This window comes from Acidimicrobiia bacterium, assembly GCA_036271555.1.
Lineage (GTDB): Bacteria > Actinomycetota > Acidimicrobiia > IMCC26256 > PALSA-610 > DATBAK01.
In genome coordinates, this window is sequence record DATBAK010000048.1 from 1 (window position 1) to 57,259 (window position 57,259).

At 70.4% G+C, this 57,259-nt stretch carries 58 protein-coding genes and 1 tRNA gene; 28 read left to right on the forward strand and 31 right to left on the reverse strand.

Going from position 1 to position 57,259, the window contains the following annotated elements; genetic code table 11:
• Positions 1–279: 279 nt before the first annotated feature.
• The 4 genes from VH914_12095 to modA are packed head-to-tail and all read right to left on the reverse strand — an operon-like array spanning position 280 to position 3,209.
• Positions 280–489, reverse strand: coding sequence for a TOBE domain-containing protein (locus VH914_12095; GenBank protein HEX4491939.1), 210 nt, complete (start codon positions 487–489; stop codon positions 280–282).
• A 19-nt stretch (positions 490–508) separates the two neighbouring features.
• Positions 509–1,576, reverse strand: a complete 1,068-nt coding sequence (locus tag VH914_12100) for an ABC transporter ATP-binding protein (protein HEX4491940.1) — start codon at positions 1,574–1,576, stop codon at positions 509–511.
• A complete protein-coding gene (locus tag VH914_12105) occupies positions 1,573–2,406 on the reverse strand; it encodes an ABC transporter permease (protein ID HEX4491941.1) in 834 nt (277 codons plus the stop codon). The genes VH914_12100 and VH914_12105 overlap by 4 nt, the downstream gene beginning before the upstream one ends.
• On the reverse strand, positions 2,403–3,209 hold the full coding sequence (modA, locus tag VH914_12110) for a molybdate ABC transporter substrate-binding protein (GenBank protein HEX4491942.1): 807 nt from the start codon (positions 3,207–3,209) through the stop codon (positions 2,403–2,405). The genes VH914_12105 and modA overlap by 4 nt, the downstream gene beginning before the upstream one ends.
• Before the next feature lie 252 nt (positions 3,210–3,461).
• Here modA and VH914_12115 point away from each other — a divergent pair, with 252 nt between their 5' ends.
• On the forward strand, positions 3,462–3,677 hold the full coding sequence (locus VH914_12115) for a hypothetical protein (GenBank protein HEX4491943.1): 216 nt from the start codon (positions 3,462–3,464) through the stop codon (positions 3,675–3,677).
• A 109-nt stretch (positions 3,678–3,786) separates the two neighbouring features.
• Here VH914_12115 and VH914_12120 read toward each other — a convergent pair whose 3' ends face one another.
• The 7 genes from VH914_12120 to VH914_12150 form a co-directional block, all read right to left on the reverse strand.
• Entirely contained in the window at positions 3,787–4,386 is a 600-nt protein-coding gene (locus tag VH914_12120) for an NAD(P)H-dependent oxidoreductase (GenBank protein HEX4491944.1), read from the reverse strand.
• 18 nt (positions 4,387–4,404) lie between these two features.
• The gene (locus VH914_12125) at positions 4,405–6,051 is read right to left on the reverse strand and encodes a hypothetical protein (protein HEX4491945.1); all 1,647 of its coding nucleotides are present in this window, start codon (positions 6,049–6,051) and stop codon (positions 4,405–4,407) included.
• On the reverse strand, positions 6,048–6,917 hold the full coding sequence (locus VH914_12130) for an ABC transporter ATP-binding protein (protein ID HEX4491946.1): 870 nt from the start codon (positions 6,915–6,917) through the stop codon (positions 6,048–6,050). The genes VH914_12125 and VH914_12130 overlap by 4 nt, the downstream gene beginning before the upstream one ends.
• 40 nt (positions 6,918–6,957) lie before the next feature.
• Complete coding sequence (locus tag VH914_12135) at positions 6,958–7,434, reverse strand: hypothetical protein (protein ID HEX4491947.1); 477 nt, start codon at positions 7,432–7,434, stop codon at positions 6,958–6,960.
• A gap of 10 nt (positions 7,435–7,444) precedes the next feature.
• On the reverse strand, positions 7,445–7,882 hold the full coding sequence (locus tag VH914_12140; GenBank protein ID HEX4491948.1) for a hypothetical protein: 438 nt from the start codon (positions 7,880–7,882) through the stop codon (positions 7,445–7,447).
• Positions 7,879–8,415 carry a hypothetical protein gene (locus VH914_12145; protein ID HEX4491949.1) on the reverse strand — a complete coding sequence of 179 codons (537 nt, stop codon included), beginning with the start codon at positions 8,413–8,415 and terminating at the stop codon, positions 7,879–7,881. The genes VH914_12140 and VH914_12145 overlap by 4 nt, the downstream gene beginning before the upstream one ends.
• Before the next feature lie 130 nt (positions 8,416–8,545).
• Positions 8,546–8,620, reverse strand: a tRNA-Cys gene (locus tag VH914_12150).
• Between the two features lie 88 nt (positions 8,621–8,708).
• Between VH914_12150 and VH914_12155 the strand changes: the two genes are divergently transcribed.
• The 4 genes from VH914_12155 (at position 8,709) to VH914_12170 (ending at position 12,883) form a co-directional block, all read left to right on the forward strand.
• Positions 8,709–9,689, forward strand: a complete 981-nt coding sequence (locus VH914_12155) for an ABC transporter ATP-binding protein (GenBank protein ID HEX4491950.1) — start codon at positions 8,709–8,711, stop codon at positions 9,687–9,689.
• 82 nt (positions 9,690–9,771) lie between these two features.
• Positions 9,772–10,599 (forward strand): ABC transporter permease, encoded by an 828-nt coding sequence (locus tag VH914_12160; protein HEX4491951.1) that lies wholly within the window; start codon positions 9,772–9,774, stop codon positions 10,597–10,599.
• 35 nt (positions 10,600–10,634) lie between these two features.
• Positions 10,635–11,666 carry a hypothetical protein gene (locus tag VH914_12165; GenBank protein HEX4491952.1) on the forward strand — a complete coding sequence of 344 codons (1,032 nt, stop codon included), beginning with the start codon at positions 10,635–10,637 and terminating at the stop codon, positions 11,664–11,666.
• Between the two features lie 71 nt (positions 11,667–11,737).
• A complete protein-coding gene (locus tag VH914_12170) occupies positions 11,738–12,883 on the forward strand; it encodes a hypothetical protein (GenBank protein ID HEX4491953.1) in 1,146 nt (381 codons plus the stop codon).
• Positions 12,884–12,886: 3 nt separating this feature from the next.
• On the opposite strand, the gene VH914_12175 is transcribed toward VH914_12170, so the two are convergent.
• The gene (locus VH914_12175) at positions 12,887–14,644 is read right to left on the reverse strand and encodes a bifunctional diguanylate cyclase/phosphodiesterase (protein HEX4491954.1); all 1,758 of its coding nucleotides are present in this window, start codon (positions 14,642–14,644) and stop codon (positions 12,887–12,889) included.
• A gap of 286 nt (positions 14,645–14,930) precedes the next feature.
• Here VH914_12175 and VH914_12180 point away from each other — a divergent pair, with 286 nt between their 5' ends.
• The 5 genes from VH914_12180 to VH914_12200 all read left to right on the forward strand — a co-directional run bounded on the left by VH914_12180 (position 14,931) and on the right by VH914_12200 (position 20,137).
• Positions 14,931–16,340, forward strand: coding sequence for an OB-fold domain-containing protein (locus VH914_12180; protein HEX4491955.1), 1,410 nt, complete (start codon positions 14,931–14,933; stop codon positions 16,338–16,340).
• A gap of 82 nt (positions 16,341–16,422) precedes the next feature.
• Positions 16,423–17,598 carry a thiolase domain-containing protein gene (locus VH914_12185; GenBank protein ID HEX4491956.1) on the forward strand — a complete coding sequence of 392 codons (1,176 nt, stop codon included), beginning with the start codon at positions 16,423–16,425 and terminating at the stop codon, positions 17,596–17,598.
• A gap of 4 nt (positions 17,599–17,602) precedes the next feature.
• Positions 17,603–18,397 (forward strand): enoyl-CoA hydratase-related protein, encoded by a 795-nt coding sequence (locus VH914_12190; protein HEX4491957.1) that lies wholly within the window; start codon positions 17,603–17,605, stop codon positions 18,395–18,397.
• A 140-nt stretch (positions 18,398–18,537) separates the two neighbouring features.
• Positions 18,538–19,458 (forward strand): SDR family oxidoreductase, encoded by a 921-nt coding sequence (locus VH914_12195; protein HEX4491958.1) that lies wholly within the window; start codon positions 18,538–18,540, stop codon positions 19,456–19,458.
• 19 nt (positions 19,459–19,477) lie between these two features.
• Positions 19,478–20,137: a maleylpyruvate isomerase N-terminal domain-containing protein gene (locus VH914_12200; protein HEX4491959.1), complete on the forward strand. Its 660-nt coding sequence runs from the start codon at positions 19,478–19,480 to the stop codon at positions 20,135–20,137.
• On the opposite strand, the gene VH914_12205 is transcribed toward VH914_12200, so the two are convergent.
• Positions 20,112–21,302, reverse strand: coding sequence for an MFS transporter (locus tag VH914_12205; protein ID HEX4491960.1), 1,191 nt, complete (start codon positions 21,300–21,302; stop codon positions 20,112–20,114). The two genes, VH914_12200 and VH914_12205, sit on opposite strands and share 26 nt — an antisense overlap.
• 171 nt (positions 21,303–21,473) lie before the next feature.
• On the opposite strand from VH914_12205, the gene VH914_12210 reads away from it, so the two are divergent.
• From VH914_12210 to VH914_12220, 3 genes are all read left to right on the forward strand, one after another.
• Positions 21,474–22,757 (forward strand): cytochrome P450, encoded by a 1,284-nt coding sequence (locus tag VH914_12210; GenBank protein HEX4491961.1) that lies wholly within the window; start codon positions 21,474–21,476, stop codon positions 22,755–22,757.
• A gap of 117 nt (positions 22,758–22,874) precedes the next feature.
• On the forward strand, positions 22,875–23,315 hold the full coding sequence (locus VH914_12215; GenBank protein HEX4491962.1) for a hypothetical protein: 441 nt from the start codon (positions 22,875–22,877) through the stop codon (positions 23,313–23,315).
• Between the two features lie 109 nt (positions 23,316–23,424).
• On the forward strand, positions 23,425–23,970 hold the full coding sequence (locus tag VH914_12220) for an NUDIX domain-containing protein (protein HEX4491963.1): 546 nt from the start codon (positions 23,425–23,427) through the stop codon (positions 23,968–23,970).
• Here VH914_12220 and VH914_12225 read toward each other — a convergent pair.
• Entirely contained in the window at positions 23,967–25,094 is a 1,128-nt protein-coding gene (locus VH914_12225) for a hypothetical protein (protein HEX4491964.1), read from the reverse strand. The two genes, VH914_12220 and VH914_12225, sit on opposite strands and share 4 nt — an antisense overlap.
• A 110-nt stretch (positions 25,095–25,204) precedes the next feature.
• Between VH914_12225 and VH914_12230 the strand changes: the two genes are divergently transcribed.
• The 3 genes from VH914_12230 (at position 25,205) to VH914_12240 (ending at position 28,428) form a co-directional block, all read left to right on the forward strand.
• Entirely contained in the window at positions 25,205–26,380 is a 1,176-nt protein-coding gene (locus VH914_12230; GenBank protein HEX4491965.1) for an acyl-CoA dehydrogenase family protein, read from the forward strand.
• 2 nt (positions 26,381–26,382) lie between these two features.
• Positions 26,383–27,381, forward strand: a complete 999-nt coding sequence (locus tag VH914_12235; GenBank protein ID HEX4491966.1) for an acyl-CoA dehydrogenase family protein — start codon at positions 26,383–26,385, stop codon at positions 27,379–27,381.
• Positions 27,382–27,582: 201 nt separating this feature from the next.
• Positions 27,583–28,428: an alpha/beta hydrolase gene (locus VH914_12240; protein ID HEX4491967.1), complete on the forward strand. Its 846-nt coding sequence runs from the start codon at positions 27,583–27,585 to the stop codon at positions 28,426–28,428.
• A gap of 276 nt (positions 28,429–28,704) precedes the next feature.
• On the opposite strand, the gene VH914_12245 is transcribed toward VH914_12240, so the two are convergent.
• From VH914_12245 to VH914_12270, 6 genes are all read right to left on the reverse strand, one after another.
• The gene (locus VH914_12245; protein ID HEX4491968.1) at positions 28,705–29,520 is read right to left on the reverse strand and encodes a hypothetical protein; all 816 of its coding nucleotides are present in this window, start codon (positions 29,518–29,520) and stop codon (positions 28,705–28,707) included.
• Complete coding sequence (locus tag VH914_12250) at positions 29,517–30,443, reverse strand: ABC transporter ATP-binding protein (GenBank protein HEX4491969.1); 927 nt, start codon at positions 30,441–30,443, stop codon at positions 29,517–29,519. Before VH914_12250 ends, VH914_12245 begins: the two co-directional genes overlap by 4 nt.
• Positions 30,444–30,585: 142 nt before the next feature.
• A complete protein-coding gene (locus VH914_12255; protein ID HEX4491970.1) occupies positions 30,586–31,251 on the reverse strand; it encodes a response regulator transcription factor in 666 nt (221 codons plus the stop codon).
• A complete protein-coding gene (locus VH914_12260; GenBank protein ID HEX4491971.1) occupies positions 31,248–32,429 on the reverse strand; it encodes a sensor histidine kinase in 1,182 nt (393 codons plus the stop codon). The genes VH914_12255 and VH914_12260 overlap by 4 nt, the downstream gene beginning before the upstream one ends.
• A gap of 78 nt (positions 32,430–32,507) precedes the next feature.
• Positions 32,508–34,265 (reverse strand): ABC-F family ATP-binding cassette domain-containing protein, encoded by a 1,758-nt coding sequence (locus VH914_12265; protein ID HEX4491972.1) that lies wholly within the window; start codon positions 34,263–34,265, stop codon positions 32,508–32,510.
• Positions 34,266–34,398: 133 nt separating this feature from the next.
• Positions 34,399–35,955 (reverse strand): AMP-binding protein, encoded by a 1,557-nt coding sequence (locus VH914_12270; protein HEX4491973.1) that lies wholly within the window; start codon positions 35,953–35,955, stop codon positions 34,399–34,401.
• Positions 35,956–36,021: 66 nt separating this feature from the next.
• On the opposite strand from VH914_12270, the gene VH914_12275 reads away from it, so the two are divergent.
• From VH914_12275 to VH914_12300, 6 genes are all read left to right on the forward strand, one after another.
• A complete protein-coding gene (locus VH914_12275) occupies positions 36,022–37,848 on the forward strand; it encodes a hydantoinase B/oxoprolinase family protein (GenBank protein HEX4491974.1) in 1,827 nt (608 codons plus the stop codon).
• Positions 37,845–39,911 carry a hydantoinase/oxoprolinase family protein gene (locus VH914_12280; GenBank protein HEX4491975.1) on the forward strand — a complete coding sequence of 689 codons (2,067 nt, stop codon included), beginning with the start codon at positions 37,845–37,847 and terminating at the stop codon, positions 39,909–39,911. Before VH914_12275 ends, VH914_12280 begins: the two co-directional genes overlap by 4 nt.
• 38 nt (positions 39,912–39,949) lie before the next feature.
• A complete protein-coding gene (locus VH914_12285; protein HEX4491976.1) occupies positions 39,950–40,447 on the forward strand; it encodes a cyclic nucleotide-binding domain-containing protein in 498 nt (165 codons plus the stop codon).
• Positions 40,448–40,561: 114 nt separating this feature from the next.
• A complete protein-coding gene (locus VH914_12290) occupies positions 40,562–41,131 on the forward strand; it encodes a gluconate 2-dehydrogenase subunit 3 family protein (protein ID HEX4491977.1) in 570 nt (189 codons plus the stop codon).
• Positions 41,132–41,201: 70 nt separating this feature from the next.
• Complete coding sequence (locus VH914_12295) at positions 41,202–42,923, forward strand: GMC family oxidoreductase (GenBank protein ID HEX4491978.1); 1,722 nt, start codon at positions 41,202–41,204, stop codon at positions 42,921–42,923.
• Positions 42,924–42,928: 5 nt separating this feature from the next.
• A complete protein-coding gene (locus tag VH914_12300; GenBank protein HEX4491979.1) occupies positions 42,929–43,666 on the forward strand; it encodes an HAD family hydrolase in 738 nt (245 codons plus the stop codon).
• Between the two features lie 114 nt (positions 43,667–43,780).
• Here VH914_12300 and VH914_12305 read toward each other — a convergent pair whose 3' ends face one another.
• From VH914_12305 to VH914_12320, 4 genes are all read right to left on the reverse strand, one after another.
• On the reverse strand, positions 43,781–43,981 hold the full coding sequence (locus tag VH914_12305) for a cold-shock protein (protein ID HEX4491980.1): 201 nt from the start codon (positions 43,979–43,981) through the stop codon (positions 43,781–43,783).
• Positions 43,982–44,125: 144 nt separating this feature from the next.
• The gene (locus VH914_12310; GenBank protein HEX4491981.1) at positions 44,126–44,503 is read right to left on the reverse strand and encodes a VOC family protein; all 378 of its coding nucleotides are present in this window, start codon (positions 44,501–44,503) and stop codon (positions 44,126–44,128) included.
• Between the two features lie 40 nt (positions 44,504–44,543).
• Positions 44,544–45,704: an acyl-CoA dehydrogenase family protein gene (locus tag VH914_12315; protein HEX4491982.1), complete on the reverse strand. Its 1,161-nt coding sequence runs from the start codon at positions 45,702–45,704 to the stop codon at positions 44,544–44,546.
• A gap of 7 nt (positions 45,705–45,711) precedes the next feature.
• A complete protein-coding gene (locus VH914_12320) occupies positions 45,712–47,454 on the reverse strand; it encodes an AMP-binding protein (protein ID HEX4491983.1) in 1,743 nt (580 codons plus the stop codon).
• A 104-nt stretch (positions 47,455–47,558) separates the two neighbouring features.
• On the opposite strand from VH914_12320, the gene VH914_12325 reads away from it, so the two are divergent.
• Together VH914_12325 and VH914_12330 are read left to right on the forward strand one after the other, a co-directional pair.
• On the forward strand, positions 47,559–48,410 hold the full coding sequence (locus VH914_12325; protein ID HEX4491984.1) for a DUF6282 family protein: 852 nt from the start codon (positions 47,559–47,561) through the stop codon (positions 48,408–48,410).
• Between the two features lie 10 nt (positions 48,411–48,420).
• A complete protein-coding gene (locus tag VH914_12330) occupies positions 48,421–49,260 on the forward strand; it encodes a thioesterase family protein (protein ID HEX4491985.1) in 840 nt (279 codons plus the stop codon).
• Positions 49,261–49,276: 16 nt separating this feature from the next.
• On the opposite strand, the gene VH914_12335 is transcribed toward VH914_12330, so the two are convergent.
• Positions 49,277–49,714 (reverse strand): VOC family protein, encoded by a 438-nt coding sequence (locus VH914_12335; protein HEX4491986.1) that lies wholly within the window; start codon positions 49,712–49,714, stop codon positions 49,277–49,279.
• A gap of 63 nt (positions 49,715–49,777) precedes the next feature.
• Here VH914_12335 and VH914_12340 point away from each other — a divergent pair, with 63 nt between their 5' ends.
• Both VH914_12340 and VH914_12345 read left to right on the forward strand, forming a co-directional pair.
• Positions 49,778–50,425 carry a hypothetical protein gene (locus VH914_12340; protein ID HEX4491987.1) on the forward strand — a complete coding sequence of 216 codons (648 nt, stop codon included), beginning with the start codon at positions 49,778–49,780 and terminating at the stop codon, positions 50,423–50,425.
• Positions 50,422–51,018: a nitroreductase family protein gene (locus tag VH914_12345; GenBank protein ID HEX4491988.1), complete on the forward strand. Its 597-nt coding sequence runs from the start codon at positions 50,422–50,424 to the stop codon at positions 51,016–51,018. Before VH914_12340 ends, VH914_12345 begins: the two co-directional genes overlap by 4 nt.
• A gap of 145 nt (positions 51,019–51,163) precedes the next feature.
• Here the strand turns inward: VH914_12345 and VH914_12350 are convergent, their stop codons facing one another.
• Together VH914_12350 and VH914_12355 are read right to left on the reverse strand one after the other, a co-directional pair.
• Positions 51,164–52,246: a Gfo/Idh/MocA family oxidoreductase gene (locus VH914_12350; GenBank protein ID HEX4491989.1), complete on the reverse strand. Its 1,083-nt coding sequence runs from the start codon at positions 52,244–52,246 to the stop codon at positions 51,164–51,166.
• Positions 52,247–53,173, reverse strand: coding sequence for an NAD(P)-dependent oxidoreductase (locus VH914_12355; GenBank protein HEX4491990.1), 927 nt, complete (start codon positions 53,171–53,173; stop codon positions 52,247–52,249).
• Positions 53,174–53,195: 22 nt separating this feature from the next.
• Between VH914_12355 and VH914_12360 the strand changes: the two genes are divergently transcribed.
• Positions 53,196–54,077 carry an SMP-30/gluconolactonase/LRE family protein gene (locus tag VH914_12360; GenBank protein ID HEX4491991.1) on the forward strand — a complete coding sequence of 294 codons (882 nt, stop codon included), beginning with the start codon at positions 53,196–53,198 and terminating at the stop codon, positions 54,075–54,077.
• Here VH914_12360 and VH914_12365 read toward each other — a convergent pair.
• The 4 genes from VH914_12365 to VH914_12380 all read right to left on the reverse strand — a co-directional run bounded on the left by VH914_12365 (position 54,058) and on the right by VH914_12380 (position 56,831).
• On the reverse strand, positions 54,058–54,300 hold the full coding sequence (locus VH914_12365) for a hypothetical protein (GenBank protein ID HEX4491992.1): 243 nt from the start codon (positions 54,298–54,300) through the stop codon (positions 54,058–54,060). The two genes, VH914_12360 and VH914_12365, sit on opposite strands and share 20 nt — an antisense overlap.
• 500 nt (positions 54,301–54,800) lie before the next feature.
• Positions 54,801–55,325: a TIM barrel protein gene (locus tag VH914_12370; GenBank protein ID HEX4491993.1), complete on the reverse strand. Its 525-nt coding sequence runs from the start codon at positions 55,323–55,325 to the stop codon at positions 54,801–54,803.
• A gap of 202 nt (positions 55,326–55,527) precedes the next feature.
• A complete protein-coding gene (locus VH914_12375) occupies positions 55,528–56,424 on the reverse strand; it encodes an SDR family NAD(P)-dependent oxidoreductase (protein ID HEX4491994.1) in 897 nt (298 codons plus the stop codon).
• A 2-nt stretch (positions 56,425–56,426) separates the two neighbouring features.
• A complete protein-coding gene (locus tag VH914_12380; protein HEX4491995.1) occupies positions 56,427–56,831 on the reverse strand; it encodes a MaoC/PaaZ C-terminal domain-containing protein in 405 nt (134 codons plus the stop codon).
• A 147-nt stretch (positions 56,832–56,978) separates the two neighbouring features.
• Here VH914_12380 and VH914_12385 point away from each other — a divergent pair.
• Positions 56,979–57,259: helix-turn-helix domain-containing protein (locus VH914_12385; GenBank protein HEX4491996.1), on the forward strand; the 281-nt coding region annotated here is incomplete at its 3' end.

Sequence of the window (57,259 nt, forward strand, 5' to 3'; positions counted from 1 at the left end):
CGCCCCCCCCGACCGGGTGGAACCGCGCGAGGCGCGCATCCGGACGACAGGGCACGGCCAGCGATCGTAAGCCGTCGAGCGGATCGTCGAAGTGGGTTATCAAGCCCGCCGCGAGCACCGCGTCGACCACGCGGCGGCCGGTAGTCGGACCCAGCGCCCCGACGGCGCGCGCGAAGGCCGCGTCGTCGTCCGGAAAGCGCTGGTCCCAGGTCGCGCGGTGCGAAGAACTCGCGGGTGCGCGTCCGCGCGTGCATCGCCACACCGTCAGGCCGCGCCGCGTCAGTCGACGCCGAGCACGACGTCGGACGCCTTCACCACGACGGTGACCGCGGATCCCTCGGCGATGCCGAGCTCTTGCACGGCTTCCTTCGTGATCGACGACGTCATCGTCGCGCCACCCTCGAGTCGGACCTTGACCGTCGTCGTGACCGCGCCGTCGTGGACTTCGATGACGGTCCCGGGAAGCTGGTTCCTCGCGCTCAGTCTCATGGCGACCGTGATACGAGCTTCAGTCGGCTGCAACCACGACTTCGGTCGCCTTGAACGAGATCCATACCGGCGAGCCGGGAGCGAGGCCGAGCTCGGCGCGCGCCGCGCGCGTCACGTCGACGGCGAGGGGCACGGGTTCGACGACCCGCACCCGCACGTGGTCGCCCTGGTCGTCGACGTCGGCGACGGTGGTCGACCAGACGTTGCGGGCGCTGCCCTCCGGACGCGTCGTGTGCAGCGTGATCGCGCGCGGTCCGATGGTCGCGATCGCGAGACCATCGGGAACGCCGGTTGCGACCACGGCGACGTGCCGGCCACCGCCGAGGTCGAGCTCGCCGCCGCGCAGGGTGCCCCGCAGCAGGTTCACGCCGAGCAAGTCGGCGACATACGTCGACCGCGGCGACGCGAGGAGCTCGGCGGGTGCGCCGATCTGCGTGATGCGGCCCTGCTCGAGCACGACGATGCGGTCGGCGAGACCGAGTGCCTCGATCGGATCGTGCGTGACGAGGACGCGCGGCGTAGCGAGTGCGGCGAGGTGGCGGCGCACCTCGCGACGCACCTCGATGCGCGTGCTCGCGTCGAGCGCGGCGAAGGGCTCGTCGAGCAGGAGCAATCGCGGCTCGACCGCAAGCGCGCGTGCGAGCGCGACCCGCTGCGCCTCGCCGCCCGAGAGCTGTGGCGGTCGACTCAACGCGAGGTGCGCGACGCCGAGCCGCTCGATCCAGCCCCGCGCGGTGCGGCGCGCGTCGGTGCGCGACGCGCCACGACTCCGCGGACCGAACGCGACGTTCTCGACGACGTCGAGGTGATCGAAGAGCAACCGGTCCTGGAAGACGACCCCGATCATCCGCCGGCGCGCCGGCACGAAATGGCCGGTCTCCGGGTCGTCGAGCACGTCACCGTCGAGTGTCAGGCGGCCGCCGTCGAGCGCGCGCAGGCCGGAGATCGCGCGCAACACCGTCGTCTTGCCCGCGCCATTCGGGCCGATCAGCGCGACGAGCTCGCCCGGCGCCACCGCGAACTCGGCCTCGACCGAGAACGCGCCCGTGCGCACGCGCACATCGCACGCGAGCCCGGTCGCGCTCACGTCGTGGTCGCCGAGACGCGCGTGCGCGTCATGAACACGCGACTGCCGACGACCGCGAGCACGAGCACCGAAACCGCAACCAGCACGAGGCTCAACACGATGCCGGACTGGTCACTGTTCTCGAACGCGAGATAGATCGCGAGCGGCAAGGTCTGCGTCTTTCCCTGGAAGTTGCCCGCGAAGGTGATCGTCGCACCGAACTCGCCCAGTGCACGCGCCCACGTGAGCGCGAGACCGGCCGCGATCGACGGCCCGATCGCAGGCAGCGTCACCCGGCGCATCACCGTGAACCGGCTCGCGCCGAGCGTCGCGGCCGCGTCCTCGAAGCGCGTGTCGATCGATCGCAGCGCGCCCTCCACCGTGATCACGAAGAACGGCATCGCGACGAACGTCTCGGCGAGGATTGCGGCCCAAATCGTGAACGGCAGCTCCCATCCGAACGCGTGCTGGAGCCACTCCCCGACGAGCCCCCGACGTCCGAACGCGTAGAACAGCGCGACGCCACCGACGACGGGCGGCAGCACGAGCGGCAGCACCGCGAGCGCGCGCACGATGCTGCGGCCGCGGAACTCTGTCCGCGCGAGCACCCACGCCAGCGGCAAGCCGAAGACCGCGGAGAGCGCGGTCGCCGACAAGGAGCAGACCAACGAGAGCCGCAGCGCCTCCCGCGACACCTCGTTGCCGAGCACGTTGCCGACGTCGCTCCACGGGGCGCGCCAGAGCAGCCCCAGCAGCGGCAGGACGAAGAAGACGACGAGCCCGACGAGGGCGACGACGACGGCGACCGCGGGCGTCCGGCCGCCCGCGGCGCGCCGTCGCCGGCGGCTCACAGCGGCAGGAACCCGTACTTCGACGCGAGCTCCGACTCGTTCGCGACCACGAACTTCACCCATGCATCGGCCAGGGCGGCATGGCTGGAGTCTTTCAGCGTCACGATCGGCAGCGTGGTCAAGACGTTCACTGCGTCCGGGATCGGCACCCCCGCGACCTTCTCCGAGCCCTTCACGTCGGTGACGTAGACGATCGCGGCGTCGGCCTCGCCGAGCTCGACCTTCGACAGCGTCGCCTTCACGTTGAGCTCACGCGACTTCGGCGTGAGCGTGACCTTGGCATTGGTCAGGATCTGGTCGGCGAACTTGCCGCACGGGACCGTGGAGTCGCACAGCACGACGACGACACCGGGCTTGGTGAGGTCTTGCAGGGTCGTGATGTGTTTCGGGTTGCCCGGCTCGACCGCGATCTCGAGCCGGTTCTTTGCGAAGTCGGTCGGCGCACTCGCGTTGTCGTGCGCGCCGACGACCTTCTCCATGTTCGACTGGTCCGCTGACGCAAAGACGTCGGCGGGCGCGCCCTGCGTGATCTGCGTCACGAGATCGGACGACGCGCCGAAGCTGAGGTTGACCTTCGTGCCGGGGTGCGCGGCCTCGAACTGCGAGCCGAGGTCGGTGAAGCTGTTCGTGAGCGACGACGCAGCCAAGACGGTGAGGGTTCCGCTCAACGCGGGCGTCGACGACGGCGATCCGTTCGACGTGGGCGACGACGAGCCACCGTTCGACTTCGACGAGCCGCACCCAGCGGCGAGGACGGCGAACGCGATCGCGATGACCACGATCGGCTTGCGGCGAATGTTCACGGTGCGGTCCTTTTCTTGGGCGAAGTGGCCGAGACACTAACCAGGCAGAGCCTGACTAGTCAGGTATCGACTATTTGGCACGGCGGTGCGTCGCCCGTACCCTTCGCAGCGTGAGCGTCCCCGTCGATCTCGCGGCATTGCGCGCACAGATCGAGCGATTCGGGCCGAATGCCTTTCTCGTGACGACGGCCGCGGACGCGCCGCCGCACCTCTCGTCGGTGCTCGTCGAGCACGGTCGGCGACGACCTCACCATGGGCTGCGGCAAGACGACGCGGGCCAACGTCGGCGCGCACCCCGAGGTCTCGCTGCTGTGGCCGCCCGGCCCGGACCCGGGTTACTGCCTCATCGTCGACGCGGTCGCGCAGGGCGAGCCGGGCTCGACGCTGACCGTGCGGCCGACCGCGGCGGTACTCCACCGCGTTGCGGGCGCGCCCGCCGGTCTCCCCGGTGCCTCCCCTGAGCCCTGACCCTTCTGGTCGCGCTCGCTGCGCTCGCCCCTCCTGACGCCTCAGTCCCCGAGTCGAACGGGCCGCAAAGCGACCCGCCCGTTCCCGCGGGAACGCCGGGCAGGAACGCCTACGTCGCGCTCGCCCGCTCGCGCGCGGCGGCGAGCGCGGTCGCCCACCAGACGAGATCGTCGGCGAGCATCGTGAGCCGCGGCAGGAGCGGGTCGAGCAGCGCGAGGTCGAACGGCTCCGGCGCGCGGATCGCGGTGATGAGCACGTCGGGCAGCATGTGCACCGCGTGTCGCAGGGGCGCCATCTCCATCTCGACCACGACGAGTCGCAGCTGCTCGATCGCGCGGGCGCCACCGACGTTTCCCCACCCGACGAACGCGACCGGCTTGCGTGTCCATTCGACGAAGATGTGGTCGATCGCGTTCTTGAGCACCGCGGTGTAGCCGTGGTTGTACTCGGGCGTCACCATCACGAATCCGTCGGCGCGATCGATCGTCTCGCCGAAGCGCGCGAGCTCCGGCGTCGCGTACTCGCGCGGTGAGTGGATCGGCGAGCGACCGTCGAAGAACGGCAGCGGGTAATCGCGCAGGTCGACGCGTTCGACGCGCAGATCGTCACGCGCACTCAGGCGGTCGACGACCCACGCGCCGGCGCGCTCACTGAAGCGCTCCTCGCGGGTGCTGCCAAGGATCACCTGGATCAGCGGAGACTCGGACATCACGACTCCTTGCTCGATCTACACACCACGGCGGGCGTCGACCGCGAGCAACAGCTCGGGTTGCCGCCACCATGCCCACCGTTCGGCCATCTTCGTTCCGGCCTGCCAGAGGCCGTACCCGTACACCGCGCACGCGGGCGCGACGATCACGAGAGCCAGCGGCGCGAACGCGACGCACAGACCGGCCGCGATCGCGACCGGCGCCAAGATCACGGCCTGGAGCACCGCGGCGAGGGTGAGCACGAGCGACGTCACACAGCCCTGCCCGGCGGCGCGGCCCGCGAACGGGCTGCGCGACTCGGGGAGCCGCACGGGATAGCGGACCGACACGACGTTCGCGACGCCCATGCCCGCACCCAGACCCGCCGCCGCGAGCAGCAGCGCCGCGGGCACGTAGATCCATCCGCCGGTGAAGACCGCGAGCGCGACGCTGCTCACGAGCACGACCGGCAGCACCTCGACGAGCAGCGCGAGGTTCTTGCCCACGAGCTCGTCGCGCACGACGTTGCCGGCGACGATGTCGACCCACAGCGCGCCGCCGTCGAACCCGAACTGGTTCATCGCCCCGACGATCGCGACGTAGCCCGCGAGCGACGCGATCAACACCGCACCCCGCGGCGCGTGGCCCACCTTGATCGCGTAGTAGAGCGGACCGCCGATGCCGAGCACGACGATCTGCGCGAGCTGCACCTTGCGTCGCGGATCGCGGGCGACGTACCGCAGCTCCTTGGCGGCGATCGCGCCCGTCGCGCCCGCCGGCAGTCGGCGAACGTACCGGGGCCGGAGCGGCGCGGGCGAGGGCGCGGCGGCACCGACGATCGCGTCCGCATCGTCGGTCGCGGCGCGACGCGCCTTCGTCGCGCCACCGCTCACGACGGTGAGTGACCGATCGAGCGCGCGCCCCCACACCGACACGAACAGCGGCACGAGGATCAGCGCGGGGAGCAGTTCGGCGAGACCGTGCAGCCACCGCCCGTTGCGCGCGTCGACGACCGCCTGCCCGAGCATGCCCGGCGGCAGCCAGCGCAGCACGTTGCTGATGTGCGCGACGAGCTCGGCGTGGACCTTGTCGAAACGCACGAAGCGCAGAAACTGCACGCCGATCGCGACGCTCGCGCCGATCACGACGACGAGATCGCGACCGCGACGCGAGGTGAGCGACGCCGCGAGCAAGGTCGCGAGCATCCGAGCGCATGCCGCGCACATCAACGCGAGCAGCACCACCGCGAGCACCACGACGATCGTCGCCGCGCCGGCACGGAACCCGACGACGACGCCGACGAGCGTCGCGAGGACCGCGACCGGTCCGAACCCGATCAACGAGCTCAGCAGCAGGCCGGTGAGCAGCGGTCGGCGCTCGAGCGGAAGGAGCTGGAGGCGCGCCGGATCGAGCGTGTCGTCGGTGCCGAACGTGAGCAGCGGGAGCAGCGACCAACCGAGCATCAACGCGGTCGCGCCGATGACGACCGCGCCGCGGCCTTCGCGCGGATCGGACGCGTGGCCGGCCGCAACCATCAAACCGAAGCCGACGAGACCGAACACGACCATCCCGACGAGGCCGAGCACGGGCGCGGCCTTGCCGCGGCGTCCCGACGGGTTGCGCAGCAGCCGCAGCTTGAGCCGCACGAGCACGAGTGGGATCGGCGGTGCGCTCGTGCGACTCATTCGGGTGGTGGCGGCGGCGAGGTCGGCGCCGAAGTCGGAGCGGTCGACGGTGCCGGCGTCGGGGGCTCGGCGCGCCCGGCGAGCCAGCCGAGCGCCGCGCCCTCCTGCTCCTGCGCGCCGACGAGATCGACGAACACGTCTTCGAGCCGGCGGCCGCCGCGCAGCTCGTCGATCGGACCCTCGGCGATGATGCGGCCGAGGTTCACGACCGCGACGCGATCACACAGCCGCTCGACCACCTCCATCACGTGACTCGAGAACACAACGGTGTTGCCGGTGTCGGTGTAGCGCTCGAGCACCGTGCGGATCGCACGCGTCGACACCGGGTCGATCGCCTCGAACGGCTCGTCGAGGAACAGCAGCTCGGGCGCGTGCAGCAGCGCCGACGCGAGCGCGACCTTCTTGCGCATGCCCGTCGAGTAATCGACGACGAGGGTGTCGGCCGCGTCGCTCAGGCCGAGCACCTGGAGCAGCTCGCGCGAGCGCTCCGCAACGAGCGCGGGCGGCATCGACCGCAGCAGCCCGCAGTACTCGAGCAGCTGCGAGCCGGTCAGCCGGTCGAAGAGGCGGAACTCGTCGGGTAGCACGCCGATGCGCGCCTTGGCGACGACGGGGTTCGCCCACACGTCGATGCCTTCGACCCACACCTGACCCGCGTCGGGCCGGAGCAGCCCGGTGAGCATGCGGATCATCGTCGTCTTGCCGGCGCCGTTCGGGCCGACGAGTCCGAAGAAGCACGCGCGCGGGACGTCGAGATCGATGCCCGCGACCGCGACCTTCGCGTCGTAGCGCTTCCAGAGCCCGCGGATCACGACCGCGGGCCAGGCCGGCGGCCGCGTCTCCGGCTGTGGCTCCGCGGAGGTCACCCGTGCATTGTGACCGACCCCGCGAGGCCCCTCGCGCGGCTCAGCCGCGCGCCGCCGCGACGTGCGGCAACGCGAAGATCTGCTCGAGCGGCTCGCCGGCCTCGTCGCCGAGCGACCGGTGCGCGAACGACGCGAGCGCGCGCTCGTGCGCGCAGTACTGCATCGCGATCGCGCGCTCGGCCGCGTCGTCCGACAGCGAGACGAGCTCCTCGTACTTCGCGAGGAACTGCACGGTCACGGGGGTGAGCGAGCGGAGGAAGCCTTCCCAATCGGTCTGCGCGAGCGCGTCGGCGAACTCCTTCGCGGTCGCGAGGCTCGCGTCCGTGTCGCCGCGGTCGAGGCCGCGCTGCTCGAACACGGGCTCGGCGATCTCCTTCGTCGCCCGTTCGAGCAGCGTGAGCGCCTCGAGCTGCTCGCGACGCGCAGGATCGGTCTCCTGCTGCGCCATCAGCCCGAAGAGCGCCTCTCCGAGCACCTCACCCTGGTACGACTCGACCCACAGCTCGTCCGCACGCATGACCGAAAGCCTACGACGCGGTGGCGGGGACCGTCTTCGCGCCCCGCGTCGCGTAACGCGCGACGGTGAAGGCGATGATCAACGGCACGTCGGTCGCGAAGATGACGAGCATCAACGTGACGACCACCAGCGGCGCCCCGCGCGTGTGGTCCTTCACGAAGGCCCACTCGATCATGCCCGCCGAGATGACGTACGCGATCAACGCGTAGCGCGCGACGAGGAAGAACGTGCTCCACGCGAAGTCGCGCAGCCGCGCCAGCACGACGACGTTCCCCAGCATCAGCGCCCCGCTCACGACGAGCAGGGCCGTCGGCGCGAGCAGGGGCGGGCGGCGCGGAACGTACGACGCCATGATCACGCCGCCGATGATCACGAGCGCGAGCGCCACCACCGCGGTCTCCGCGATCGGCGGGTAGGTCGCGTACTTGGATTCGGCCGGCGCGCTCAATGCGACGCCACCCGCGTCATGATGAAGAGCGTCGCGATCTGCATCACACCGGTGACCCCGGCGGTGTACACGAAGCGTTGCATCAGCTTGCCGATGATCTCGCCGTCCGGTTCGGGTTTGTTCATCTCGAACAGCACCGCGATGTTCGCGGGCTCGAGAACGCCGAGCGCGATCGCGGCCATGACACCGACGATGCAGAACGACGCGACGAGCCAACCGTGGTTGAGCGCGCCCGGATTCAGGTTGCCGTACTTCAAGGCGAGCTGGAAACCCGCCGCGAGCGTCATCACGACGACGGTCGGCATGATCACGACCATCTTCGGCATGAACTTCGCGGTGAACTCGGCGCGCGCCGGGATCGACATGCGCCCGATGATCGGGCCGACGATGAGGCCGACGAACAAGTCGATGGCGGTCCAGAGCCCCCCGCCGACGACGTGGAAGAACTCGAGCGACCAGAACGTGTTGATCTGGATCGCGATCACCAGCGCGACGAGGATCACGCCGACGATCGGCAGCGCCTTGACCGGCACGATCGGGACCTTCGGCCGGGCTGACGCACCGGCCCCCGCCGGTCCGGACGGCGTGACGAGATCGGCAGTACTGGCCACCGGCAACCCCCCTGTAATGGCCCGAATCTACGCCGGAAACACGCTTCTCGCTTGGAGGCGGCGGTGGGAATTGAACCCACGTCCAGGGTTTTGCAGACCCTTGCCTGAGCCACTCGGCTACGCCGCCGGAACCCGGGAGCGTAGAGCATCGGGGGTCGCGCATCGGGGCCCGAATCGCTTCGGTCGGGGCCCGGATCGGCCGATGAGACCGGGACATGCCGGACTCCGTGGTCTCCCTGAACTCGGTCTCGCGCGCGTTCGGCGAGGTTCTCGCGCTCGACGGCTTCAGCCTCGACGTCCCCGCGGGGACGATCGCGATGCTGCTCGGCCCGAACGGCGCGGGGAAGACGACCGCGGTCCGTCTGGTCACCGGCGCGATGCCGGCCGACTCGGGCACGCTGCGGGTCTTCGGTGTCGACCCGACCGTCGACGGCGAATCGGTGCGCCGGCGCTGCGGGGTCGTGCCCGCGCGCCCCGCGCTGTACGACCGTCTCTCCGGCTACGAGAACCTGCGCTACGCCGCGCTGCTCTGGGACGTCGACGACATCGAAGGCGCGATCACGAGCGCGGCCACCCGCTTCAGCATCGTGGAAGCACTCGGCCAGCGGGTCGGCGGCTACTCGACCGGCATGAAGGCGCGCCTCGCGCTCGCGCGCGCCACGCTGCACGAGCCCGACCTCCTGCTGCTCGACGAGCCCACCGCGGGCCTCGACCCCGAGTCGGCGAAGGCCGTGCTCGGCCTCATCGGCGAGATGGCGCACGACGGCAAGACCGTGTTGATGTGCACGCACCTGCTGCTCGAAGCCGAGGGCCTCGCCGACCACGTCGTCGTCATGGATCACGGCCACACGCTCGCGTCCGGCTCGCCCCGCGAGCTCGTGAGCAAGCTGTGGGATTCGGTCACCGTCGCGATCGACGCCGAGGAACCCGCGCAGCTCGACCGCGTCCGGAATCTCCCCGGCGTCGTGTCGTACGAGCGCGTGCAGAGCGCAGTCGTCGGTCTCGACACGACCGACCGCATCCCCGACATCGTCGCCGCGCTCGTCGACATGGGCGTGCGCGTCACCCGCGTCGAGCCCCGCTCCCCCACGCTCGAGGAGCTCTACTTCGCCGTCCGGCGCGGCAACCACGGCAGCCCGTCGGCGCCGCCGCGCCCACCGGCGCCTCCGTCGCCCCGAGAGGTGGTCGCGTCATGAGCGGCCAGGCGCAGACCGACGGCGCGGTCAGTTCGAGCCGCAGCGTGAACCGTCTGGATCGAGCACCGAAGGTCGAAGCCGCATGAGCAAGTTCTCGTACCGTCGGGCGTGGATCATCGCGAGCACGGACCTGCGCCAGTTGCGCAGCAGCCGCGACTTCTGGCTACCGCTCGGCATCATCGCCGCGCTCTTCTTCGTCGTGATGCCGGCCGCGCTCTTCGCGGGCCTCTCCACGATCAAGGACGCCGGCATCGTCACGCAGATCGGCAACCTCATGGGCTCGCTGCCCAAGTCGATCCAGCATCAGACCGCGGGCCGCGCGCCGAACGTGCAGGCCGCGTACGCGCTCGCCGTCTACCTCTTCGCGCCGCTCGCGATCATCGTGCCGCTCACCGTCTCGTCGGCGGTCGGCTCGCAGACGATCATCGGCGAACGCGAGCGCGGCAGCGGCGAGTTCCTCGCGCACTCTCCGGCGTCGGAGCGCGAGATCTTCATCGGTAAGCTCGTCGCCAGTCTGCTGCCCGGCTATCTCACCGCGGGGGTCGGGTTCCTGCTGTACTCGTTGATCGTCAACCTGATCGTCGGACCGCAAGTGGGTGGATGGTTCTTCCCTACGACCAACTGGTGGATCCTCGTCCTCTGGGTGGTCCCGCCGTTCCTCGCCCTGGTGGTCGGCATCATCCTGCGGATCTCGTCGCGCGTGTCGAGCGCGGCGGCCGCGCAGCAGGCCTCGGCGCTGGTGACGTTGCCGCTCGTGATCCTCGCCTACGCGCTCGCGACCGGATCGCTCTCGCGGGCGAAGCTCTTCGGCGGCGGGCTCGGGCTCGTGGCATGGATGGGCGCGGTGATCGTGCTCGCGAGCGGCGCGCGCTCGTTGCGACGCGAGCGCCTGCTCGGACTCGGCGCCTAGCCCCCGCGCTCGTCGCGCTCTCCGCGCTCGTCTGCTTGACCGCGGCGTGCTCGGCCGCGAACGGCGCGTCGCCACCGCCCGCGTCACCCGAGGCGACACACCCGATCGCGACGACAACGTCGTCGACCTCGACCACGACGACCACCACGGTCGCGCCGACGACCACGACGTCGAGCCTGCCGCCCATCGGGATCCCCGCGGTTCCCTACCGCGTCGGCGCGCACACCTACGAGTGGATCGACGACTCGCGACCGACGCCGGCGAACAACGGCTACCGCGCCAAGTCGTACCGCGAGCTGCTGACGACGATCTGGTATCCCGCCGAGGGCACACCGAGCACGTACGTGCACCACGGCGCGACCGCCGACCACGCGGCGGCTCCCTTCCCGATCATCCTCTTCGCGCACGGGCACGGCGGCGAACCGGCCGACTACCTCGCCGAGATCATGAGCTGGACGTCGCGCGGGTACGTGGTGGTCGCCCCCGAGTTTCCGCTGTCGAACGGCGACGCGCGCGGCGGCCCGAGCTACGCCGACGTCGCCGAGCAACCGGGCGACCTCAGCTTCGTGCTCTCGCGCGTGATCGGCCTCGACACGCAGCCGGGCTCGTGGATGTACCAGCTCGTCGACGCGCGTCGCGTCGCCGCGATCGGACATTCGGAAGGCGCGTGGACCGTGCTCGCGTTGGCCGGTAACTCGTGCTGCCGCGATCGGCGGGTCACCGCCGCGATCGTGCTCGCCGGCGAGATGGCCGTCGGGTTCCCGCGGCCCTTCTACAAGAACGGCGCACCGCCGCTGCTGTTCGTTCACGCGCGCGACGACGACGTCGTGCCGTATGCGAACGATCGCAACGCGTACGCGCACGCGCCGACTCCGAAGTACTTCCTCACCCTCCCGAAGGGCGGCCACGTCGCGCCGTACGAGGCGGCGGGCACGCGCGCGAACACGGCGGTGCTCACGGTGACGAACGCGTTCCTCGACCGGTACCTGAAGAACCTCGTCGCCGTGACGATCGCGTCGCCCGACCGCACGGTCGCGACGCTGTTCGACCAGCTTCCGCGCCCCTGACGGGCGCATTGCGGTCGGTACCATGCCGCGTGCGTCGCGCCCGGTTCCGAACCGTCACGCTCGCAGGCGCGTTGGCTCTGGCGTTGGCCGCGTGCCACGGCGGGAGCGGCTCGTCGGCCGGCGGTGGCACCACGTCGTCGGTTCCGACCTCGTCGGCCGCGACGACCACCACGACCGTCACCGCGGCCGGACCCGCGATCGCGTTCAGCACGCAGGGCGACGAGCTCGACGCGTACCCGACGACGCGCCCGTTCGCGACGCAGGTCGTCGTGCCGTCGGCCGACGCCGACCGCGACGGCGTCGACGTCAGCGGGCAGATCTGCTTCGATCCGACCGACCCGACGCGCTTCGTCGCGGTCGACCGCACCGCCGCCGCGGACGCGCAGGTCGGCTGGGGCGTGTTCGACCTGTCGGGATCGACGCTCGGCAAGCTCGGCGCCAGCGAGACCGCGCGGCTCGTGCCGACGTTCCAACCTTCTGCGGACGCGCCGACGCCGTTCGGGTGTGCATTCCTTCCCGACGGACGGCTACTGACGACCGACCTCGGAAACCGCACGGGCGGGAACGCGAACGGTCAGCTCGTCGAGTGGTTCCCGCCGCTCGATCGCGAGCGCGTGCCGTCGTGCAAGGTCGCGGTGACGCTCGCCGCGCCCGAAGGCGTGCTCGTCGACGCCGATCATGTGCTCGTCGCCGAGTCGCGCGGGCGCGGCATCACGAGCTTCCTCACGTCGACGCTCCCGAGCGCGGCGAGCCCGGCGGGCGGCTGCTCACAACGCGACGCGACGCATGCCCTGATCGCGTTCGGCGTGGTGCACACGTCCCTGGTCGCGAACGCCGCGACCCTCGGGCTCGCGAATCCCGCGGTGCTCGTGCGCGCGCACAACGGCGACCTGCTCGTGTCGACCCCGCGCACCGGCGCGATCACGGAGATCACCGCCGACGGTCACTTCGTGCGTCGCGTCCTCGCGCCGGCAACGAGCGCGCTCGGCACGCGGCCGTTCGCGAACGGCACCCCGGTCGGGCTCGCGGTCGCGCCCGACGGCGCGCTCTACTACGCGGATGCGGGCTTCGAGCGCCGCGGCGCCACGGTCGTTCCCGGCGTGCGCGCGGGCACGATCCGGCGCATCGCGTTCGTCGGCAACCGCCCGCTCCTCCCCGAAGTCGTGGGCAGCGGCCTCCACGATCCCGAAGGCCTCGCGATGTGGGAAGCGCAGTAGGGGCTAATTGCCTCCGGCTGCGGCGGCGCGGGCCAGCGCGACGACGGGAATGTCTTCGCGCACGACGCCGTCCTGGAGGATGTCGGCCATCGCGTCGGCGTCGACCGCGCTGGTCCAGTACCAACCCATCGCGGTGTCGCAGCCGAGTCGGCGCAGGCGCGCGGCCTGCTCGACCCGCTCCACACCCTCGGCCGTGACCTTCATCCCGAGCGCGTGGCTCATCGTGATGACGGCCTGCACGATCGCGACGTCGGACTCGAGCTGGTCCATGCTCTCCACGAAGCTGCGGTCGAGCTTCACCACGTCGACCGGCAGTCGCTTGAGGTAGCTGAGCGACGAGTAGCCGGTGCCGAAGTCGTCGATCGCAACGCGGATGCCGAGCCGGCGCAGCGCCTCGAGCGTCTCGACCGTCTGGTCGATGTCGGTGAGCGCGGTGCGCTCCGTGATCTCGAGGCGCAGGCCCCGCGGGTCGGCGCCGGTCTCGCGCATCGTCGCGACGATGTCTTCGACGACGTCGGGCTGGCGCAAGAAGCGCGGCGACAGGTTCACCGAGACGACCGCGCGCTCGCGCGGGCTGCGCAGGTCCCACCATTCGCGCGCGCACCGGCAGGCCTGGCGCAGCACGTAGCGGTCGACCGCGACGATGAGGTTCGTCTCTTTCGCGAGCGGCAGGAAGTCGTCGGGCTCCAGCAGGCCGCGCGTCGGGTGCGGCCAGCGCACGAGCGCCTCGGCGGCGACGACGTCGCCACTCGCGAGCGAGAACTCGGGCTGGAAGCGCACGACGAGCTGCTCGCTGTCGAGCGCGTCCCACAACTCGTCTTCGAGCTCACGACGCACGGGCTCGCCGGGGTCGACGGGCGAGTCGAACAGCTCCCAACCGGAGCGGCCCTGGTCCTTCGCGACGAACATCGCGAGATCGGCGTGACGCATGAGCTCGCCGGTCGTCTCGTCGCCGGCGTGCGAGACCGCGATGCCGACGCTCGCGGTGAGCACGACCTCGTGACCCTCGAAGATGAGCGGCTCGCCGAGCGCGTCGGCGATGCGGTCGGCGACCGCGGTCGCGGCCCCGACCGAGTCGAGGTCTTCGAGCAACACGCTGAACTCGTCACCGCCGTAGCGCGCGACGAGATCCTGCGGACGGACACACGATCGCAAGCGGTGCGCCAGGTCGTGCAGCAGGTGGTCGCCCGCGTCGTGCCCGAGGCTGTCGTTGATCTCCTTGAACCGATCGACGTCGACGTACAACACGCCGAGGCTCGTGCCCGCCTCGCGCGCCTCCTCGACGGCCGAGTCGACACGAGCGAGGAAGCTCACCCGATTCGGAAGGCCGGTCAGCTGATCGTGGTGTGCGCGGTGCTCGAGCTCGGCTTCGATGCCCTTGCGCTCGGACACGTCGCGCATGTTGCACACGAGTCCCTTCACGCGCGAGTCGCCGGCGTGATTGGTGACGACGACCTCGAGCCACCGCACCGCGCCCTTCGCATCGCGCACGCGCAGCTCGGCCCACACCGGCTCACCGCCCGGACGGGCCTCGGCGGCGGCGAGGATCGCGCGCGCACGCTCGCGGTCGGGTTCGTCGACGAGGTCGTCGACGAAACGCGCAAGGTCGCGCGCGTCGTAGCCGAGCACGTGCGTGACGGACGGGCTGACATCGCTCACGTTGCCCGCGCGGTCGACGACCATGAACACGTCGGACGAGTGCTCGACGAGCGCGCGGAAACGGTCCTCGGTCAATTGCGTGTCGTCGGCACGATTGCTCACCAAGTCCTCCAACCGGGTCTCGCGGCCGGGCGCGCGAGCAGGGCGCGTTCGCGGTCGCTCGGATCGGGTCCCGTGCCCTCCACCGCTTCTCATCGACCGGTTCGGGCCCCGTCTTGACCCTCGGAGCAGGCGAAACGGCGCCGGGTAACGTTGGCGCGCTCCGTTCGTCCCGATCGAGGAGATCCGTGCCGCTCCGTCGCACTCGCTTCGCTCGCCGCCCCCGACGCCTCAGTCCCCGGCTCGGGCCGGCCGCACCGCGACCCACCTGGTCTCCGGAGGACCTGACGTGAATGCCCGCTTGGCGGCCGTCGGCGGCGCCGCGCCCACCCACCGCCTCCCCGCCGCCGCGGTTGGCAAGGCCTGGGGACGGGGCGGCGGCCGGGGGCAGGCCGCGGTGTGCGCGCCCGACGAGGACACCCTGACCCTGGCCTGGGAGGCCGGCACCCGGGCCCTCGACGCGGCCGGTATCGAGCCGGCGGCGGTCGACGGCCTGTGGTGGGGAACGACCCGCCCGCCCTTCGCCGAGGGGCCGAGCCACGCCTTCCTCGCCGGCGCGCTCGGGCTCGCCGCGGAGTCCGGCGGTGCGTTGTCGTCGGGCTCGACCCACGCCGGCATCGACGCGCTGGCCGCGGCCTCCGACGCGATCGTGGCGGGCAGCGCCCGCGTCGCGCTCGTGATCGCGTCCGACGCGCTGCGGGCCGGGGTGGGCACCGCCGCCGAGGCCCGTTGCGGCGCCGGCGCGGCGGCGCTGGTGCTCACCGCCGATGGCGGCGCGGCATCGATCGGCGCCCGCATCACGCGCCACCTTCCCGTCGTCGATCGCTACCGCGGCGACGCCGAGTCCGACACCCGCGACCTCTACGACGGCCGCCTGTTCCGGGAGGAGATCTTCCTGCCGCTGACCTCGGGAGTCGTCGAGCAGCTCAATGCGCTCGACCCCCGCGCGTGGTCGCTCCCCGATCCCGACGGTCGCCTCGGCGGCACGCTCGCCAAGCAGACCGGCGCGGGCGCCCCGCCGTCGGCCGAGGTCTACGGCGAGCTCGGCGACACCGGCGCCGCGGCCGCGCTGCTCGGCGCGGTCGGCGCGCTCGACGCGGCCGGCACCGTCGGCATCGTCGGCTACGGCGGCGGCCGCGCCACCGCGATCGCGATCCACGCCGACCGGCCGGTGCCCGGCGCCACCGCGGTGGCGCGCGCGATCTCCGAGGGCGAAGAGATCGGCTACACGGAGGCGCTGCGGGCGCGCGGGCAGCTGGTCGCGAGCGGCGAGACGATCCCGATGGGCGTTCCGCCGGAGAGTGCGATGTTCGTACGCGGCGCGGAGGAGATGCTCGGGCTGCTCGGTGGCCGGTGTGTCGACTGCGGCACGATCAGCACTCCGCCGTCGATCCATCCGCACTGCATCGCGTGCGGTGGCCCGAAGCTCGAGCCGGTCGCGCTGGCGCGGCAGGGCACGGTGCACACGTACGTCGTGAACCACACGATGCCGGCGCCGTTCGTCGCGCCGCTCCCGCTCGCGGTGCTCGACCTCGACGACGGTGCGCGGCTCATGCTCCAGGTCGTCGGCAAGGGTGAGCAGCTCGCGATCGGCGCCAAGATGCGGCTCGTGCTGCGGCGCTACGCGTACGAGCGCGGCGTGCCCGTGTACGGATTCAAGGCGAAGCAAGTGCCGTCGGCAGCGGAGGTCGGTCAATGAGGGCCAGGCGCAGACCGCAGGCGCGGTCAATCGCGAAGGTTCGCCGCACCGTGAGGATCGAGTGCCGGAGGTCGGAGCCGCAATGAGCTGGAACCGGGTCGCCGTCGTCGGCGCCGGCCTCATCAAGATGGGCGAGCTGTTCGACCAGAGCTACGAGCAGATGGCGGCGGGTGCGTTCTCGGCCGCGGTCGCGAGCGTCGACAAGGGCTTCGAGCCCGAGCTCGTCGAGGCGGCCTTCGTTGCCACGCAGCGGGGAACGCTGTGGGGACAGGAAGGCATCGGCGGCAACACCGTGCCCACCGCGATCGGCCTCACCGGCATCCCCTGCACGCGCATCGAGAACGCGTGCCCGTCGGGGTCGGATGCGTTCCGCGTCGGCGCGATGGCGGTCGCGAGCGGCGTGCACGACGTCGTACTCGTGATCGGTGTCGAGAAGATGCGCGACAAGTCGACGGAAGAGGGGTTGCTGTCGCGCGCCGCGGCCGGTCATCCGATCTTCACGCGCGGCGAGACCGCGCCCGTGTTGTTCGCGCCGTTCGCGACGCGCCACATGGCCGACTTCGGTACGACGCGCGAGATGCTCGCGTCGGTCGCGGTGAAGAACCACTACAACGGCGCGCGCGATCCGTACGCGCACTTCCAGAACGAGATCACCGTCGACGACGTGTTGAAGTCGGTGCCGGTGTGCCATCCGCTGCATCTCCTCGACTGCTGCCCGCAGACCGACGGCGCGGCAGCCGTGTTGCTCGTCAACGCGGAGCGGGCCGAGGAGTTCACCGAGCGGCCGGTGTGGGTGGCGGGCTTCGGCGTCGCGACCGACCACCCGTACCTGCACGAGAAGTCGTCGTTCACCGAGATCAAGGCGACCCGGCTCGCGGCCGAGCGCGCCTACGCGATGGCCGGCGTCGGACCTGGCGACATCGACTGCGCCGAAGTGCACGACTGCTTCACGATCACCGAGATCCTCGACATCGAGGACCTCGGGTTCGTCGAGAAGGGCAAGGGCGGACCCGCGAGCCTCGAGGGCGAGACCGCGCTCGACGGCCGCATCCCCGTCAACACCTCCGGCGGGCTGCTCGCCAAGGGCCACCCGATCGGCGCGACCGGCGTCGCGCAGATCACCGAGTGCTGGTGGCAGCTGCGCGGCGATGCGGGCGAACGCCAGATCGAGACCCGCCACGGCTTCGCGCTGCAACACAACGCGGGTGGACGCGGCTCGGGCGTCGCGGTCGTCAACATCCTGACGAACCGGCGGTGACGCGATGATCCGTGTCGACATCGGCGACGACCACGTCGCCCGCATCGTCCTCGACCGGCCCGAGGCGAAGAACGCGCTGACCGCGGAGATGCGCGACGACCTCGTCACCCACGTGCGTGCCGCGCGTAGCAACCCGAAGGTGCGCGCGCTGCTCGTCACCGGTGTCGGCGACGCGTTCTGCGCGGGCATGGACCTGTCGGCGTCGACGGTCGCGCAGGCGGGCCGCGACGACTTCGAGGTGCGATCGACGTCGGAGGCGCTGCGCGCGGGCGTGCAGGCCTTCATTCGCGAGCTGTGGGATCTCGACAAGCCCACGGTCGCGGCCGTGAACGGCGTCGCGGTCGGGCCGGGCGCGCACCTCGCGCTCGCGTGCGACTTCGTGATGGTCACACCCACGACGCGGTTCCTCTGGTCGTTCCACCGCTGGGGCCTCGTCGCCGACGCGGGCGGCGCGTACCTGTTGCCGCGGCTCGTCGGCCTGCCGCGCGCGAAGGCGATGCTGCTGCTCGGCGAGGGCGCGATCGGTCAGGCCGCGGTCGACCTCGGGCTCGCGTACTCGTGCGTCGAGGCCGACACGCTCGACGCGGAGTCGACCGCTCTCGCCGCGAAGCTCGCCGCCGGCCCGACGCGCGCGTTCGGGCTCACCAAGCGGCTGCTGAACGCGAGCTTCGAGACCGACCTCGCGCACTCGCTCGAGCTCGAGGGTCACTTCCAGGCGCTCGCCACCACGACCGGCGACCTGCGCGAGGGCATGACCGCATTCAAGGAGAAGCGCGACACGCAGTTCACCGGGACCTGAGCCTTCACGCCGGTCCCGTGGTACTGCGTTGCCGGCGTATCGCCGGGCAACGCAGTACCACTGAGACCACCGAGACGATTGGCGGGCGCGGAACCGGCTCTGGTCGAATGCGCGCCGACTTCTGAGCGAAGGGAATCACCGTGGGTCTGTTCGACGGCAAGGTCGCGATCGTCACCGGTGCGGGACGCGGCATCGGCCGCGCGCACGCGCTGCTGTTCGCGCACGAGGGCGCGGCGGTCGTCGCGAACGACCTCGGCGGCGACATCGCCGGTGCCGGTGCCGACGCCACCCCCGCGCAGGAAGTCGTCGCCGAGATCAACGGCAACGGCGGCCGCGCGATCGTGAACGGCGCGAGCGTCTCCTCGTGGAAGGGCGCGCAGGAGATGATCGAGCAGGCGGTCGACACCTTCGGCCGCCTCGACGTCCTCGTGAACAACGCCGGGATCCTGCGCGACAAGATGAGCTTCAACATGGACGAGGCCGAGTGGGACTCGGTCGTCGACGTCCACCTCAAGGGCCACTTCGCACCGTCGCGCTTCGCGGCCAGCTACTGGCGCGGCAAGGCGAAGGAATCGGGCGAGCCGCAGAACGCCAAGATCGTGAACACCGCGTCGGAGTCCGGGCTCTACGGCAACGCCGGGCAGGCGAACTACGCGGCCGCGAAGGCCGGCATCGCGGCGATGACGATCGTCATGGCGCGTGAGCTCGAGCGCAGCGGCGTGCGCGTGAACGCGGTCACGCCGACCGCCCGCACGCGTCTCACCGACACGGTCGCGACCGGCGGTTTCATGGACAAGAAGGAAGGCGAGTTCGACCGCTTCGCCCCCGAGAACATCTCGGCGGTCGTGGCGTGGCTCGCATCCGACCTGTCCGAAGGCGTGACCGGCCAGGTCGTGAAGGTCATGGGCGGTCAGGTGCAGCTGCTCACGGGCTGGCGGCCGGTGACGCAGGCGGAGTCGGACAAGGAGTGGACGGTGCAGTCGTTCGGCGCCGCCGCCGAGAGCCTCTTCGCCAAGACGGGCAAGGGCGTGCCGGTCTTCATGCCGCCGGTCCAGGACTGACCGTCGCTCCTTCGCAGCCGTGCCGACGCCGAGCGAGCTCGTCCGTGACGCCTTCCTCGGTGCCACCGCCGAAGCGCGCGGGCTGATCGCGTCGCGCGCGGTCGCCGCGCAGTGGCGCGAGCCGAGCGCGCTGCCCGAGCTGACCATCGGCGCGCTCGCGGGACACCTCGCGCGCGCCGCGTTCGTCGTCGTCTCGTACCTCGACGCGTCACCGGACGCCGATCCCGAGGCCGCGACGACAACCGCAGATCAGTACTTCGAAGCCGTGCTCGGTGCCGCGGCCGCAGCGGAGGGCGCGATGGACGCGGGGATCCGCGTGCGCGCCGCGGAAGAAGCGGCCGCGGGCCGGGACGCGCTCGTCGAACGGGTCGACGGGACACTGCTCGAGCTCGATCGACGCTTCGGCTCGGAGCCCGCGGAGCGCGCGGTGCAGGTCGCGCTCGACATCGTCATGCCGCTCGACGAGTACCTCGTGACGCGCATGGTCGAGCTCGTCGTGCACTCCGACGATCTCGCGACGAGCGTCGGTCTCGAGACGCCCGAGTTCGACGCGATGACGATGGCGTGCGTGGTCGGTTGCCTGCTCGCGATGGTGCGCGCACGGCACGGCGACATCGCCGTCGTACGCGGCTTCGCGCGCCGCGAGCGCGACGTCATCGAGGCGCTGCGCGCCTTCTGATCTCGCGTTCCTCCTCCGCACCCGTGTGGTACGCGAGGAGTCCACACACACCGACCGCGATGCCGAGCGTCGTCCAGAGCGCGGCCGCGCCCCACTGCCCGTACAAGGGCGCGGCGACCGCGGCCGACAGCGCCGCGATCATGAGTCCGGTCGCCTCGTACAGACCCTGCCCCGCGGCGACCAGCGCCGGCGGGCTCGACTCCGCGACCGCGGCCTGACCCGCGGTCGTGCCGCCGGCGTCGAACACCGACTGCACGAACCCGATGAGCGCGAGCACCATCGGGACCGGCACGAACCCGTACGACACGATGAACGGCACCGTGCACACCGCGCACATCGTGCCGAGCCGCAGCGGCCCGACGCGATCGGCGAGGCGCCCCGCGACCGGTGACAGGAGCGCGATCGGCGCGGCGAGGATCGTCAGCGAGATCGCGACGAACAGCCGGGTCGCGCCGAGGTCCTCCAGGAACCGCGCCCACAGGGAGTCGTACACGCCGATCGGGACGTAGAGCGTGACGCCGAGCAGCAGTCCTGCGCGCAATCCCCGGCTGCGCAACAGCGTGCGCACGACGTGGCGCGGCACGTCGTCGGGGTCGAGCGCGCCGACGTGCATGCGCGATACGGACGGCAACGCGCACGCGAGCAGCGCGGCGAGCAGGAAGAAGGGCACGCGCAGCCCGAACGCATCGGCGATGACCGCGCCGATCGGCGGCCCGAGCAGGAAGCCGCCGACGGTGAAGCTCGAAAGGCGGCCGAGGGCAGCACCGACGTTCTCCGGGTTGCGCTCGATCACGACGCGGCGCGCCGCGGGCACGAAGCAACCTTCGCCGAGGCCGAGCACGATGCGCGCGCCGATGAGCTCGATGAGATGATGCGCGATCCCGAGCCAGACGAGTCCGACGACGGACACGACGACGCCCGCGAAGAGCATCAGGCGCCCGTAGCCGCGGTCGGCGTACCGCGACAGCACGACCTGGGCGACGAAGCCGGCCAGGAACGATGCGCCGACCGCGGCGCCGAGTCCCCACGCCGGGAAGTGCAGCGCGGTCTGGTAGTCGGGCAGCAACGCGAAGATCGCGCCGAATCCGACGGTGACCGTCGCGGCGACGACGAGCAACGACAACGGCACGTCGAGCCTGCGCGCCCGGCGACTGGCGAGCTCCACCGATCCCCCGATCCGAGGTGGCCACGCTAACCGTTGATGCGCGCCGGACTCGTGCGAAATCGGTGCCGAGCCCACTTTGCGACGCTGAGTGCCCGCTACGGATACTGACGGTCGCAAGGTGGAGGGTCGACGTGACCGCCGTCCGCCCTGTGCCCTCATAGGCTGGCGCGCATGACGGTGACGATCCCGATTCCCAGCACCGATCTCGCGCTCGACGACATCCAGCTCGGCGAGCTCGAGCAGTGGATGCGCCCCGACCGCGAGGGCATCTTCGCCAAGCTGCGCGACGAGCGGCCGGTGTCGTTCCACGCCGAGCCGGTGCCGCCGCCCGACGTGCCCTTCCCACAGGGCCCCGGCTTCTGGGCGCTCACCCGCTACGCCGACGTGATGCAGGCGAGCCGCGACCCCGAGACATTCCACTCCGCGCCGAGCAGCACCATCGGCGACATCCCACCAGAGATCGCGGAGTGGCTCGGATCCATCATCAACATGGACGCGCCGCGCCACACGCGCTTGCGCCTCATCGTGAACCGCGGGTTCACGCCGCGCCAGATCGCGAAGATCGAGGCGTCGGTGCGCGAGCAGGCGCGCGACATCGTCGACCGCGTCGCGCCGCTCGGTGAATGCGACTTCGTGTCGGAGGTCGCGGCCGCGCTGCCGTTGCAGGTCATCTGCGACATGCTCGGCATCCCGCGCCGCGACCACCAGCGGCTGTTCGAGCTCACGAACGTGATCCTCGGTGTCGGCGATCCGGAGTACGTGCAGACGCTCGAAGGGCTCATGGCCGCGGGCATGGAGCTGTTCCAGTACGGGCTCGCGCTCGCGGAGCAGCGGCTCGCCGATCCGCGCGACGACATCACGAGCGCGCTGATGCACGCGGAGGTCGCCGACGAGTCGGGCGACAAGCACCGGCTCACCACGAGCGAGCTCGGCTCGTTCTTCCTGCTGCTCGTCGTCGCCGGCAACGAGACGACGCGCACCGCGATCAGCCACGGTCTGCTCGAGCTCACGAAGCGTCCGGACCAGCGCCAGATCTGGATGAACGACTTCGAGCGCGTCTCCCCCACCGCGGTCGAGGAGATCGTGCGCTGGGCGACGCCGGTGATCCACTTCCGCCGGCTCGCGACGCGCGACGTCAACGTCGGTGGGCAGGAGATCAAGGCCGGGCAGAAGGTCGTGCTCTTCTACAACTCCGCGAACCGCGACGAGCGCGCCTTCGAGGACCCGTTCCGATTCGACGTCACGCGCACGCCGAACGAGCACGTCGGCTTCGGCGCGGGCGGTCCGCACTTCTGCCTCGGCGCGAACCTCGCGCGCCGCGAGATCAAGGTGATGTTCGAAGAGCTGTTCCGCCGGCTCCCCGACATCGAGGTGAGCGGCGAGCCCGACCTGCTGCAATCCGCCTTCATCCACGGCATCAAGCGCATGCCGTGCACGTTCACGCCCGCGCGCTGAGCTTCGCTGCTTTCATTGTGTGCGCGAGCTGACACCCGTGACGTCGCCGCGGCGACGGTCAGTGGGTCGGCCCCCGTTCATGCTGAGTCGGTCAGGTAGCCGACTGAGGGAGTCCGCATGAACGACCAGCAGACATCGAGGGTGGGCGCGGCGAAGCGCGGTGTCCTCGACTCCTGGAAACGCAAGACGGGAGCCGCGTTCGCAGCACTGGCGGGATCGATCGCGTTGGTGATCCCGATCACCGCGCTTCCGGCATCCGCGTCGACGGGCAACGTCTACGTCGTGACCGCGCGCCAGGACGGGTGGTGTCCGGGCAGCGGCAACTACGTGACCTTCGTGAACTGGGCGACCTTCAGCGGTCCGGTCACGGCGTCGGGTGGTGATGGCGGCGACGACATCGTCTACCCGCGCGTCGCACTCAACACATCGAACACCATCGTGCTCGCCGTCTCGTGCAAGAAGACCACGCCGATGGGCACGAGCATCGACATCAAGCCCACTCGCACCGGCCTCACGTACTTCGTCAACACGAGCGGTCGGGTCACGAAGGTGAAGTAGCGAGCCGGTCGGGGTTCCGATCCTCGGTGCTGCGTGACCGCTGTCGCGTGGCGCACCGCAGCAACGAGGACGGTCCCGATCGAACACCGAACCCCTACGATGCCGACCCATGGTCAGCGGGCCGGCGGGTGCACTCCGCGAAGCGCTCGGGTCGCACCACGCGCGCGATCCGGTCGAGGCGGTCGACGTGGCGCGGCTGCAGGCGTTGATCGAAGGCGGTGACGACGTGTTCGCGCGCACGACCGCGGTGCACGTGACCGGTTCCGCGGTCGTGGTGCATCCGCCGACGCGACGCGTGCTGCTGCGCTGGCACCCGCGCATGCAGATGTGGATGCAGGTGGGCGGGCATTTCGACCCCGGTGAGCACGACCCGCTCGCGGTCGCGTTGCGGGAAGCGTGCGAGGAAACCGGACTGACAGATCTGCGGGCGCAGGCGGACGAACCGGTTCAGATCGTGATCGTGCCGGTCCCGGCGAACGACCTCGAGCCCGCGCACGAGCACGCCGACTTCCGCTACGTCCTCACGACCGAGGATCCCGACGCGATCGTCGCGGAGTCGGAGGACGCGCAGCTGCAGTGGCTCACGATCGACGACGCGATCGCGCAGACGACCGAGGCGAACTTGCGCGAGCTCTTGCGGCGCGTCGCGTTCTAGGTTGCGGGCGCGCCGTCGAAGAGATCGGTGAACCCCGACGGCTCGTGCGGCCCGAGCACGAGCTGTTCGAACACGCCGACGCCGACGCGCTCGCCCATCGTCGCCCGCACGATCTGCTGGATGTGCAGATGGAACGGGTCGACGCCCGTCATGTGATCCGCGACCTTCCACCGCTCGGTGTGCACGTCGAGATCACCGTGCCACTGGCCGTGTCCCCACTCGGGGTGCAGGTAGCCGAGCCCGCGCATGTGGAACGTCGCGAGCGGCTCGAGCTCGACCGAGAGCGCGTCACCGCGCAACGGCTGCAACTGAACAACTGCGTTCCGAGCGCGACGAGTGCCCGGCTCCCACGCGACCGAGGCGCGCGCCGATTCCATCACCTCCATCGCGACATCGGGTCCGAACACCGGATCGCTCGGCGACGACAGCACGGGCATCACGAGCCCTTCGTGGTGCCACTGCCGGCCGTCGCCGTGCTCGTTCGTGTCGAAGTGGACGCAGACGTCGTCGAAGTTGATCGGCGCCCACAGCCAGAAGAACTGTGGGCCGAACGCCGATGGTCCCGGCGGCGCGGTGCCGACCGGACGGACGCCCCACGAACGATCGCGACACCCGAGCACCGAGTCGGGCGTGATCTCGTGAACCGCGCCGTCGACCGTCAGCGAGCCCGACCACGCGCCCCACTGCGTGAGTCGCGTGTAGTCGAACACCGCGGTCGCCTCGTTGAACAGCGTGAAACGCGGCTCCTCGACGACGGGCGAGCGCGCGCCGAACACGAGGTCGGCCTCGATCCCGGAGTCGTTCGGCTCGACACGCACGCGCATCCGCCGGAACGGTTCCTCGATCGTGATCGAGATCGGACCGACGCGCGTCTCGGTCGGGTCGAGCGGCGCGCGCCGCGACGCGATGACGCTGATCTCCTCGCCGTCGTGCAACACCGCGAACGCGGCGTCCATCACTTTCCGGTTCGGATACAAGCCCAACGCGGCCCCGAAGTAGAGCGACCCGTCGCGCGTGTAGCCGTTGAAAAAGTAGCGGTCGTAGTGGTTCAGGCTGCTCTGCGCGGTGTGGGCGACCGGCTCGGACGTCTGGTGCAGCGGATAGTCGTCGAACGGCGTCAGCACAGCGCGAGCCTACGAGCACCCAAATGGCCGCGCGCCGAGCACCGCCGGTAGGGTCGGAGGCTGACGTCGGCGTCAGGTTTCACGGGATCACGGGAAGGCGCGGGAGCGCAATGCAGCTGGCTTGGAGCGCGCAGGACGAGGCATTCCGCGCCGAGCTCGCGACCTTCCTCGACACCGAAGCGCCGCCGGAAGCGCACGGCTACGACTTCGGCGAGTCCCGTCCCGACGAAGCCTCGATCATCCCCGACTGGCTGCGCGCGTGGCAGGCGAAGCTGTTCGACAACGGCTGGATGATCCCCGCGTACCCGCCCGAGCTCGGCGGACGGAACTCCACGCCGATCCAGACGCTCATCTATCTCGAGGAGCTGTCGAAGCGGCGCATCCCGCGCGCGACGCACTTCCCCGGCTACGCGATCGTCGCGCCGAGCCTGCTCGAGTTCGGCAACGACGAGCAGAAGAAGTTGGTGCCCGCGGCGATCCGCGGCGACACGATCTGGTGCATCGGGATGAGCGAGCCCAACGCGGGCTCCGACCTCGCGGGGCTGCAGACGCGCGCACAACTGTTCGACGACCACTTCGTCGTCAACGGGCAGAAGGTGTGGACGAGCTACGCGATGATCGCGAGCAAGTGCTTCTGCTACGTGCGCACCGATCCGTCGGCGCCGAAGCACCGCGGCATCTCGCTGCTCATCATCGACATGGACACACCGGGCATCGACGTGCGCCCGCTCCGTCACATCAACGGCAAGGCCGACTTCGCCGAGGTCTTCTTCACCGACGTCGAGGTGCCGCGCGAGAACCTGGTCGGTGAGCTCAACGGCGGCTGGATGATCACGCAGGGATCGCTCGCACACGAGCGTGCGGGTCTCTGGGTCGACAGCGTGTCGCGACTCGAGCAGACGGTGTTCGCGCTCGTCGACCTCGCGAAGCGCACGGGTCACGACCTCGATCCCGTCGCGCGCCGGCGCATCGCCGAGAAGTACGAGCTGGCCGCGAGCCTGCGCGCGCTCGGGTACAAGGGATTCGCGTCGTTCGCGCAGGGCTCGTCGGCGCCCGAGCACTCCTACATGAAGATGGCGACGTCGGAGGCCGGCAAGGCGGTGTTCGAGCTCGGCATGGAGCTGTGCGGACCGTTCGCCGCAGTGACCGATCCCGAGCTCGGCGACGAGAACGGACGTTGGGTGAACATGTTCTTCATGAGCTTCGCCAACACGATCGCCGGCGGCAGCTCCGAGATCCAGCGCAACATCATCGCCCAACGCATCCTCGGGCTCCCGCGGAAGTAACGATGGACTTCACCTTCACTCCCGACCAGGAGCTCCTGCGCGAGACCGCGCGCGCGATGTTCGCGAAGGAGTGTCCGACGACGCTGCTGCGCGAGCACATGACGGATCGCAGCGCGATCGTGCCGCTGCGCAAGCACGTGCGCGAGTTCGCGGGGCTCGGGACCGGCGCGGCGAGCGACCTCTGCGTGTTCCTCGAGGAGATGGGTTACGTCGCGGCACCGGGACCGTTCTTCGCGTCGGCCGTGCTCGCGGGTCCGCTGCTCGAAGCGATCCGGCATCCGCAGCTCGAGCCCGTCATCAGCGGTGAGGCGGTCGCCACGGTCGCGATCGCAGGAAACTCGGGCGAGTGGATCCCGAACGCCGAGACCGTGAAGTATTTCGTGCTCGACGCCGACCTCGCCGACTGGATCGTGATCCTCGAGTCGGGCCCGTCGGTGCGCGTGGTGCCGCGCGACCGCGTCGACCCCGTACCGATTCGCACGGTCGACTCGACGCGGCCCGTCTTCCGCATCGACGTCGGCGACGTCGAGAGCGAATCGTTCGAACTCTCCGCCGACGCATGGGAAGCGTGGCGCGACCGCGCGCACACGGTCATCGCGGCCGAGATGGTCGGCACCGCGCGCCGGCTGTTCGACATGGCCCTCGAGTACGCGAAGGAACGCAAGCAGTTCGACGTGCCGATCGGCTCGTTCCAGGCGATCCAGCACAAGCTCGCCGACCTCGCGCTCGCGCTCGAGCGCGCGACCGCGGCGGTGCAGTACGCGTCGATGACCGTCGACGCGGCCGACGCCGACCGCACCCGCGCCGCGCACGTGGCGAAGGCGGCGGCCGGCGACGCGGCGCGGCGCTGCTCGAAGGACGGCATCCAGATCCACGGTGGCATCGGCTACACGTGGGAGCACGATCTTCACCTCTTCATCCGGCGCGCGACTGCGTCCGAGTACCTGCTCGGCCCGACGTCGTGGCACCACGACCGCCTGGCGGATCTGCTCTTCAGCTGAGCTCTGGTCGGGCGCGCACCGCGCCGTGTCGAGTGACGATGGGGACGAGGCGCCACTCGACGGTGGGATCGCGAATCCGGGCAATGTCGTCCGCGTCGGCTCTCGCGATCTACCTATGGCGGAAACGGAAGGCGGCCTGCCTTGTCGAGGCGAGCCTGAGGCGCCTCGCGTTGCGAGCGCAGAGCGGGCATGATGCGCGCGATGGCGCTTGCCGAGGATCTTGAGATCGTCGTGCGGGGATCACGGCTCCGTGCGCAACGTTGGGGCTCTCGCTCTGGTCCGCTGGTCATCGGGTTCCCGGGTCTGAAGGGCTCGGCCGAGCGATTTGCGTTCCTCGGTGAGCGTCTTGGTAGTGATGAGTTGCAGTTGGTCGCGCTGGACCCGCGCGGCCGAGGCAAGAGCGACAAGACTGCGCCGGGCAGCTACGGGTGGGAGAATCACGCACGGGACGTTCTGGCCATCGCGGATGCGCTCGGCACCGAGCAGTTCAGCATGATCGGCCACTCGATGGGCGGGTCGGTGGCGATGAAGACCGCTGAACTCGACGCGAGCAGGTTGCGTCGCGTCGTCCTGATCGACATCGCCGGACGTGTCGATCGAGGCGTTGGTGCAGTGATCGCCGGCGAAATTGACGATTTGCGGTCGACCTACGACTCCGTGGAGCAGTATCTGACGCACGTCCGGTCGGGAGGACTGATCGAGCCGTGGGACAAGTACTGGGATCGCGTCCATCTCGCCGACGTGACCGAGGTCGACGGTCGCTTCAGGCACCGAACGAGCCCGGAGGCCGTCGAAGAAGATCGGGCGTACACCTGGACGCAACACCCCTACGCGCGATGGAAGTACCTGACGATGCCGACACTGCTCGTCAGAGCTTCCCAAGAGATGCGACCCGGTAGCGGGTTCGTGGTGCCGATCGCCGATCGAGACCGCTTCATGCGAGAAGTACCCGACGCGACTCTGGTTGAGGTCGATGCCAACCATCTGACGATCAAGAGGCACGCCGAGACGGCGAACGCGATCCAGTCGTTCCTGACGGCGCCATAACTGCCGCTCGGCGCTACCGCCCGAGCATGGGATCAGCCAATCTGGGCGCATGGTGGCCGAGGTTCCGGATTGGGTCATCGAGAAGACACGCGCGTTCGTCGATCGCTCAGGGCGTGGCGACGAACCTGCGGTGTATCACTGCGCGTTCGGCGACGACGGGAGCACCCATCACGTCGTCGTGGTGACAGGCGACTTCACGATTCACGCGGCGCGCCTTCCTCCGCACATAACGGCGGGTACGCGACAAAGGCATGCCAGGGCGCGTTCGGCGGATCACTACGCCGTGATGTCGCGTCGTCGGAAGATGAGGCTCGACGCCGCGAGGAACAGGCCGGCGTAGAGCGCGGTCATCAGCACCGCGCGGGTCCAGCCGCCGGAACCGCCGCTCCCCGATCCGACGCCTTGCAGCAGCAGGCCCGGGAACCACCGGTCGGCCGCCGCCCACGAACGGAACATGATGTTCTCGAACGGGAACACCCACGCGAGCATCACCGCGAGCGTGATCGGCAACGTGCGGAGTGCGATCGCGGCCATCATGCCGAGCAGTCCCCAGCCGATGCCCGACAGCACCGCGTCGCCGAACGCCGACGCGGTCGACTGCAGACCCGCGCCCGTCGTCCACGCGTGCACGGGCACGCCTTTGATTCCGGCCGCGATGTACGCGGTGAGGATGCCGGCGACCTCGGCGAGCGCGTAACCGATCGCGACGAACACGACGAGCGCGGCGATCTTGCCCGCGAGCAACCGCAATCGTCGCGGTTCGAACAGCGCGAGCGTCCGCAGCGTGCCGTACGAGTGCTCGCTCGCGATGCTCACCGCGAACATCACGAGCACGATCACGCCGACGAATCCGGCACCGAGCACGAAGCCCCGGGTCGCGCCGGCGCTCCCCGTGAGGTCGGCGAGGCTGAAGCCGACGGCACCGGGCCGGTCGCCGTTGAACACCTGCGGCCGGTCTTTCGCCACGAGGAACGCGAGCGTCGTCGCAAGCACCGAGAAGCCGACCATCGCGCCGTAGAAGCCGGCAAGCATCTTCGGACGGCGCAGCTTCATGAGCTCGGCGCGGAAGGCGCCGGAGGTTCGATCGTTCATGACAGTTCTCCCGTGAGTTGCAGGAATCGGTCTTCGAGCGTGCCCCGCACCGGCGTCATCTCGGTGAGGGTGATGCCTTCCGCGGCGCTGCGACGCGCGAGCTCGCCGGCAAACGTCGCGGGCGCGGCAACGGTGAGCCGGCCGTCGGCGACGGTGGCCTCGTGCCCGGCGGCCTGCGCGATCCGCGCCACGGTTGCAAGGTCTTCCGCGCGTTCGGTTGCGACGACGAGATGCTCGATCGCGCCGTCGATGAGCTCCGCGACCGAGCCCTGGTACGCGAGGCGGCCGCGCTGCACGACGACGAGCCAGTTGCACACGCTCTGGATCTCACCGAGCAGGTGCGACGACACGAACACCGTCGGACCCTGCGCCGCGATCGCGGTGACGAGCTCGCGCATGTCGCGCATACCCGCGGGGTCGAGGCCGTTCGTCGGCTCGTCGAGGACCAGTAGCGCGGGATCGCGCAGCAACGCGGCCGCAATGCCGAGCCGTTGCTTCATGCCCAGCGAGTACGTCTTGAACGGATCGCCCGCGCGCTCCGCGAGGTTGACGATGTCGAGCACTGTGGCCACGCGATTGCGCTCGACACCGCCGAGCGTCGCGAGCACCTCGAGGTTCTCGCGCCCGCTGAGTGGGGCGTAGAACGCGGGGCCCTCGATGAGCGCGCCGACGGCAGGGAGGTAGTCGTACGGGTGCTCGATCGAGCGTCCGAGCACCTCGGCTTCGCCGCTCGTCGGACGCACGAGGCCGAGCAGCATTCGCAACGTGGTGGACTTGCCCGCGCCGTTCGGACCGACGAACCCGGCGACGACGCCGTTCGGCACTTCGAACGAGACGTCGTCGACCGCGATCTGGTGACCGAACCGCTTGGTGAGGCCGACGGCACGGATCGCCGGCGGCCGGTTACCGAGATGGAGCGTCATGCAGCGCCTCGCAGGATTGGGATCGGGACCGCTCCACGATCCGCCGATCCCGCGGCGCCGACGTCCGTCGATCGTCGGTTCCTGCGCTACGGCTCGTGCGGCAGCGACCCCGTCGGCACCTACGCCCGCCGGCGTACGCGCGTCAGGCGGTCCACCCCGGCTGCACCAGACCGCTCTCGTACGCGAAGACCACGAGCTGTGCGCGGTCGCGTGCGCCGAGCTTGATCATCGACCGACTCACGTGTGTCTTCGCGGTCGCCGGGCTCATCACGAGTCGCGACGCGATCTCGTCGTTCGTGAGCCCGGCGGCGACGAGCGCCATGACCTCGCGCTCCCGATCGGTGAGCACCGCGAGATCGCGCGCGACCTCACGCGGCTTCGCCTTCGCCGCGAACTCGGAGATGAGCCGGCGGGTGACGCTCGGCGAGAGCAACGCCTCCCCCGCCGCCGCCGCGTGAACGGCGCGCACGAGCTCCGCGGGCTCGGTGTCCTTCACGAGGAAGCCGCTCGCGCCGGATCGCAGCGCTTCGAACACGTACTCGTCGAGCTCGAAGGTCGTGAGGATGACGATGTGCACCGCGGCGAGGCGGACGTCGTCGGCGATCATGCGCGTCGCCGCGAGCCCGTCGAGCTCGGGCATGCGGATGTCCATGAGCACGACGTCGGGCCGGTGCTCTCGCGTGAGCGCGACCGCCGCGCGCCCGTCGGCCGCCTCACCGACGACCTCGACATCGGCCTCGGCGTCGAGCAGAGCGCGAAAGCCGGCGCGCACCAGCGCCTGATCGTCGGCCAGGACGACGCGGATCATGCCGGCTCGCCGACCGGCAGGCCGGTGGGCAACTCGGCGCGCACGCGGAAGCCTCCGTCGGGGGTCCCGCCGGCCTGCAAACGTCCGCCCACGGCGGTCGCCCGTTCACGCATGCCTGCGATTCCATTGCCGTCAGTCGCTCCGTGACCGTTGCGCGCGCCGACGCCGTCGTCGACGACTTCGATGACGACCTCGTCGGCCCGGTACTCGATGCGGACCCGCGCGTGCGCGGGGCCGGCGTGCCGTACGACGTTCGTCAGCGCTTCCTGCACGATGCGGTACGCGGCTACGTCGACGCTCGTCGGCAGCGGACGGGGACTGCCGGTCACCTCGCTCGCGACCCGTAGCCCTGCCGCGTCGACCCGCGCGACCAGCGCGTCGACATCGCCGAGACCCGGTACCGGCGCGCGCGGGAGATCGTGCTCGGGGTCACGCAGGATGTCGAGCACCGACCGCAGCTCGCCGAGCGCGTCGCGGCTCGCGATCTTGATCGCCTGGAACGCGTCGCGCGCGGAGTCGGGCAGCTCGTCGCCGAGGTGAAGCGCGACCCCGGCCTGCACGTTGATGAGCGAGATGTTGTGCGCGAGCACGTCGTGGAGGTCTTGCGCGATCCGCACCCGCTCCTCGCTCGCGCGCCGACGCGCGCTCTCGTCGCGCGTCTGCGCCCGCTCGATCGCGCGCTCGCGGCGCGTCCGCGCGATCTCCGAGCCGCTGAGCAACACCAGGAGCCACGCCGCGAGCCCGACGATCGCGCCGATCCCCGGGCCCGAGTCGCGTTCGAAGAGCCACGGCACCCACAGGAACGCAGCCCAGCCCACGACGACGACGCCGACCGCGAACGCGCGGTCACCGTCGAGCACCACCGTCACGAACGCGACGATGAGCGCGAAGAAGATCGGCCCCTTCGGGAAATCGGCGGTCCAGTACGCGAGCGTCGACACGAAGACGAACCCGAGCACGAGGCGTGGGTAGCGGCGGCGCACGAGCAACGAAACCGGGCCGACGGCGAGGAGCAGGACGGCGGCGACCGTGAAGTCGCGATGTGGATGCTGGTGGCGCGACGCGAGCGCGGTGAACGCGACCTGGAGCACGACCACGACGCCCGCCACCACGGCGTCGAAGCGCCACTCGGGCCAGAGCCGATGCGGCGCGCGGGCGGTCGAGACCTCGGCGTCCACGCACTCAGGGTACGGGCTGCGCGCGGTGACGAAATCCGTCGTCGGGCGAGGCTGGGCGTACTCCCGTCGGAGTACGCGCTACGCCGCGCGGTCGCTCACCACCCGCCCGGCCTGGATCTCGATCGTGCGCGTGAAGTGCAGCGCGTCGATGAGGCCGCGGTCGTGCGTCACGAGCAGCAGCGTGCCGTCGAACCCCTCGAGTGCCTGTTCCAACTGCTCGATCGCGGGCAGGTCGAGGTGGTTCGTCGGCTCGTCGAGCACGAGACAGTTCACGCCGATCGCGCTCAGCAACGCGAGCTCGGCGCGAGTGCGCTCACCGGGCGAGAGCGTCGCCGGCGCGCGCCCGACGTGCTCCGCGCCGAGTCCGAACTTGGCGAGCAGCGAGCGGCTCTCCGCGTTCGTGAATCGGCTCGCGGCGGTGAAGCCGTCGAGCAGCGTGGGGCTCGTGCCGAAGCGGGCCCGCGCCTGCTCGAGCGTGCCCACGACCACTCCGGGACCGAGCCGGCGCTCGCCCGCGCGCAGCGGAAGATCGCCGAGGATCGCGCGCAGCAACGTGGTCTTGCCGCTGCCGTTGGGACCGAGGATCGCGACGCGCTCGGCCCAGCCGATCTCGAGGTCGACCGGGCCGAGCACAAATCTTCCGGTCGCGCTCGCTTCGCTCGCCGCTCCTGACGCCTCGGACGCCGAGTCGGGCGGTCCGCAGGGCGAACCGCCCGTCCCCGCGGGAGCGTGCCCCCCGAGCTGCACGACCGCGTGCTCGAGCCGCGCGACGACGCTGCCGCTGCGGGCCGCCGACGCGATCTCCATGTGCAGCTCCCAGCCCTCCCACGGCTTCTCGACGACATCGAGCCGTTCGGCCGCGCGCTCGGTGAGTCGCGCCTTCGCCGCGACGTGCTCGCTCGAGTTCCGTCGGAACGCGCGGATGTTCTTGTCCTTCTCGTTGCTCTTCTTCGTCTTGCTGACACCCTGCATCGACCACTCGCGCTCGCGCTGCGCGCGCTGATTCAGCGCGGTGCGCTTCGTCGTGTAGTCGGCGTACGCCTCTTCCGCGTGCCGACGCGCGATCGCGCGTTCCTCCAAATACGCGGCCCAGCCGCCGTTGAACTCGCTCGCAGTGTGCTCGTGGTCGTCGAGCTCGAGCACCGCGTTGATCGTGCGGTCGAGGAAGGCGCGGTCGTGCGACACGATCACCGCGCCGCCCGGCAACCGCGTGACGAACTCTTCCAACCGGTCGAGTCCCGCGAAGTCGAGGTCGTTCGTCGGCTCGTCGAGCAGGAAGACATCGAAGCGTGACAGCAGGATCGCGGCGAGCGACGCGCGCGCGGCCTCACCGCCGGACAGAGTCTCGGTCGTGCTCGCGAGCAACCGCTCGGGAAGGCCGAGCTCTTCGCACACGACACCGACGCGCGCGTCGAAGTCGGGACCGCCGAGCGCGAGGAAGCGATCGAGCGCGTGTGCATAGGTATCGTCGGCGCCGGCTTCGCCGCTCGCGAGCGCGTGCGCGCTCGTCTCCAACATCGCCTCGGCGCCCGCGACACCGGTCCGGCGCGCGAGGAACTGCTGGAGCGTCTCTCCGGCGCGGCGCTCGGGCTCCTGCGGCAGATAGCCGACGGTCGCGTTCGGCGGGATGCACGAGACGCTGCCCGCGTCGGGAGTCTCGATGCCGGCGAGGACGCGCAGGAGCGTCGACTTGCCGGTGCCGTTGGGCGCGACGATGCCGACCCGGTCGCCCGGCGCGACCGTGATCGAGACGTGCGCCAGCACGACGTGGGGACCGAACGCTTTGGAGACGTCGCGAGCGACGAGCGACGCGAGATGGGGCGTGACGTGAGTCATGGCAGACCTGCGCAGGAAGAAGGCGGACAGCGGCAGCGGGTCTGAGCTCAGCGCACGGCGAGCAGGTTATCGGCCCTCCGTCGGTCAGTGGTACTGCGTTGTTCGGCGATACGCCGACAACGCAGTACCACCGTCAACCGATGCGTTGGTCCCGGCCCGCCCAGGCCTGCTCGCGGAGGAGCCGCTTCAGCACCTTGCCGTTCGGATGGCGCGGCAGCTCGTCGACGATCTCCCACGACGCCGGCACCTTGTAGTCGGCGAGCCGGTCCCGGCACCACGCGTCGAGCTGATCGTCGGAAACCGGCGCGCGCGTCTCGATCACCGCGTGCAGGCGCTCGCCGAGTCGCTCGTCGGGCACACCGAACACCGCGCAGTCGACGACGGCCGCGTGCGTGAACAGCACGTCCTCGATCTCACGCGGGTAGATGTTCACACCGCCGCGGATCACCATGTCGCTCGCGCGATCGGTCAGGTAGAGGTAGCCGTCGGCGTCGAGATGGCCGACATCGCCGACGGTGAACGCGTCGTCGTGCCACGCCGACGCGGTCTTGTCGTCGTCGTCGTGGTAGTGGAAGCGCGCGCCACCTGCGGGACGGATGTAGACGAGCCCCGTCTCGCCCGGCGGCAGGGCGTCGAACGAGTCCGAGAGCACGCGCACCTCGACGCCGGGCCACGGCAAGCCGACGCTTCCCGGGCGCGCGCGCCATTCGTCGGGTGAGATGCGGGTCGCGCCGCCCTCGCTCGCGCCGTAGAGCTCCCACACCTGCGCGGGCGCGAGCGCGTCCAGCACCCGCTCCTTCACCGGAACCGGACACGGCGCGCCGCCGTGCGCGATCACGCGCAACGACGACAGGTCGAACCGCGCGCGCTCCGACGCCGGCACTTCGAGGATGCGGATGAAGTGCGCGGGCGTCATGAACGAGATCGTCACCCGCTCGCGCTCGACCAGTCGCAGCCACTCACGCGCGTCCCACGCGCCCGTCGAACCCGGTTGCAGGATCACCGAGCGCGCGCCGACGAACAACGCCGACATCACATAGCCGCCCGGGCCTGCGTGATACGCGGGACCCGAAAGGATGTAGGTGTCGTCGGCCGTCCACCCCCAGAGCATGATCTGGCCCTGCTGCACCGCCGCCGCCTGCTTGCCGCCGGAACCGAGCGAGCCGTGGATCACGCCCTTCGGCCGGCCCGTCGTACCCGACGTGTAGAAGACGGGCGGCGCGAGCACGAGGCACGGCGCGAGCGGCTCGGAACCCGCCGCGACCGGCGCGGCCGCAACCGCCGCTTCGTACTCGTCGGGCGCGCCGCCGACCACGAGCACGGAACAACCGCCGCGCGCGATCGCGGGCTCGAAGTCGGCGCGCAGCCGTTCGTGCGCGACGAGGACACGCGCGCCGGAGTCCTCGAGGATGTACGCGAGCTCGTCGGCCTTCAGATGGAAGTTCACGAGCACGACCGCGCACTCGAGCTTCGCGGCGGCCGCCCACACCTCGAAGAAGGCGACGTCGTTCGGCAGCATGATCGCGATGCGCTCACCCGCCACCACGCCCATCGTGCGCAGCACCCGCGCCAGCCGATCGGTGCGTTCGTCCAGCTCGCCGTAGGTGACGTGCCGGTCGCCGGACACGAACGCGAGCCGCTGCGGGTCGGCTGCAGCCACCCCGCTCAGCCCGGACGGAGCGTCTGCCATCGACCTAAACTACTGACATCAGCGTCAGTTTCGCGAGTGGCGCCGTTCGATCGCGAGGGGAAGCGCATGACCAACGTCGACATGGTGCGACTCGCCGGCAGCCGGCAGCGGCTCAGCGAGCATCCGACCGTCGATCCGGTCACCGCGGAGGTCATCCGCGGCGGCATGGAGACCATCTGCTTCGAGATGGCGATGTATGTGTCGCGCACCGCGACGACGCCGATCCTGAACCAGAGCAACGAGCGCAACGCGACCATCCTCGACGCGCAGGGCCGGCTCGCCGCGCTGTCGGTCGGCATCCCGCAGTTCATGCTCACGTCGACGTTGCCGGTGCGCTTCGCGCTCGAGTTCCTCGGCTCGGCCGAGTTCCGCGAGGGCGACGTCTTCGTCGCCAACGACCCGTATCACGGCGGCGGCCACCTCCCCGACTACAACGTGTTCGCGCCGGTCTTCGCCGACGACGCTCACGGCAACCGGCGCATGGTGCTCATCGCGAGCATCCAGTGCCATCACGGCGACACCGGCGGCGCGGTCCCCGGCGGTTACAACGTGACCGCGAGCGACATCTGGGGCGAGGGCGTGCGCTGGCCGGTCGTGAAGGTGATCGACCGCGGCGTCGAACGGCGCGACGTGCTGTACGCGCTGCAGGCGAACAACCGCATCCCCGACTACATCGGCGACCTGCACGCGCAGATCGGTTCCGCGCAACTCGGTGTGCAGCGGCTCACCGAGATCCTCGATCACCACGGCACCGCGATGGTCGAGGAGTCGGTCGACTACATGATCGACTACGCGGCGAGCCGCTTCCGCGAAGAAGTGACGGAGTGGCCCGACGGCGTATACGAGGCCGACGCGTACGTCGACCACGATCCGCTCGGCAATCCCGACGTGCACCTGCACGTGAAGATCACGGTCGCCGGCGACTCGCTCACGATCGACTACTCGGGGAGCGACTCGCGTCCCGAGCTCCAGGCGTGGTCCACGTACGGCAACACGCGCGGCTACACGATCGGTCAGATCGCCTCGATGATGGATCCCGAGATCCCGAAGAACGAGGGCTTCTTCGACCAGATCAAGCTCGTCGTGCCGCAGGGTTGCGTGCTGAACCCGCCGCCGGGCCGCCCCGTGAGCGCGGGCACGCACCACCCCGGCGCCGACGTCGGCGAGGTCATCGCGGTCGCGATGCAGCACGTGCTCCCCGACAAGGCCGTGCCCCAGACCTACAAGACGGGCATCCCCACGATCATCGTCGGCGTCGACCCGCGCACCGGCGCGCGCTTCACCGACCACTCGGCCGAGGTGTACGCGGGCTGGTGCAACGCCGCGAAGGGCATGGACGCGTGGGGCGCGCTCAACGCGTCGTTCGGGAACCTCTGGAAGGCGACTGCGGAGATCAACGAGAGCCTGTTCCCGCACGTGCAGTGGAGCCGCGACTACCGCATCGACTCCGGCGGCGCAGGTGAATGGCGCGGCATTCCCGGCAGTCACTACGAGAAGGAAGTGCGCGTCGACGCGACCGTGTACACGTACGTCGTCGGCATGAAGTACCCGATGCCCGGCATCTGCGGTGGCGACAACGGCGCGCCGAACGAGATGGTCATCCGCTACGGCTCCGACGATCCGTTCCGCGTGGAGCACACCGCGAACTACGTGCCGATCAGCGCGGGTGAGCGGGTCATGTACGACTACGGCGGCGGCGGCGGTTGGGGCAACCCGCTCGATCGCGATCCGCAGGCCGTGCTCGACGACGTGCTCGACGAGTACGTGAGCACCGAAGGCGCGCGCCGCGACTACGGCGTCGTGTTCACCGGTTCGCTCGACGACCTCTCGCTCGCGCTCGACGTCGACGGCACACATCAGCTCCGCGCAGAGATGAGAAAGTCGCGCCCGTGACCGGTTACCGCGTCGGAGTGGATGTGGGCGGCACGTTCACCGACATCATCTGCGTCACACCCGAGGGCGAGATCGTCCTCGACAAGACGCCCACCACGCTCGACGACCAGTCGACGGGGGTGATGAACGGGCTCGAGCAGCTGAGCGAGCGTTTCGGCATCTCGCTCACCGATCTCTGCGGCCGACTCGACATCCTCGTGCACGGCACCACCACCGCCGACAACACGATGATCGAGATGAACGGTGCGGCGACCGGTCTGCTCGTCACCGAGGGTCATCGCGACGAGATCGAGATGCGCCGCTGCCACAAGGAGGAGATCTGGGATCCCTCCGCGGCGGGACCGCTGCCGATCGCGCGCCGGCGGGCGCGCATCCCGATCCCCGAGCGCGTCGACTTCGAGGGCGGTGTGCTCAAGCCGCTCGACGAGGACGCGGTGCGGCGCGGGGTGCAGCGGCTCAAGGCGCTCGGCGTCCGTTCGATCGCGGTGATGTACCTCTTCTCGTTCGTCAATCCCGCGCACGAGCGCCGGACGCGCGAGATCGTGCTCGAAGAGTTCCCCGACGTCGAGCACATCTCGCTCTCGCACGAGGTGATGCCGCGCGGCCCCGAGTTCGAGCGCGTGTCGACGACGCTCGTGAACGCGTACGTCGCGCCGCGCATCGCGAGCTACGTCGACCGGCTCGAGGACAAGCTGCGGCGCGGCGGCTACGCGGGTCCGCTGCTGATCATGCAGTCGACGGGTGGCGTCATGCCCCCCGACTACGTGTCGCGGCGCGCGGTCTCGCTGCTCGCGTCGGGTCCGACCGGCGGCGTGATGGGCGCGACGGTTGCGGCCGAGCAGGCCGGCATCGACAAGTTCGTCGCCGTCGACATGGGCGGCACCAGCTTCGACCTCTGCCTCGTGCGCGACGGCCGGCCCGAGATCAAGACCGACTGGAACTGGCGCTACCGCTACTACATCGGGCTCCCCATGGTCGACGTGCAGAGCGTCGGCGCGGGCGGCGGCTCGATCGCGCGTGTGCGCCAGGGCGCGCTGCTCGTCGGCCCCGAATCGGCGGGCTCGAAGCCGGGTCCCGTTTGCTACAGCCGCGGCGGCACGCAACCGACCGTGACCGACGCCGACGCGGTGCTCGGCTACCTGCCGGCCGACGGGTTCGCGGCCGGGCGCATGCACCTCGACGTCGAGGCGGCGCGCGACGCGATCCGGCGCGAGGTCGCCGACCCGCTCGGCGTCGACGTCGTCGAGGCCGCGTGGGGCATCGAGCGCATCGTGAACTCGAACATGGCGAACGCGACGCGCAAGGTGCTCGCGGGTCACGGGGCCGATCCGCGTGAGCTCGCGCTGATCGCGTACGGCGGTAACGGCGCGGTGCACGCGTGGGCGATCGCGGCCGAGCTCGGCATCGACCGCATCGTCGTGCCGAAGGCGGCGCCCGCGTTCTCGGCGCTCGGCGTGCTCGTGGCCGACTACGTCGTCGACGTCGTGCGCGCGTACGTCACTCCCCTGTCGCAGGTCGACCTCTCGCGGTTGCGCACGCTGATGTCCGAGGTTCTCGACGAGACCCGCAAGGAGCTCGAGCCGACGGGCCTCGCCGACGACGGCATCGAGCGCGCGCTGTACGCGCAGATGTGTTATCCGGGCCAGAACTTCGACATGAGCGTGCCCGTGCCCGAGGGTCCCGAGCTCGACGAGCCCGGTCTGCTCGACCTCGCCGAGCGCTTCCACGACCAGCACCAGACCGAGCGTGGCTTCTGCTTCCGTAACCAGCAGCCGCTGCTGCGCGGCGTCCGGCTCGTCGCGCGCGGTCGCACGCCGAAGCCGGAGCGGCTCGCGCAGGCGAGCGCTTCACAGGCCGCCGACGGCGCGGTGAAGGGCACGCGGCCCGCGTACTTCGGCACCGACTTCGTCGACACGCCGGTGCACGACGGGCCTGCGCTCGCACCGGGCAGCGAGGTCCGCGGGCCGGCGCTGATCGAGGAGCCGTTCACCGTCGTCGTGGTCCCCCCGGGTTCGACGGCGCGGCTCGACGACCTCGGCAACTACGTGCTGCGCGTCGATTGACTCGGTAGTGTCGGCAACTCGACGGCGAGGGGGGCAGCGTGGGCAATCCGCTGATCAGTCATCAGATCGTCCGCGACCGGGTGCGCGCGCTGGAGCTCGATGCGGCGAACCGCCGGCAGGCCACCACGGCACTGCCCGAGATTCTCGGCGCGGCGCGCATCTTCAGCGCCTGCGGCAAGAAGGAGCTGCGCGCGATCGCCAAGGCGGCCCGGATCGGCGTGGTGCCCAAGAACTCGACGATCATGACCGAAGGCGACGAGGGCGACACGATGTACGTGCTCCTCGTCGGTTCGGCCCGGGTCTCGCGCAACGGTCGGAAGCTCGCGACGCTCGGACCGGGCGACGCGGTGGGCGAGCTCGCGTTGCTGAGCAAGGGGCCGCGCTCGGCGACCGTCGTCGCGCAGTCCGACCTCGAGGTCGCGATCATCAGCCGGCGCGCCTTCTCGAAACTGCTCGCGGACGCGCCCGGTTTCTCCCGCAAGTTGCTCGAGTCGCTCGCGAACGTCATCCGCGACCTCGACAAAAAGGTCGTCTGAACGATGCTTTCCGGTCGCGCTCGCTGCACTCGCCGCTGCTGACGCCTCAGCCATCCCGTTGGGTCGCGCCGCTCGCTGCGGTCGCGCGCTGATGCCGGAACGCGCCGCAGCACGGTGAGCGACCACGTCCATCTCTCCGCGGCCGACGCCGAGGTGCTGCGCGCTGCGGTCGACCGCCTCGTGCCGCCGTACGGATCGCATCCGGGTGCGGCCGCGCTCGGCGCCGTCGACTACATCGACGGGCTGCTCGGAGCGTTCACGTTCGACCCGCCGCGCATCTTCGCGGGCGGACCCTTCTCGGGTCGCAAGGGCGGCGACGCGTCGTTCGCCGACTTCATCGCGTTGAGCCCGCTCGAGGAGCTGACCTGGCGAACGCGAATCGAGGGTTCGCAGGGGCGTCCCGAACGCGAGTTCAACGGCCCCGTCGTCGGCTGGCAGGAGGCGTACCGCAACGGCATCGACGCGCTCGGCGACGACTTCGTGCGCGTCGACGCCGACGAGCAGGACGCCCGACTCGCGGCGGCCGAGGTGTTCGGCGCGCTGCTCTACGGCCACGTCTGCGAGGCCTGCTACGGGGCGCCCGAGTACGGCGGCAACCGCGACCAGCGCGGCTGGGACGCGATCGGCTTCGCGGGCGACGCACAACCGCGCGGCTATACCGACGACGAGGTCTCCAGCCGATGATCGAGACATGCCGAGCGTGCGAGCGGCGAGCGGAGCGAGCAAGCGACCGCATGCGCTCCCATCCCGCGCCATGGAGGGCGAGCTTGCGAGCCCGACCATGGTGAACGACTGCGACGCGGTGATCGTCGGTTCCGGGCCCGCGGGCGCGACGAGCGCCGACGTGCTCACCGAGGCCGGTTGGTCGGTGGTCGTGCTCGAGAAAGGCCCGAACCACCTGCTCGACCTCGAAGCACCCTTCGCGCTGAACGGCCATCTGTCGAACGACGAGATCAAGTTCTCGCGCCGCGACTTCCTCGGTCCCGACCCGCTCGTCGAGCCGCGCACGTTCCGTCACGCCGAATCCGAAGGCGAGCGCACCCACACCGGCAGCGTGAACAACATGCCGACCGGCGTCGGCGGCGCGGGCTTCCACGCCGACGCGAAGCTGCCGCGCTTTCGCGAGGTCGACTTCCACGCGCGTTCCGAGCTCGGTCCCATCGAAGGCAGCGACGTCGTCGACTGGCCCTTCGAGTACGACGAGCTCGAGCCGTACTACGACGCGGCCGAGAAGCTGGTCGGTGTCGCGGGTGACGCCAATGGCAATCCGTTCGCGTCGTGGCGCGCGAACCCCTACCCGATGCCGCCCGGGCCCGACATGTACGGCGCGATCCTCACGAGCGCAGCGGCGACGGAGCTCGGCTACCACCCGTACCGCGCGCCGACGGGCGTCAACAGCGTCGAGTACGACGGCCGGCCCGCGTGCAACAACTGCGGGTTCTGCGGCGGCTACGGCTGCCCGATCGACGCGAAGGGCGATCCGGTCGCGCCGCTGCGGCGCGCGCTGCGCACCGGTCGCTGCGAGATCCGGCCCGAGAGCTACGTGAGCGACATCGTCCTCGACCCGAGCGGCAAGCAGACGCGCGGCGTGCGCTATCTCGACGCCGCGGGCGATCTGCACGAGGTTCGTGCACGCTTCGTGATCCTCGCGTGCGGCGCGTTCGAAACACCGCGGCTGCTGCTGCGCACGGGCGTCGGCAACTCGTCCGATCTCGTCGGCCGGTACCTCATGTACCACTTCCAGACGTTCGCGATCGGCTCGTTCGACCACTCGTTGCACGGGCACCGCGGTCGCGCCGTCACGCACATCCACGACGACCACATGATCCCGGACGCCGAGAGCCTCGCGTACGCGAAGGATCACGGACTCCCCTACTTCCGCGGCGGCCTCACCGAGCACGGTGGCGGCGGCAGCCCCGTGATGGAGGGCACGTTCCTGCCGACCGGGATCGCGCACACGCGCGGCATGATCGAATCGATGATGCGCGACAAGATCTGGGCGTTCACCGTGCAGGGCGAGGACGTTCCACAGCTCACGAACCGCGTCGATCTCGATCCGAACGTGCGCGACTACCGCGGCTTTCCCGCCGGACGCGCGACGTACCAGCCGCACCGCCACGAGCTGGTTGCTTCGAAGTACTACGGGCCGAAGCTCACCGAGATCATGAAGCGGGCCGGCGCGCGCGTCACGTTCACGGCGACGTCGCCGCCGCTCCCCGGATCGCGCGGCAGCGAGCTCCGACCCACGCCGGAGTCGAAGCACGTCATGGGCACGTGCCGTATGGGAACCGATCCCCGCACGAGCGTCGTCGATCCGTGGCACCGGTTCCACGACGTCGAGAACCTGCTCTGCACCGACTCCTCGGTGTTCCCGACGTCGACCGGCTACGGGCCCACGCTCACCATCGTCACCCTCGCGATCCGCGCCTGCCGCGCGCTGGCGGGCATGCCGCCGTTGACGTCGACCCGATCGTGACCCGGATGAGCGCGCCCTCGCGGTACGACGCGGTCATCTTCGACTTCTACGGAACCCTGGCCGAATCCGACGGCACCGGCGAGCGCCTCACCGACATCGTCGTCGCGCACGGGTACGAGGTGCCCGCCGACGTCGCGCGCCGGTACTGGCAGGACGGGCTCGACGGCGTCGAGCACGACGAGCATTCGCATTCGCGCGACCACTACGTGGCCTGGCAGCGGCAACGTCAGCACAGCCTGCTCGGCGAGTGCGGCATCGACCGCGCGCTCGCGGAGGAGATCGTCGCCAAGCTCCAGACCGAAGGTTGGGCGCGGTCGATGGTTGCCTACGACGACACCGTCGCGATGCTCACGCAGCTGCGCGCCGCGGGTGTGCGCATCGCGGTCTGCTCGAACTGGGACTGGGATCTCGCCGAGGCCCTCGACGCGGCGGGGCTCACAGAGCACGTCGACATCGTCGTCTCGTCGGCGTGGGTCGGCGCGCGCAAGCCGCACGCGCGCATCTACCAGCACACGCTCGACGCGCTCGGTATCGAAGCCGATCGGGCGCTGTTCGTCGGCGACACGTGGAACTGCGATGTCGACGGCCCGATCGCGCACGGCCTGCGCCCGGTCTACGTTCGCCGGGCCCACCGCGTGCCCGACATCACCGCGCCCACCGACCGCCCCGGGAACGTGGTCGTGCTCCCCGACTTCGCCGGGCTCCTCGATGTGCTGAACGAGCAGGACCCACGCGTACGCTGAACGCGGCCCGGACATGTGATCCGCCCGGCAGGCGCGTCGAAACGGACCGCGCAGAGCTCGCAGCGACACGCGCGGACCGGTGAGGATGCGACGACCGCGAGCGCGGTCGCGGGGTCAGATCACCCGAACGTTCTGCGCTTCCTCACCCTTGCGACCGGGGCCCACATCGAACTCGACGTTCTGACCTTCGGTCAGTGTGCGGTAGCCGTTGCCCTGGATGGCCGAATAGTGCACGAACACATCGGCACCATCCGTCCGGGAAATGAAGCCGTAGCCCTTCTCCGCGTTGAACCACTTGACGGAGCCTGTTGCCAACTCGGTGACTCCCTACTTGCACACTTCGGTCCGCTCTCGGACCGAGTCGACCTCAGATCGGGGTCGCGGCCGGCACGGTAGCAGCCGGACTTCGCGAGGGAAACCGGGCGCGTCGACCCACATTTCCGCGCATTGACGCGCGCGTCAGCCGTAGTAGCGGAGCTCGACGAGGTTGCCATCGGGATCGCGCACGTAGACCGACGTGCCGATCCCGCGTGCGCCCCACCGCTCGACCGGACCCTCGACGACGTCGAAGCGACCGGACGCGACGAGCCCCGTGAAGTCCGCGGGCTCGACGACGAGACAGAGGTGGTCGACGTTCACGCCCGAACGCTCGGATTGGAACAGATCGATCACCGTGTCGTCGTTCACACGAACCGACGGGAAGAACACTTCCCCCCGACGCCACTCGTCCACGCGCTCGCCGGCGAGTCCCAGCTCGCCCTCGTACCACGCGAGCGAGTGCTCGACGTCGGGCGTGTCGATGACGATGTGATCGAGACCGGTGACGCGCAGTGTCATCGTGCGATTCTGACGCGCTTCTGGCGGCGCCCGCTCTCGATCAGCGTGGGAGGCCGAGGATGCGGTCGCCGATGATCGTGCGCTGCACCTCGGACGTGCCGCCCGCGATCGACGCGGCCTTGCTCCACAGCCATTGCTTCTGCCAGCGGCCGCGGTCGGCGTTGTCGCTCGCATCGCCCCACAGCGGCGCGGCCGAGCCGACGACCGCGAGCGCGGCCTCGGCCATGTGCTGGCTCATGTCGGTCCACGCGAGCTTGACGTAGCTCGACTCGGGACCGGGCTCGAGCCCGCGTGTCAGGCGCGACAGGGTGCGCCAGTTGTGCAGCCGCAGCACCCGCAGCTCGACGAACGACTGCGCGAGCGCGTCGGCGATCTCGACGTCGTCGAGGCCACCCTGTTCGTGCGCGAGCGCGTAGAGCTCGTCGAGGTAGACCTCGTGCACGACCTGCTCCTTGAACGGGAAGCTCGTACCCCGCTCGTGCGCAAGCGTCGTGTTGGCGACGGCCCAACCGTCGTGCAGCCGCCCGACGAGATGATCGGCGGGCACGAACACGTCGTCGAAGAACACCTCGTTGAACTCGGCGTCGCCGGTGATCTGCACGAGCGGGCGCACCTCGATGCCCGGTGCCTGCATGTCGACGACGAGATACGAGATGCCCGCGTGCTTGGCGACGTCGGGATCCGTGCGCGCGAGGCAGATCCCCCAGCGCGCGAACTGCGCGTAGCTCGTCCAGACCTTCTGGCCCGAGAGCAACCAGCCGTCGTCGACCGGCGTCGCGCGCGTCTTCAACGCCGCGAGATCGGAACCCGCGTCGGGTTCGCTGAACAGCTGGCACCAGATCTCCGACGCGTCGAGGATCGACGGGAGCCAGCGCGCCTTCTGCTCCTCGGTGCCGTGCGCGAGCAGCGTCGGACCCGCGAGGTTGATGCCGACCCGGTTCACGGGCTGGAGGGCGCGCGAGCGTGCGTACTCCATGTTGAAGATCGCGACCTGCACGGGTGACGCGCCGCGCCCGCCGTAGGCCTCGGGCCAGTGGATGCCGACCCACCGACCGGCCGCGAGCTTCGCCTGCCACGCGCGTCCCCACTCGACTTCGTCGGCGAGCGCCGCGAAGCGCGGCGGCAGCTCGAGGTTCGCGTCCATCCACGCGCGCACCTCGGCCGCGAAGGCCGACTCCTGCGCGCTGAACGAGAGGTCCATCGGCGGCCTAGAGATCCCAGAACCGGTCGCGCTGGTAGTGCTTGAACGAGTCGAGGAGCGCGTCGGCGTCGGTGTCCTCGAACGCGCGGTACGCGTCGGCACCGCGCTCGCGCACGAACAGCGGGTCGCCCGCGACCCGATCCGGACGGAACTTCTGGTGCACCAGCGTGCGCTTCACGATCTTGTTCGTGCCCGTGGTCGGCGGGTCGCGCAGCACGCGCACGTACCGAGGCCGCCACTTCGGCCCGATCGCAGGCTGCGCGTCGAGCCAGCCCGCGAACGCGGCGCCGTCGAACGTCTCACCGTCGCGCAGCACGAGCCCGGCCATCACCTGATCGCCGGCCTGGTCGTCGGGCACGCCGTAGACCGCGGCGAGGATCACACCCGGCGCGTCGCGCAGCGCCTCCTCGATCGGACCGGCGGGGAAGTTCTCGCCGTCGACGCGGATCCAGTCGGCGTTGCGACCCGCGAAGTAGAGGTAGCGGTCGGCGTCGAGATAGCCGAGGTCGCCGGACCAGTACCAACCGAAGCGGGTGGTCTTTCCGGTCGCTTCGGTGTTGTTGTAGTAGCCCTCGAACGGGCCGACGCCCGCAACGTTCACGATCTCGCCGACGCAATCGGCCGCGTTCGTGAGCCGGCCCTCGGCGTCGAGCGCGGCGAACGGCTTCTCCTTGCCGTCCTCGTCGACGATCTTGATGTTCTCGGGCGCGAGGCCGAGCGCGCCCGCGCGCTGCTCCGCGTCGCGGTTCACGGCGATGCCACCCTCGGTCGCGCCGTACGCGTCGATGACCTCGACCCCGAAGCGCGACGAGAACCGCTCGACGACTTCGGGCGATCCCTCGTTGCCGAACGAGACGCGCAGCGGGTTGTCGGCGTCGTCGGGCTTCTCGGGTTGCGCGAGCAGGTACGCGAGCGGCTTGCCGGTGTAGTTGAAGTACGTCGAGCCGTAGTGACGAATGTCCGGGAGCCAGCGCGACGCGCTGAAGCGGCGCGCGAGACCGACGCTTGCACCGATGACGATCGACGGCGCCCACCCGACCTGCACCGCGTTCGAGTGGAACAACGGCATGCAGACGTAGCCGGTGTCGTCGTGCGTGAGGTCCATGATCATCGACATCCGGTTGCCCGTGACCATGAGCCGGCGCTGCGAGCAGATGACGGCCTTCGGCGCGTCCGACGTCCCCGACGTGAAGATCAGCGCCCAGATCGAGTCGACGTCGGGCTCGATACCGGGATCGGCGGTCGCGCTCGCGTCGAGCGCGGCGTCCAGCGGACTGCCGAGTGAGGGCTCGGGATCGTCGCCGTCGGCGAAACGCGTCGACGTGAGCACCGGCGGCAGCGAGCCGGCGATCGACTCGATGAGCGCCTCGTGCCGCGGCTCGGTGACGACGAGCCCGCAGTGGGTGTGCTCGGCGTCGCGCAGCAGGTGCTCGCCCCGACGAGTGTGGTTGAGGCCGACGACGGCGCCGCCGATCAGCGCCGCGCCGCCGAACGCGAACAGGTAGTCGGGCGTGTTGTCGAGCAACACCGCGACGTGGGGCGGCTTGCCCTCCGGGAGCCGGTCGCGAAAGAGGTTCGCGAACCGGCAGGACTCCTCGTAGTACTCGCGATGCGTCCAGACGCGGTCGCGAAAGCGGATCGCCGGCCGCGGCGCGATGTCGGGGTCGGCGGCGTTGCGGCGCAGCAACGCGGCGGCGTCGGGCGCGACGAGCGGGGCCTGCCCGGGCGCGGGGGCGGACTTACCTGACATGCGCGTCACACTATTAGGGTGCGCCGAGTGACGACGAGAGGGCTCGGAACCGCTCGCTCCCATCCCGCGTCCGGAGCGGCGAGCGGCGGCGGAGCCGAGCGACCATGAGCGTCGACCTCGGCGGCGCCGCCGACCTGCATTGTCACTTCGGGCCCGACGCGCATCGTGAGCGCTCGGTCGACGCGTTCGAGGCCGCGCGCGAGGCGGCCGCGGCGGGCCATCGCGCCGTCGTCCTCAAGTCGCACGACTTCCCCACCGCGTCGCTGGCGTGGTCGGTGTCTCAGGTCGTGCCCGACATCGAGGTGTTCGGCGGCATCAGCTGCGATCGCGAAGTCGGCGGCGTGAACCCCGCGGCGGTCGAGATCGCGCTGCGCCTCGGCGGCCGCATCGTGTGGCTGCCGACACTGTCGAGCAAGCAGGACTTCGACAGCGGCATCGGTCCGCAGCTCGGCCTGCCCGGACCCGGCATCTCCGTGATCGACGACGACGGCGCGCTGCTGCCGGAGACGCGGGAAGTGCTCGCGCTCGTGCGCGAGCACGACGCGATCCTCGCGACGGGTCACGTGAGCGCGGTGGAGCACTACGCGGTCGTGCGCGAGTTCGCGTCGCGCGGGCGCGTGTTGCTCACGCACGCGACCGAGGACCTCGCCGGACCGAATCTCAGCGCGCAGCAGTGCAAGGAGCTCGCGGATCTCGGCGCGTGGGTCGAGCTCTGCGCCATGACGTGCATCGGTGCGCTCGCGACGCGCACGCCCGCGGAGATGCTCGCGACGATGCGCACGGTCGGCATCGATCGCGTGACCCTCGGCACCGACTTCGGTCAGAAGGTGAATCCGCACCCCGCGGCGGGGCTGCAGACGTACGCCGACGCGCTGTTCGCCGAGGGAATGACCGAAGCCGAGATCCGGCGCATGGCGTGCACAAATCCGTCGGCGTTGCTGGGGCTCGACGCGTAGCGTCTCCCGCATGGGGGATTTGGGCAAGGACACCGCGGTGCGCGGCGGCGACGGTCGCTACACCGCCACTCTGTCGCGCGACTGGGAGATCTGGGGACCGCAGGGCGGTTACATCGCCGCGGTCGCGCTGCGCGCCGCGGGTGCGCACTCGCGTTTCCCGCGCCCCGCGAGCATCGTCGGCCACTTCCTCGGCGTCGCCGACTTCCGCGACGTCGACATCGTCACGGTGACGAAGCGCGCGGCTTCACGCGCCGAGTCGATCGCGGTGTCGATGACACAGGACGGCAAGCCGATCTTCGAAGCGCTCGTGTGGGCGGTCGCCGAAGACGTCGACGGACTCACGCACGACCGCGCGCGCTTCCCCGATCACGTCGGTGCGCCCGAGGACTACCCGACCGTGCAGGAGCGCATCGCCGCGCTACCCGAGCCGCCACCCTCGCCACCGTTCCCGTTCTGGCTCAACTTCGAGTCGCGGCCGATCGAATGGGTGTCGAACTGGGAGGAGCGCACAGCCGGGGAGCCGGTGTGGGAGAGCTGGGAGCGCTACGTCGTCGAGCCCGACCCCACGGATCCGTACCTGTGCGCGGCGCGCCTGCTCGTGCTCGTCGACGTCGGCTCGTGGCCCGGCGTCGTGCGACTGCACGTCGACACGAAGGGGCTGTACGCGCCGTCACTCGATATCGCGTGCGAGTTCCACCGCATCGCACCGGGCTCGGCGCCGCTGCTCGCGCGCGGCGAGTCGCCGTCGGGCGCCGAGGGCCTGATCGGCACGCATCAGCAGGTGTGGTCGCGCGACGGGGAGCTGCTCGCGTCGGGCGTCAGCCAGCTCTTGTGCCGGCCCGCCCGCTGAACGTCTTGCTGACCGCTCACAGCTCGGGCGGCTCGCTCTTGCGATTCGGATCGATGGGGCTCATGAGGCCGACCGCGTTGCCGTCGGGGTCCTCGACGATCGCGTAGCGCGCACCCCAGAACGCGTCGTACGGCTCTTGCTGGCTGCGGTAGCCGGCGCCGATGACCTTCTCGTAGAGAGAGTCGACGTCGTCGCGATCGCCGACCCGGAACCCGAGCACGACGCCCCGCCGATCGCGAGAGCCCGGGAAGCCGGCGTTCCACTCCGGAGCGAAGCGCTCGCTGTCGAGATCGAAGTCGATGCCGCCGGGGACGTCGGCCGAGCGGTGGTGGTCGTCCCAGAGCGGATCGCGATCGGGGATCGCGAAACCGAGCAACCGATAGAACTCGACGGACGCGTCCATGTCGCCGACGACGAGGTTGACCTGATCGAGCACCGGACGCTCTTCCATCATGGTCGCGACCTCCGGGTCTTGAGGTGGGCGCGACGCTAGCCCGCGTCCGTAGACTCGCCCGCCGTGGAGGACCGCATCACGCCGGGGCTGTACCTCGAGATGAGCGAGCTCGACGGCGCGACGTACGCGACGACGCGCGTACCCGAGGTACTCGCGCTCCCGGGCGTGGTGCGCGCGACGTGGTGGCGCAACGTGCACCGCGACCGCACCGATCTCCCCCGGGTGCTGCCCGAGTTCTCGATGCTCGGCGTCTACGAGGTAGGTGCCGCGTTCGAGGCGCCTTCGGTGCCGGCGGGCGTCACGGGCCACCACTTCCGCCACTACCGCCGCCCCGGGCAGGGCATCGTGACCGGCAACCCGACGCTCGGTCTCTCGCTGGTGCTGATCTCGCCGAAGGCACCCGAGCGCGCGCAAGAGCTGCGGGACTGGGCCGACTTCGTGCACATCCGTCACATCGCCGCGGCCGCGGTGCCGGGCTACTCGATGATCACGCCGTACGAGAACGTGAGCGGCGGCGACCCGTTGTTCATGCACTTCTACGAGATGGAGACCGACGACGCGGAGCGCGTGTTCAAGTCGATGACGCCGCTCGTGATGGAGCGCATCGGCGGGGTCGAGACGGACGCGTTCAAGGAATGGGCGACGTGTCCGGCGCTCCGCATCATGTACGTGAACTCGTTCGCGCGCATCGGCGAGCGCTCGCGCGCGTGAGCGACCTGTTCGAGGTCGTCCATCGCCAGCGTGCGTGTCGCGCGTTCGCGGAAGCTGCGCTCTCGGATGACGACGTCGCGCGTGTGCTCGACGCCGCGACGTTCGCGCCGAGCGCCGAGAACCGGCAGCCCTGGGAGTTCGTCGTCGTGCGCGATGCGTCGATGCGCGCGGCGTTGGGCGATCTGACCGCGCGCGCGTGGGAAGGCGGCGGGCGGTCGTTCTCCGAGGGTCGACTTTCGGAGAAGATGTTGGCCGACGTCGACGCGGGCGCGCGCGGTGGGGTCGCCGGTGCGCCGGTGATCGTGGTCGCGTGCGCGGACACGTCGCGCGGCCTGCCGCAGACGGTGCCGTCGTCGATGTTCCCCGCGATCCAGAACCTGCTGCTCGCCGCGACCGCTTTGGGGTTGGGCTCCGCGCTCACGACGATCACGACCGCGTTCGTCGACGAGCTGCGCACGCTGCTCGCGCTGCCGGACACGGTCGTTCCGGTCGCGCTCGTGCCGCTCGGCTGGCCGGCACGCGCGTTGGGCCCGCCGCGGCGCGAGCCGTTCGCCGCGCACACCCACCGCGAGCGCTACGGGAGCGCCTGGTAGGCGGCGGTGCCGCGGGACCGCCGCGCACGCGGCGACGAAAAGCTCATTTGCGCGATGCGTTCATTTGGTCGTATCGCGCGCGGCGATGCTGCGCTGCGGCAGCAATCGTGATCCGCGATGCTTCCATTTGGAAGGAACGCGCAAATCAGGTTCCGACCGGCACGAGTGCGCCGGCGGCGGCCGCCGACCGGCGCACGGCGTCGAGCACCTGCATCTCGGCGAGACCGTCCGCGAACGTCGGCACCGGCACGACCGTGGGATACGACGAGCCGTCGACCGCGCACCGCAACACCTCGCACAGCCGCGTATAGGGACCCAGCTCGAGGTGGGTGAAACGGTGACGGGGATCGTCGCTCTCGGCCGGCGCAACCGGCGGCCGGAGATCCGCCGGCACGTCGAGCGGGCGTGCTCCCCCACGGTCGGCGATCCACGCGGTGTCGCCGTCGACCCAGATCGTGCCGTCGGTTCCCGCGACCGTCGTGAGCCCGCGCATCGGTCCCCAACCGGCGGCGGTCTGCTGGAGCACACCGTCGACGCCGGAGCGCGTGCGGAAGCGGATCGTGAAGGTGTCGTCGGCCACCGCGGCGCGCGCCGACACGACCGACAACGTCGCGCTGACCGACTCGATCTCGCCGAGCCACACGCGCACCTGGTCGACGACGTGCGAGCCCGACGCGCCGAGCCAGCCGCCGCCGGACGCGACGTCGAACCACCAGCCCGGCAGCTTCGCGTCGAGATCGGCGACGAGACCGACGACCGACACGAGCGACGCGAAGCGCGGCTCGCCGATCATCCCGTCGGCGATAGCCCGGGCGACGACCGCGCGCTCGGGCGCCCACCGGAACTCGTGACCGACGAGATGTCCGACGCCCGCGGCTTCCACCGCGGCGAACATCGCGGCCGCCTCACCCGCGTCGAGCGAGAAGGGCTTCTCGCACAGCACGTGCTTCCCGGCGCGCGCCGCCGCGATGGCCAGCGCGGCATGAGTCGACGGCGGCGTCGCGATCGTCACCGCGGCGACGCCCGGCAAGTCGAGCGCGTCGGCGAGCGCCGTGAGCCCACGCGGAACGTCCGCACGCGCCGCGCGCCGGGCGGTGCGTTCCGCATCGGTACCGACGAGCGCGACGACGTCGAAGCCGGCGGCGCGCAGTGCGGGCACGTGCACGCGGCAACCGAACCCGGTCCCGACGACGACTGCGCCGGGCCGGTCCGACGAAGCCGCCACCACTCAGTAGCCCTCTTCGAGGTCGACGAGGTCGCGCAGCGGACGCCCGTCGACGAAGCGGTGGAGGTTCTCGATCAAGATCGCGACGGAACCGGTGAAGTTCTCGGTCGTCCCCCACGACACGTGCGCGCTGAGGCGCACCTTCGGATGCGAGTACATCCAGTGGTCGTCGGGCAGCGGTTCGGGATCGACGGTGTCGAGCGTCGCCGTCGCGACGCGGCCGTCGTCGAGCGCGACGCGCAGCGCGTCCTGGTCGACGAGCGAGCCGCGCGCGATGTTCACGAGATGCACGCCGGGCTTCACGAGTGCGAGCGTCTCCGCGTTCACGATGTGGCGCGTGCGCGGCGTGCCCGGCGCCGCCAGCACGAGGTGATCGGCGTCGGGCAGAAGCTCGCGGAAATCGGTGAGCATCTCGACACCCGCGATCGGACTCGGCGCCGACGTTCGCCGCACCGCAGATACCCGCATGCCGAACGGCAGCGCGCGCTTCGCGATCTCGATGCCGATCCCGCCGAGACCGAACAGGCCGAGGTGCTTGTCCTCGAGCGTGCTCAGGGGATGGAAGTTCCAGTGCTTCGGTGGCGATTCGAGCCACACGTTCGGCATGTCCTTCGCGAACGCGAGCATCGCCGCGAGCACGAACTCGGAGATCGCGACGCCGCTCGCGCCTCGCGCGCACGTGACCGTGCGCCCGTCGAACAGGTCGCGCGGCAGGCCGTCGATGCCGGTGCCGGGCAGCTGCACCCACGGAACCGTGCGCATCCACGGCTCGAGAACGTCCCACTCGCCCCAGCCGCCGAACACGACGTCGGCCGTGAAGCCGGCGGGCGGACCGTCGGGCGTGAGGTCGACGATCTCGGCGTCGGGGAAGTCGTGGCGCACGGCCTCGGCGGCGCGGGCTCCGAGCTGGTTCACCACTCGCAACGGCATGGGCCGAGCCTAGGGTGACCACATGCGAGCCGAGGTCGTCGCGACCGGCGTTCCCTTCGGCGAGGGCCCGGTGTGGTGCCCCGACGGAACGCTCGTCGTTACGAGCGTCGCGGCCGGCGCGCTGTTCCGCGTCCGGCCGGAGGCGGGCAGCGCCGAGCGCTTCGCCGAGACGCGGGGTGGCGCGAACGGCGCCACGCTCGCGGCCGACGGATCGATTCTCGTCACGCAGAACGGCGGCTTCGACGTCGGCGGAACCGGGTTCGTGAAGAACGCGCCGCCGGTCACGTCGGAACCCGCGACGCCGGGCCTCCAGCTCGCGACACCCGACGGCGCGGTGAGCTACCTGCTCGACGACGGCTTCCACGCGCCGAACGACCTCTGCATCGACCGCGACGGCACCGTCTTCTTCACCGACCCCGGCCACTACCCACCGCCCGAGCCGAACTACGGACGCGTGTTCGCGTATGCGACCGATGGCAGCGTGCGGCTCGTCGGCGACGGCTTCCTCTACTGCAACGGCATCGCGCTCGATCGCGACGGACACCTCGTCGTCATCGAGGCTCGTGGCCTGCAACGGCTGCTGCCCGACGGCGAGCGCGAGTGGGTGATCGAGAGGCTCGGCCGGGGCGGCGGCGACGGCTTCTGCCTCGACGCCGACGGTCGGTACTACGTCGCGTCCACGATCGAGCACGGCGTGCGGGTCGTCGACACCGACGGCACGGTGCTCGACTTCCTCGAGATCGACGGCGACGGGCTCACGACCAACTGCTGCTTCGGCGGTCCCGATCTCCGCACGCTCTACGCGACCGACGCGGTCCCCGGGAACGTCGTCGCGTGGGCAGGCATGCCGACCCCCGGCCTCCCGCTCCACAGCTGGCCGGGAGTCAGAAGCTCGGCGGCGTGACGTTCGCCGCGGGTGCCAACTTCGACGTCGGAACCGGCATGCCGGGCGCCGGGAAGTTGCAGGGGTCGAACGGCGAAGCGTCGAGCGACGTCATGAGGAAGCTCGGGTCGCAATTCACGTGGGTTCCGTTGCGGCGGGTCAGCGTGTAGCCGGTGCCGCCGGAGAGAAACGGCGGGGGTGGCGTCGTGTCGACGAAACCCTGAAAGCGCGCGTCGATGAGCACTGGCCGCGGCGCTTGGCTCCTGAGAGACGAGCCGCACGACCCGTTGCTGTACGTCGACGTACAGGTCCACCGCAGTGTGAACGACTCGATGAGGAGTGACGAGCGTGTCCGTGCGCGTGACGGGCGTCGAGTAATGCCGCAGGCTCTGCCCGTCGACGATCGTCTGACCGTGATCGGCGAGCTTCGCACCGTGCGCGCGGAGATCCGAGAGCTCGGTGTACGGGTTCGTGGTCGTGCACGATCACGTCCTCGCGCGAGACGGACTTCGCGCCCGGGTTCAGCTCCAACTCGTACTCGCCGACTCCGTGCGTGAAGTCGAAGGCGCCCGTCTCGATCGTGGCGACCGTGGGGTGGCCGACCGAATCGGACATCGTGATGCGCACGCGAGCCGTGCGCGCTGCGGACCCACCACCGGACGGAGCACACGGCCACGCCGAGCAACGCGACGACGACTCCGATCACAACCCCGCGCCCGCCCACGGCGGGGCAGCGTACCGGCGCTACAACGCGCGCAGATGTGCCGCGAGGTCGACGGCCCAGGCGCGCGGGTCGTCCAAGGGCCAGCCCTGCTCGGGGATGTCGAAGTACTCGACCGAGCACGATCCCTGATAGCCGAGCTCGACCAGCCGCGCGACCACCGCCGCGAAGTCGACGACGCCGCGCGGGTCGTCGACGTGCAGCGCGGTCGAGCCGGGCATGCCCTGCCGTAGCTGCACGTGCCGCGCGTACGGCAGGAGCTCGAGCGGGTCGCCGCCCCAGTCGGCGACGTGGCCCGTATCGACGAGCAGCTCCAGCTCCGGCACCGCGTCGAGCATCGCGAGCACCTTCTCGGTCGAACCGACGACCGATCCCGCCCACGGTTCCATCAGGCAACCGGGCGCCCCACGGAACAACGCGACCGTCTTGTCCCACCGACCGGGCGCGTCGGCCGCGGCGGGTGTCGTGCACCATCCGGCCTGCGGCCGCGGAAATGCAGTGGGACACCCGATCGGCAGCGCGAGCGACGACGCATCGATCCCGACCATGCAATCGATGTGCTCGAACCCGTCCTCACGCGCGCGCTGCGATCGCGCGACGACGGAACCGACGCGCGCGTAGACGACGTCGACGACACCCAGCCCGAACGGAAAGCTCAGAGCGACGATCCCGCGGGTACGGGCGGGCCGCCGCGCGTCCCGACCGAACCGAAGGCTGCGGCGAGCGGAGCGAGCGCAGCGAGCGCGACGATCAACTACGGCGCTCCATGGTCTTCGGCATCACCATGCCGACGGGTTGGAGGTGCTGGCCGAGGATCTTGTCGAAGTTGGCGGCGACCTCCGCGGGAGTGAAGCCGCCGTCCTTCCACATCCACGCGATCTGCTTCGGCGTCTGGAACAGCGTGTAGCCGAACTCGGTGCGTCCGAGGACCTGGCCGTTGACGTGCGCGGCGGCTTCGGAGGCGAGGAACGCGACGAGCGGCGCGTTCAATGCCGGGTTCTCCTCGGCCGGCGGCGCCGCACCCGACTTCTCGAACAGCGACGCGGTCATGCGCGTCGCACCCGACGGCGCGACCGCGTTCACCGTGACGCCGTACTTGCCGAGCTCGAGCGCCCACACGAACGTCATGCCCATGAGCCCGGCCTTCGCGGCGCCGTAGTTCGTCTGCCCGAAGTTGCCGCGCAGACCGGCCGACGACGTGATGTTCACGATGCGCCCGTAGCCGCGCTCCTTCATGATCGGTGCGGCGTGGCGCGCGCAGTTGAACGAGCCCTTGAGGTGCACCGCGATCACGGAGTCGAAGTCGGATTCCTCCATCTTCACGAGCGTCTTGTCGCGCACGATGCCCGCGTTGTTCACGAGGATGTCGATCGTGCCGAACGCGTCGACCGCGGTGTTGACGAGACGGCCTGCGGCGTCGAAATCGGAGACCGAGTCGTAGTTCGGCACGGCCTTGGAGCCGAGCGCCTCGATCTCCTTGCACACCTGTGCAGCGGGGTCGTCCTCGGTGCCGCGGCCGTCGAGCGAGACGCCGACGTCGTTCACGACGACGTTCGCACCCTCACGCGCGAAGCAGAGCGCGAACTCGCGTCCGATGCCGCGTCCGGATCCGGTGACGACGGCGGTACGGCCGTCGAGCAGTCCCAAGGCTAGGAAGCGACCGCGGTCGCGGTGCCGGTGATCGCCTTGTCGCCGTTCTGGTTCGAGACGACGAGGTCGAGGTCGACGAGCTGCTCCCCGCCTTCCTCGCGCGTGCCGGTGACGGTCGCGACGCACGTGAGCACGTCGCCGGGCCAGACCTGCTTCGCGAAGCGCACCTTCACGTTGCGAATCGCCTCGGGTCCGAACCAGTCCTTGACGACGCGCGCGGCGAGGCCCATCGAGAGCATGCCGTGGCCGAACACCGACGGGTTGCCGACCTGGCTCGCGATCGTGTCGTCGTGGTGCATCGGGTTGAAGTCTCCCGACGCGCCCGCGTAACGCACGAACATGGTGCGGGTGAGGGGCGGGAACTCCTGCGTCTTCTCTTCGCCCACGGCGACGGAACCACTCACGCTGCTCTCCCCGATGCTCGTAGCTGACGGCGGCGTCAGATCGTAACCGGGCGTCTCCGCGGCCGCAGGTCCGTGTCCGCAGGCCGCGGTCGCCGAGCCGCGTGATGCCAACGTGACATGCGTGTCGGGTTTGCGTAGCGTGGCCGGGTGGCACGCGCATCGACATCGGGTGCGCGTCGGCGCCCCGCCCCCGACGACGATCCGGCGCTGCGTGCCGGGCGTCCGGCGCAGGGGCGCGAGCTGCGGGCCCGAGGCCAGCGGACCCTCCGCAAGCTCCTCGACGCCGGCATCCAGGTGTTCGCGACCCGTGGCTACCACGCCGCCCGGGTCGACGACGTGGTGAAGCTCGCGCGCACTTCGCACGGCACCTTCTACCTCTACTTCTCGAACAAGGAAGACCTGTTCGCGGCGCTCACCTCGGAGGTCGG

Coding starts and splice junctions, on each gene's coding strand:
- VH914_12095 (HEX4491939.1), bottom strand. CDS start 489: ATGAGACTGAGCGCGAGGAACCAGCTTCCCGGGACCGTCATCGAAGTC.
- VH914_12115 (HEX4491943.1), top strand. CDS start 3,462: ATGGGCTGCGGCAAGACGACGCGGGCCAACGTCGGCGCGCACCCCGAG.
- VH914_12120 (HEX4491944.1), bottom strand. CDS start 4,386: ATGTCCGAGTCTCCGCTGATCCAGGTGATCCTTGGCAGCACCCGCGAG.
- VH914_12125 (HEX4491945.1), bottom strand. CDS start 6,051: ATGAGTCGCACGAGCGCACCGCCGATCCCACTCGTGCTCGTGCGGCTC.
- VH914_12135 (HEX4491947.1), bottom strand. CDS start 7,434: ATGCGTGCGGACGAGCTGTGGGTCGAGTCGTACCAGGGTGAGGTGCTC.
- VH914_12155 (HEX4491950.1), top strand. CDS start 8,709: ATGCCGGACTCCGTGGTCTCCCTGAACTCGGTCTCGCGCGCGTTCGGC.
- VH914_12160 (HEX4491951.1), top strand. CDS start 9,772: ATGAGCAAGTTCTCGTACCGTCGGGCGTGGATCATCGCGAGCACGGAC.
- VH914_12185 (HEX4491956.1), top strand. CDS start 16,423: ATGAGCTGGAACCGGGTCGCCGTCGTCGGCGCCGGCCTCATCAAGATG.
- VH914_12190 (HEX4491957.1), top strand. CDS start 17,603: ATGATCCGTGTCGACATCGGCGACGACCACGTCGCCCGCATCGTCCTC.
- VH914_12210 (HEX4491961.1), top strand. CDS start 21,474: ATGACGGTGACGATCCCGATTCCCAGCACCGATCTCGCGCTCGACGAC.
- VH914_12215 (HEX4491962.1), top strand. CDS start 22,875: ATGAACGACCAGCAGACATCGAGGGTGGGCGCGGCGAAGCGCGGTGTC.
- VH914_12220 (HEX4491963.1), top strand. CDS start 23,425: ATGGTCAGCGGGCCGGCGGGTGCACTCCGCGAAGCGCTCGGGTCGCAC.
- VH914_12230 (HEX4491965.1), top strand. CDS start 25,205: ATGCAGCTGGCTTGGAGCGCGCAGGACGAGGCATTCCGCGCCGAGCTC.
- VH914_12235 (HEX4491966.1), top strand. CDS start 26,383: ATGGACTTCACCTTCACTCCCGACCAGGAGCTCCTGCGCGAGACCGCG.
- VH914_12240 (HEX4491967.1), top strand. CDS start 27,583: ATGGCGCTTGCCGAGGATCTTGAGATCGTCGTGCGGGGATCACGGCTC.
- VH914_12245 (HEX4491968.1), bottom strand. CDS start 29,520: ATGAACGATCGAACCTCCGGCGCCTTCCGCGCCGAGCTCATGAAGCTG.
- VH914_12250 (HEX4491969.1), bottom strand. CDS start 30,443: ATGACGCTCCATCTCGGTAACCGGCCGCCGGCGATCCGTGCCGTCGGC.
- VH914_12255 (HEX4491970.1), bottom strand. CDS start 31,251: ATGATCCGCGTCGTCCTGGCCGACGATCAGGCGCTGGTGCGCGCCGGC.
- VH914_12265 (HEX4491972.1), bottom strand. CDS start 34,265: ATGACTCACGTCACGCCCCATCTCGCGTCGCTCGTCGCTCGCGACGTC.
- VH914_12270 (HEX4491973.1), bottom strand. CDS start 35,955: ATGGCAGACGCTCCGTCCGGGCTGAGCGGGGTGGCTGCAGCCGACCCG.
- VH914_12275 (HEX4491974.1), top strand. CDS start 36,022: ATGACCAACGTCGACATGGTGCGACTCGCCGGCAGCCGGCAGCGGCTC.
- VH914_12295 (HEX4491978.1), top strand. CDS start 41,202: ATGGAGGGCGAGCTTGCGAGCCCGACCATGGTGAACGACTGCGACGCG.
- VH914_12300 (HEX4491979.1), top strand. CDS start 42,929: ATGAGCGCGCCCTCGCGGTACGACGCGGTCATCTTCGACTTCTACGGA.
- VH914_12310 (HEX4491981.1), bottom strand. CDS start 44,503: ATGACACTGCGCGTCACCGGTCTCGATCACATCGTCATCGACACGCCC.
- VH914_12315 (HEX4491982.1), bottom strand. CDS start 45,704: ATGGACCTCTCGTTCAGCGCGCAGGAGTCGGCCTTCGCGGCCGAGGTG.
- VH914_12320 (HEX4491983.1), bottom strand. CDS start 47,454: ATGTCAGGTAAGTCCGCCCCCGCGCCCGGGCAGGCCCCGCTCGTCGCG.
- VH914_12325 (HEX4491984.1), top strand. CDS start 47,559: ATGAGCGTCGACCTCGGCGGCGCCGCCGACCTGCATTGTCACTTCGGG.
- VH914_12330 (HEX4491985.1), top strand. CDS start 48,421: ATGGGGGATTTGGGCAAGGACACCGCGGTGCGCGGCGGCGACGGTCGC.
- VH914_12335 (HEX4491986.1), bottom strand. CDS start 49,714: ATGATGGAAGAGCGTCCGGTGCTCGATCAGGTCAACCTCGTCGTCGGC.
- VH914_12355 (HEX4491990.1), bottom strand. CDS start 53,173: ATGCCGTTGCGAGTGGTGAACCAGCTCGGAGCCCGCGCCGCCGAGGCC.
- VH914_12360 (HEX4491991.1), top strand. CDS start 53,196: ATGCGAGCCGAGGTCGTCGCGACCGGCGTTCCCTTCGGCGAGGGCCCG.
- VH914_12370 (HEX4491993.1), bottom strand. CDS start 55,325: ATGGTCGGGATCGATGCGTCGTCGCTCGCGCTGCCGATCGGGTGTCCC.